We start from the raw sequence: 54,524 nt of genomic DNA, 5'->3' as shown, positions 1-54,524 counted from the left end.
AGAACCACACGCTGAGCGGATTGAAGACGTATCCCAGCACGCGCGGGAAGCAGAGCACCCGCACCGCGCCGCCGGTCGGCAGGCCGGCGGCGGCGAGCTGGCCGTCGATCCAGCCGCGCACCGGCCGCCCGTCGCCCGGCCCGTGATCCCGGTCATGGAAGGAGGTCAGGGCGAAGCGGCCATGGGCGAACAGCCGCAGGCGCCGGTCCAGCTCGGCCAGTTCGTCCAGGTCGACCAGCAGGCTGAAGACGCGGTGCGCCAGCCGGTGGCGCACCGGCCTCAGCCGGCGGTGCACCACCGTGCCGAGGTAGAGGCCGGAGGCCAGCGCGGTCATCAGGCGGCCTCCGACGGCGACAGATGGCGGCGCGACGGGGCGAGGTGGATGCGCCCGGACTCGTTCTCGACCACCCAGGGCCGGCGGACCCCGCCCAGCGCCTCGGCGACGGCCAGGCCGGCCTGCAGCCCGTCCTCGTGGAAGCCGGCGCCGAACCAGGCGCCGCAGAACCAGGTGTTGCGCTGGCCCTGCAGCGACCACAGCCGCTGCTGGGCGCGCCGCGCCTCCAGGTCGAACACGGGGTGGTCGTAGAGGAAGCTGCGCAGGATCGTGCCGTCGCGCGGCGGCCGGACCGGGTTGAGGGTCACGAACAGGTCGCGTTCGGGTGGCAGGAACGCCTGCAGCCGGTTCATCCAGTAGGTCACGCACAGGGCGTCGCCCGGCCCCTCCGGCCCGCCGGGCGCGCGGCCGCCGATGTAGTTCCAGCTCGACCACACGGCGCGCCGGCGCGGCATCAGGCCGGCGTCGGTGTGCAGCATGGCCAGGTTGCGCTGGGAGCGGAAGGCGCCGAGCAGGGCGCGCTCGGCGGGGCCGGGATCGTCGAGCAGGGCGAGCGCCTGGTCGGCGTGGGTGGCGATGACCACCTGGTCGTGGCTGTGCACGGCGCCGCGGCGGTCCTGCACCAGCACCCGGCCGCCCTCGCGCCGCACCCGCTCCACCACCGTGTCGAGGCGCACCGCCCCGCCCAGGTCGGCGGTCAGGCGCCGCACGTAGGCACGGCTGCCGCCCTCGACGGTGCGCCAGGCCGGACGGTCCGCCAGCTTGAGCAGCCCGTGGTTCTGGCAGAAGCGGACGAACGCGGCGGCCGGGTGGTCGCGCATGGTGTCGGCCGGGGCCGACCAGATCGCCGCCGCCATGGGCAGCAGGTGGTCCTCGACAAAGGCGTCGGAATAGCCGCCCTGCTCCAGGAACGCCCCCAGGGTCAGGTGGTCGGGCTCCGCCTCGTCGAGCAGGCGCGGGGCGGCGCGGTAGAAGCGCACGATGTCGCGGACCATGCGCAGGAAGCGCGGCCGCACCAGGTTGCGGCGCTGGGCGAACAGCGCCCCGAGCGAACTGCCGGCGTATTCCAGTGCGCCGCCGTCGAGCGAGGCCGCGAAGGACATGTCCGTCGCCCGCGTCGCCACCCCGAGGTGACGGAACAGCGCCGTCAGGTTGGGGTAGTTGGGCTCGTTGTAGACGATGAACCCGGTGTCGACCGCCACGCCGTCGCCGGCGTCGACGGTGTTGGCGTGGCCGCCGGCCCGGTCCTCCTTCTCGTACAGGGTCACTTTGTGGGTGCGCGACAGCAGCCACGCCGCCGACAGGCCGGCGATGCCGGAGCCGATCACCGCCACGTCGAGGGGCCGGGGGGGACGAAGGGGCAGGACGGTCATCGGGGGCGTTCCGGGTTGCAAGGCATCATGCTGGACGTTACGGGCCGCCCCCGGCGGCGGATCACCGCATTTTGTGGTGATCCGCGGCGCACCCCGCCGCGTATCAGGCGGCATGATGGGCACACCCGCACATTCCCTGGAGCCGGACCCGGCTCCGCCACCGTCGGAGCCGCCGATGGCCGCCACGGCGACACCGGCGGCGGCGCTGTCCGCGGCCATCGTCGCGATCGCACGGCACCAGGACCGGGCGGCCTTCGCCCGGCTGTTCGGCCATTTCGCACCACGGGTGAAAGCCTATCTGGTGCGGCTGGGCGTCGGGGCGGCGCAGGCCGAGGACCTCGCCCAGGAGACGCTGCTGACGGTCTGGCGCAAGGCGGCGCTGTACGACCCGGGCCGGGCCGAGGCGGCCACCTGGGTGTTCACGATCGCGCGCAACCTGCGGATCGACGCCCTGCGCCGCGAACGCCACCCCGAGGTGTCGGACGAGGCGCTGGCCGACCACGCCGACGACCGCCCCGACGCCGAAACCCTGGTGGCGACCGGCCGGCGGAACGGTGCGCTGCGGGCGGTGCTGGCGACCCTTCCGGCCGATCAGGCGGAGGCGGTTCACCTGTCCTTCTTCGTCGACCTGCCCCACCCGGCCATCGCCGAGCGTCTCGGCCTGCCGCTCGGAACCGTGAAGTCGCGCCTGCGCCTCGCCATGATCAAGATCCGCAAGGCGCTGGGAGAGGATTGCCCATGATGAGCCCGAAACACCACCCCAGCGATGCGATGCTGTTCGCCTACGGCGCCGGCGGCCTGGACGAGGGTGTGTCGCTGGCCGTCGCCACCCACATCGCGCTGTGCCCCCACTGCCGCGCCGCCGCCGCCGCGGTCGATGCGCTGGGCGGCGCGCTGCTGGACGATCTGCCGCCCGACGCCCTGGCCGACGGCGCCCTGGACCGGGCGCTCGCCTGCCTGGACGCGCCGCCGGCCGCCTCCCTGAGCGCCTCCCCGCCCGCCATCGCCGCGGCGGCGGCGGCGGCGGACGCGCCGGGCTCGCACCGGCGTTTCCCGGAGCCGCTCGCCTCCTATCTCGGCCCCGGGTTCGAGACGCGGTGGCAGCGCATCGCCCCCGGGGTGGCGCGCATTCCCCTGCTGCCGCGCACCGCCCATGGCGGCAACGCCCAGCTGCTGCGCATCGCCCCGGGAACCGCCCTGCCCCACCACGGCCATGGCAGCGTGGAGCTGACCATGGTGCTGGCCGGGTCCTTCGCCGACGAGTTCGGCCGCTACGGGCCCGGCGACATCGGCGAGGCGGATTCCGAAACCCGCCACCAGCCGATCGCCGACGGCCACGAGGAATGCGTCTGCCTGATCGCCACCGACGCACCGCTGCGCTTCACCGGGCTGGTCGGCCGGCTGATGCAGCCGTTCGTCGGCCTCTGATCGCACCGCCGCGGCCGCACGCCGCGGGTGCCGGCTCGGTCCCCCCGCGGGCGGGATGGCCGTCAGCGCGCGGCGGGCGCCCCCTCCAGGACATGGCGGTCGCGCCCGGCGGCGAAGCCGAAGGCGATGGAGAGGAGCCCCACGGCGACGAAGAACGCGCCCGGCACCGCCCAGCCGCCGCTCCAGTCGTGCAGCAGCCCCACCGCGAACGGGCCGGCCGAGGCCAGGGCATAGCCGACGCTCTGGGCCATGCCCGAGAGGTGGGCGGCGACGTGGGCGTCGCCGGCCCGCAGGACGATCAGGGTCAGCGCGATGGCGAAGGTCCCGCCCTGGCCGAGGCCCAGCGGCACCGCCCACACCCACACGCCCTCCAGCGGCGCGAACATGCAGCCGACCATGCCGACCAGCGACAGCCCGACCACCACGGCGATGGCACCGCCCTGGGTGCGGCCGCGGGTCGCCAGGGTCGGCGCCACCAGCGCCGCCCCCACCTGGATCATGATCGAGGCGGAGACGACCAGCCCGGCGGCCACCGGGTCGAGGCCGCGGTCGCGCAGGCACGCGGCGAGCCACGCGAAGATGATGTAGGCCAGCGACGACTGCAGCCCCATGAACAGGGTGACCTGCCACGCCAGCGGGTCGCGCCACAGGCCGCGCACCGGCGCCCGCCGTGCCGCGGCGCCGCCCCGGCGCGGCGGCATCAGGGGCCACCACACCAGGGCCGCGACCACCGCCGGAACGGCCCAGAACGCCAGGGCGGGCGCCCACGACTCCGCGCCGCCGACGGCGCGCGCCAGCGGCAGGGTCGCCCCCGCGGCGGTCGCCGCCCCGGCGCACATCGCCATGGTGTAGACCCCGGTCATCAGGGCGGAGCGGCCGGCGAAGTCGCGCTTGACGATGCCCGGCAGGAGCGCCCCGGCGATGCCGATGCCCGCCCCCGCCACCACCGCGGCGATGAGCTGCACGGGGTAGTCTGGCACCAACCGCAGGACCAGCCCGGCGGCGAGCAGGGCCACCGCGGCCAGCACCGCCCGTTCGCTGCCCAGCCGCCCGGCCAGCCGCGGCGCCAGCAGGCCGCACAGGCCCAGGCACAGCACCGGGGCGGTGGTGAGGACGCTGGCCGCGGTGGCGGAGACGCCGGTGTCGCGCACCAGCTCGGCCAGCACCGGGCCGACGCTGCTGAGCGCCGGGCGCAGGTTCGACGCCACCAGCACCAGGGCGCCCGCCACCAGCAGCGGGTGCGCCGGGGTCTCCGGCACCGGACGGTCCTCGGCGTCGATCAGCAGGTCGTCGGCCAGGGCGGGCACCGGACGCGGCGCGGGGGTGTCGGGCATGGGGGTGTCCTTGGGCATGGCGGCGCCACCCTATCGCGCCGCCACCGCCCAGGGAAGGCAGCGGGCGCACCGGCGCTTTGCATACACCACAACGCCGACCGGCACCCCCGCGGCGGCCGTTCACGCTTGTGCGCCGCCTTGGCCCGCACGTATGGTCGTCGGTTGGCAGGACCATCCGCCGGCGCGACGGCGCCCAATGAATACAAGTTGGGGGACGACCCATGAACCCACGTTCGGAGCGCACCCAGGTCGGCATCGTCGGCGCCGGACCGGCCGGGCTGTTCCTGGCCCATCTGCTGCACCGTCTGGGCATCGCCTCGGTGGTCCTGGAGTCCCGCAGCCGGGAGGCGATCGAGGGGACGATCCGCGCCGGCGTCCTGGAGCAATGGACGGTCGACCTCATGAACCGCATGGGGCTGGGCGCGCGGATGATGCACGAGGGCCATTTCCACACCGGCATCACCCTGCGCTTCGACCGCACCAGCCACCACATCGACATGGAATCGCTGACCGACGGCAAGTGGGTCACCGTCTACGCCCAGCACGAGGTGATCAAGGACCTGGTCGCCGCCCGGATCGGCGACGGCGGGCGGATCGTCTTCGGCGTCGCCGACGTCTCCCTGCACGGGCTGGACGGCGACGCCCCGGCGATCCGCTACCGCGACGCCGACGGTGAGCCGGCCGAACTGCGCTGCGACTTCGTCGCCGGCTGCGACGGCTTCCACGGCCCCTCCCGCCAGGCGATCCCCGCGGCGGTCCGCACCGAGTACCAGCACCTCTACCCCTTCGGCTGGCTGGGCATCCTCACCGCCGCCCCGCCCTCCCATCCCGAACTGGTCTACGCCCGCCACGACCGCGGCTTCGCCCTGCTCAGCACGCGTTCGCCGGAGGTCCAGCGCCTCTACGTCCAGTGCGACCCGCGCGACGCCATCGCCGCCTGGTCGGACGACCGGATCTGGGCGGAGCTGCACACGCGCCTGGAAACCCGCGACGGCTGGACCCTGGCCGAGGGACCGGTCCTCCAGAAGGGCATCATCGCCATGCGCAGCTTCGTCTGCGACCCGATGCAGCACGGCCGCCTGTTCCTGTGCGGCGACGCCGCCCACATCGTGCCGCCCACCGGCGCCAAGGGCCTCAACCTCGCGGTGGCCGACGCGGTGTACCTGTCGCGCGCCCTGGAGTCGCACTACGCCCGCGGCGACGGCGACGGTCTCGCCGCCTACACCGCCACCTGCCTGCGCCGGATCTGGAAGGCCGAGCGCTTCTCCTGGTACATGACCACCATGCTGCACCGCAACGACGCCGAGACCCCGTTCGAACAGCGCATCCATCTGGCGGATCTCGACTATCTCGTCCATTCCCGGGCCGCCTGCACCGCGCTGGCCGAGAACTACGTCGGCCTGCCGCTGGACTGAGCGGCACGGGGGGGGGACCTGGGCTGCTTTCCGCGCAGGGCTGCGCGCCTTGCTGCGCGCGGCGAAGCGACGCACTTTGCCGCCATGCCCCATTCGACCGCCCTGCCGCCGAAGGCGGACGACATCCGGTTCGCGGAGTTCGTCGCGCTGATCGCCCTCCTCATGGCGCTGACCGCGCTGTCCATCGACATCATGCTGGTGGCGCTGCCCGACATCGCCGCGCGCTACGCCGTCGTCTCGGCCAACGACCGCCAGCTGGTGATCACCGTCTACATGCTGGGCTTCGCCGCCGGGCAGCCGTTCCAGGGACCGCTGTCCGACCGCTTCGGACGCAAGCCGGTCCTGGCGGTGGGGCTGGTGGTGTTCGCGATCGGCTCCGTCGGGGCGCTGCTGGCGCCCGATTTCAACACCCTGCTGGCGGCCCGCGCCGTGCAGGGGCTGGGGGCCGCGGCGCCACGGATCGTCGCGGTCGCCATCGTCCGCGACCGCTTCGCCGGGCGCGACATGGCCCGGGTGATGTCCTTCGTGATGATGATCTTCATCGTGGTGCCGGTGGTGGCGCCGGCGCTGGGCGAAGGCATCCTTCGCATCGCCTCCTGGCCCTGGATCTTCGGCGTCCTGTTCCTGGCGGCCGCCGCGGCGCTGGCCTGGTCGGCCGTGCGCCTGCCCGAGACGCGGCCGGCCCACGACCGCATCCCGCTGTCCGGCCCGGCCCTCACCAACGCCTTTCTGCGGGTGGTGCGCACCCGGCGCAGCCTCGGCTACACCATCGCCACGGGATTCCTGTTCGGCAGCCTGCTGGCCTATGTGGGCAGCGCCCAGCAGGTGTTCGTCGACGTCTACGGGCTGGGCGAGCTGTTTCCCTTCGTGTTCGGCGCCATCGCCGCGGCCATGGCGGCGGCGTCGCTGACCAACGCGCGGCTGGTCGGACGGATCGGCATGCGCCGCGTCTCCCACGCCGCCCTGCTCGGCTACGTCGTGGTCTGCGCCGCCATGACCCTGGCCGGCTTCCCCGCGGACCTGCCGCTGCCGCTGTTCTGCGCCTACCTCGCGGCGACCTTCTTCGCCTTCGGCCTGATCGCGCCGAACTTCAACGCGCTGGCCATGGAGCCGCTGGGCCACGTCGCCGGCATGGCCTCGTCCTTCATCGGCTTCTACACCACCGGGGCCGGGGCCGTGCTGGGGTGGGCCATCGGCCACGCCTTCGACGGCACGGTGCGGCCGCTGACCATGGGCATCGCGGCGTGCGGCGCCCTGGCCCTTGCCGCCGTCCTGGTCACCGAGCGCGGCCGGCTGATGGACCGCCGCGACGCCGGGTGAGGCGACGGCGGTCCGGCCGGGACGCGCGTCCCGGCCGGACCGGACGCCCGCTCAATCCGCGGCCAGCGTCGGATAGTCCGTGTAGCCCGTGGCGCCGCCGCCGTAGAAGGTGGCCTGGTCGGGCTCGGCCAGGGGGGCGTTGCGGCGCAGCCGCTCCACCAGGTCCGGGTTCGAGATGAAGGGCCGGCCGAAGGCGACGAGGTCCGCGTGGCCGCTCTCCACCGCCTGGATGGCGAGGTCGCGGGTGTAGCTGTTGTTGGCCATGTAGCAGCCACGGTAGAGCCGGCGCAGCGCCGCGAGGTCGCCGCCGAAGCCGGGGTGCGGTGCGCGGGTCTGGCCCTCGATCATGTGGAGGTAGGCCAGGGCGTAATCGTTGAGCCGCTCGATCACCGGGGAGAAGGTGGCGACGGGGTCGCTCTCCTGGGCGTCGTTGCTCGGGCTCAGCGGCGACAGGCGGATGCCCACCCGGTCGGCCCCGGCCTCGGCGACCACCGCGTCGAGCACCTCGAACAGGAAGCGCGCCCGGTTCTCCCGGCTGCCGCCGTAGGCGTCGGTGCGGGTGTTGGTGCCGTCGCGCAGGAACTGGTCGATGAGATAGCCGTTGGCGGCGTGCACCTCGACCCCGTCGAAGCCGGCCGCCAGGGCGTTGCGGGTGGCGGTGCGGTAGTCCTCGACGATGCCGGGGATCTCCCCGACCGCCAGCGCCCGCGGCTCGGGAATGTCGACGAAGCCGGATTCGGTGAACGCCTTCATCGCCGGGCGCACCGGCGACGGCGCCACCGGAAGCGCCCCGTCCGGCTGCAACGACGGGTGGGAGATCCGGCCGACGTGCCAGAGTTGCAGCACCATGCGGCCGCCGCGGGCCCGCACGGCGTCGGTCACCCCCCGCCAGCCGGCCACCTGGGCGGCGCTGTGGATGCCCGGCGTGTACGCGTAGCCTTTGCCCTGGGGCGAGATCTGCGTCGCCTCGGCGATGATCAGCCCGGCGCCGGCCCGCTGGGCATAGTATTCGGCGTGCATCGCCGTCGGCGCCGCGTCGGTGTTGTTGGCCCGGCTGCGGGTCAACGGTGCCATGACCACACGGTTGGGCAGCGTCATGCCGCCAACAGTCACGGCGTCGAACAATGTCTTGGGTTCGGCCATTGCGACCTCTTGCGATGGGTTGGCGTTGGGTTGGGTGTGCTTCGCACCGGCCCAAAGTATAGGGTGCACCGCCGCGCCGACCACCGTACCATCCGCGCATGACGCCCTCCCGCGCGCGCCGGCTTGACCGCCGCGGCGCGGCCGCCGGGAGGAGACGCAAGGGAAAGGGAGAGAGAGCACGATGGTCAAGTCGCGAGCCGCGGTTGCCTGGGAAGCCAAGCGCCCGCTGGAGATCGAGGAGGTCGAGGTGGCCGCGCCCCGGCAGGGCGAGGTCATGGTCAAGCTGGTCGCGACCGGCGTCTGCCACACCGACGCCTACACCCTGTCCGGCGCCGATTCGGAGGGTGTGTTCCCCTGCATCCTCGGTCACGAGGGCGCCGGCGTGGTGGTCGAGGTCGGGCCGGGCGTCACGTCCGTGGCGGTCGGCGACCACGTCATCCCGCTCTACACGCCGGAATGCGGCACCTGCAAGTTCTGCCGCTCGGGCAAGACCAACCTGTGCCAGGCGATCCGCGCCACCCAGGGCAAGGGGCTGATGCCCGACGGCACCACCCGCTTCACCGCCAAGGGCCAGCCGGTCTTCCACTACATGGGGACCTCGACCTTCTCCGAGTACACGGTGCTGCCGGAGATCGCGGTCGCCAAGATCAACAAGGAGGCGCCGCTGGAGAAGGTCTGCCTGCTCGGCTGCGGCGTCACCACCGGCATGGGCGCGGTGATGAACACGGCCAAGGTCGAGCCAGGTTCGACGGTCGCCATCTTCGGCCTGGGCGGCATCGGCCTGTCGGCGATCATCGGTGCGGTGATGGCCAAGGCCTCGCGCATCATCGGCGTCGACATCAACCCGTCCAAGTTCGACATCGCCCGCAAGCTGGGCGCCACCGACTGCATCGACCCGCGCGACTACGACCGGCCGATCCAGGAGGTGCTGGTGGAGCTGACCGACGGCGGCGTCGACTACTCGTTCGAGTGCATCGGCAACGTCAAGGTCATGCGGGCCGCCCTGGAGTGCTGCCACAAGGGCTGGGGCGAGTCGGTGATCATCGGCGTCGCCGGGGCCGGCGAGGAGATCGCCACCCGCCCCTTCCAGCTCGTCACCGGACGGGTGTGGCGCGGCTCCGCCTTCGGCGGCGTGCGCGGCCGCTCGGAGCTGCCGGAGTACGTGGAACGCTACCTCAAGGGCGAGTTCGAGCTGGACACCTTCATCACCCACACCATGGGGCTGGACCGGATCAACGAGGCCTTCGACCTGATGCACGAGGGCAAGAGCATCCGTTCCGTCATCATGTACGACCAGTGAGCGGGAGGGACCGGTGAGCGAGGAAACCAGCGTCGTCGCGGCCAACAAGAGCTTCGGCGGCTGGCACAAGCGGCTGCGGCACCGCTCCACGGTGCTGGGCTGCGACATGGTGTTCGCGGTGTACCTGCCGCCGCAGGCCGAGGCCGGCCCGGTGCCGGTGCTGTACTGGCTGTCGGGGTTGACCTGCACCGACGAGAACTTCATGCAGAAGGCCGGGGCGCAGAAGCTGGCGGCCGAGCTGGGCATCGCCATCGTCGCTCCCGACACCAGCCCGCGCGGCCCGGACGTCCCCGGCGATCCGGACGGCGCCTGGGACTTCGGGCACGGCGCCGGGTTCTACGTCAACGCCACCGAGGCGCCGTGGTCGACCCACTACCGCATGCACGACTACGTGGTGCGGGAGCTGCCGGGGCTGGTGGAGCGCACCCTGCCGGTGAGCGACCGCCGTGCCGTGGCCGGCCACTCCATGGGCGGCCACGGCGCGCTGGTGTGCGCCTTGCGCAACCCCGGCCGCTACCGCTCGGTGTCGGCCTTCGCGCCGATCGTCAACCCGTCCCAGGTGCCGTGGGGCGAGAAGGCGCTGGGCCGTTATCTCGGACCGGACCGGGCGGTCTGGGCGAAGTGGGACGCCTGCGCGCTCCTCGCGGACGCCAAGGAGCGGCTGCCCCTTCTGGTCGACCAGGGCGAGGGGGACTCCTTCCTCAACACCCAGCTCCAGCCGGACGCCCTGCGCCGGGCCGCGGAGGCGGCCGGGCACCCGCTGACCCTGCGCCTCCAGCCGGGCTACGACCACAGCTACTACTTCATCGCGTCCTTCATCGACGACCACCTGCGCCACCACGCCACGGCGCTGCGGGGGTGAGCACCGGCCCTCCCCCGGGGTCACCCCCGGGGGAGGGTCCGCCCGACCCGGTCACCGGGAGGGCGCGAAGCGGCGCTCCGGCCTGAGCAGCACGACCAGCCACGCCCCCCCGTCCCTGATGAACTCGGATTCGTACCGGTCCACCGCGATGGGCAGGTCCAGCACCGCCGGCCCGTCGTCGGGCGCCGGCCGGCCCGCGTAGGTCAGCACATCGAACGCGGCGCGCCCGCGCCCGGCGGCCACCTCCAGAAGCAGGAAGTTGCTCACCAGGTGAACGGTGCGGCGGCCGGCCGGCCGGCACCCCATCTCCTCGGATATCTGGGCACGGCCGACATGAGCGTGCCCACCGTGGTACCACACGCCGTGCGCCGAGAACGCCGCGGCCACGCCCGCGGCGTCATCGTGATCCAGGCCGGCAAACAGTCGGATGACCGACTGTTCCATCGCCATCAGGGACAGCAGGTCGTCGCCGCCGGCCGGTAAGGACGTCGCAGAGCCGGTCATCGTCCCACTCCTTGGTGTTGAATCGCGCCCCGTCGGCCCGTCGTCATCCGGTCTGCGCCGGCGCCGGGGGAAGCGCCGCGAGGCGGGCCTCGATCGCCGCCCGTGCGCCGAGCAGCACGTTCAGGGAATCCCAGCTCCCGTCCAGCAGCCTCTGGCGACGCCCCTCGCTCAGCAGGAAGCGGAGGCGCCGGCCCCCCGCCGTGATCGCGCCGGACCGCAGGTCGGCGACGATCTCGGTGCCGGGATCGCGGGCGCACAGGTCCTGGAGCCATCGCCCGTCGGCGGCGGAGACCGGCAGGCACGGCAGACCGAGCGACAGGCAGTTGCCCGCGAAGATCTCGCCGAAGGATTGCCCGACAACCGCCCGGATGCCGAAGCGGCGCAGCCCCTGGGGCGCGTGCTCGCGCGACGAGCCGCAGCCGAAATTGCTGCCGACCAGCAGGATTGAGGCACCGGTGAACCGTGGGTCGTCGAACGGGTGCGGCGGACCCGCCGCCTCGCGGGCGGCCGCCCGCGCGCTTTCGAAGACGTACGCCTCCATGCCCCGGAAGGTCGTCATCTTCAAATAGCGGGACTCGATGATCTGGTCGGTGTCGACATCATCGCCCGGCAGCGGCAGGCCGCGTCCCCGCACCGTCTCGATCGCCTCGGTCATCGGCCCCGTCCTCCCTGGGCGTCATGGACCGTCGCCGCGTCGGTGATCTCGCCGGCGAGCGCGGCGGCGGCCACCATCACCGGCGACATGAGGTGGGTGCGGCCGGTCGGCGACCCCTGCCGGCCGCGGAAATTGCGGTTCGAGGATGACGCGCAGACCTGCGCGCCCATCAGTTTGTCGGCGTTCATGCCGCAGCACAGCGAACAGCCGGCGTCGCGGAACTCGAAACCGCGCTCGATGAACAGGCGGTCGAGCCCCAGCGCCACCGCCGCCTCACGCACCGCACGCGAGCCGGGGACGATCATGGCACGCACCCCCGGCGCCACCCGGCCGTCGGTGCCGCGCAGGAACGACGCGACGGCCTCGAGGTCGGAGAGGCGCCCGTTGGTGCAGGAGCCGATGAACGCGACGTCGATCCGGGTTCCCGTCACCGGGCGGCCCGGCTCGACGCCCATGAACGCCATGGCGGCCCGCCAGCCGCCGGCGTCCTCGCCGGCGCCGGCGGGGTCCGGGACGGGCGTGGCGACGGGCACGGACTGGTCCGGCGAGGTGCCCCAGGTCACCATGGGACGGATCTCCCCGGCGTCCAGGACCACCTCGTCATCCCACACCGCGTCGGGGTCGGACGCCACGCCCAGCCAACGCGCCACGGCCCCATCCCAGGCCGCCCCGGCGGGCGCGAAGGGCCGGCCGCGCAGATAGTCGACCGTCGTCCGGTCGGGGTTCACGTAGCCGCACCGGGCCCCCCCTTCCACCGCCATGTTGCACAGGGTCATCCGCTCCTCCATGGACAGGCGGGAAATCGCCGACCCGGCGAACTCGTGGGCGTAGCCGAGTCCCCCCTTGGCGCCGAGCCGGTGGATGACGTGCAGCGCCACGTCCTTGGCGAAGACGCCGGGCGGCAGGGTGCCCTCGACCACGATCCTCCGGACCTTCAGCTTCTCCATGATCAGGGTCTGGCTGGCCAGGACGTCGCGCACCTGGGAGGTGCCGATGCCGAAGGCGATCGCCCCGAACGCCCCATGGGTGGAGGTGTGGCTGTCGCCGCAGGCGATGACCATGCCGGGCTGGGTCAGGCCCTGTTCCGGGGCCACCACGTGGATGATCCCGTGCAGGCCCTTGACCGGATCGAAATAGGCGATGCCGTTGGCCCTGGCGTTGCTCCCGAGACGGCTGACCTGGGCCTCGCACAGGGCGTCGTCGAAGGCGAGCGCATCGCCGCCGGTCGACACCGAATGGTCCGCGCTGGCGAAGGTGCGCTCCGGATGGGCCACGCCCAACCCGCGCTCCGCCAGGTCCTCGAAGGCCTGCGGGCTGCTCACCTCGTTGACGAGATGCAGGTCGACGGCGAGCTGGTACTGCCCCTCCGTCACCGCGCGGACCACGTGGGCGTCGAAGACCTTGTCGTACAGCGTTCCCCGCATGATGCCCCCCTGTGGCCGGTCAGTTCACCAGATCGCGGATGGCCGCGGCGATGTCCGGCTTCTCCTCCAGCCCGAAGCCGGGGGCGTCGCTCGGCCGGACCGCGCCGTCGACGACCGGACAGGTGTCGGGATAGCCGCCGAACGGCCGGAAGACGCCGGGGTAGGCCTCACAGCCGCCGAGCCCCAAGGCGGCGGCGATGTGCAGGTTGATGAGGTGACCACCGTGCGGGAACATCTGCGTGCGGCTGAACCCCCGCCCTTCCAGCAGCGCGACCATGCGGGCGTACTCGGTCAGCCCGTAGCTGAGGCCGGCGTCCATCTGGAAGATGTCGCGTCCGGCGCGCATCCCGCCGAAATTCAGCAGGTTGCGCACGTCCTGGCAGGAGAACAGGTTTTCGCCGGTGGCAATGGCGCCGTCGTAATGGTGGGCGATCGCCTGGTTCATCGCGAAGTCCAGCGGGTCGCCGGCCTCCTCGTACCAGCGCAAACCGTACCCCGCGATCCGGCGCCCGAAGGCGAGGCCCTCGGGCAGGGCGAAGCGCCCGTTGGCGTCCACCGCCACGCGCGCACCCGACCCGGCGAGCGCGATCGCCTCCTCGATGCGGGCCATGTCGTCCCCTTCCGAAGCGCCGCCCACCTTGATCTTGAACGCATCGAAACCGAGGTCGCGGTACCCCTCCAGCTCGTCGCGAAGCGACCGGCCGCTGCCAGGTGCGCCGTAGTAGCCGCCGGCGGCGTAGACGGCGACGGGCGACACCTCGGCCGGACGCCCATGCGCCTCGGCGATGACCGCGTAGGCGGGTCGGTCGGCGAGCTTGGCGTTGAGGTCCCAGACCGCCAGTTCCAGCGCGGCGACGGCGGAGGCGCGATCGCCGTGGCCGCCCGGCTTCTCGTTCCGCATGGCGACGGCGAACACCTTGGCCGGATCGAAGCCCGTCCCGTCGTCGTTCAGCAGGCTGTCCGGCGCCGCAGCGAGAACGCGGGGCCGGACCCGGTCCAACAGGATGCCCCGCTGGGCGTACCGGCCGATCGAATTGAATCCGATCCCGACGACCGGACGTCCGTTCCGCACGACGTCGCTGACGACCGCGACGAGCGAGACGTCATGATCGTCGAACGACACGACCGCGTTGGAGATCGCGCCCTCGAGCTTCACGCTGCGGGTCGCGATGTCGACTATCTTCACGCTGGCACTCCTGAAAAGGCTGTTCGCTCGGGCGGCGGGGCGGAAATCAGGACCTGGGGGCGGCGATGGTCCGCTCCCTGATCCGCACGAGCCGGGTCAGCGTCCCGTTGACGGGCGCCTCGATCCCCGCCTTTGCGGCCTCCCGCGGAATCGCGCCGTTGATGTAGTCGATCTCGCTCAGCCGCCCGGCCTCGTGGTCGAGCAGCATGGACGGCTTGGCCGCCGGCATCCGGCCGGCGAAGGCGCGCACGTGGGCGACGGGATCGGGAATGTCGATGGCGATGCCGCGCGCCCGGGCGACGGCCGCCGCCTCCAGCGCGGCGGCACGGCTGACGGGCCCGAGGTCGGGATCGTCCATCGCCTCGCCCACCGTCAGCCCGGTCAGCGCGCACGGCGCGCTGTAGGCCACGTTGCAGATCAGCTTGTCCCACTGCATCGCGGCGATGTCGCGGGCCGCCTCGGTGCGGAACCCGGCCGCGTTCCACACCGCGACGGCCCGTTCCACCTCGGCGTACGCGAGGCCGGCATAGGCGCCCATGCGGATCACCTGCATGCCGTTGTGGTGGGCCCGCCCCGGACCGGTGAGGGCGGCACCGAAGCCGCCGGCGATGCCGACGATGAGCCGGTGCGGGTCGATCACGCCCGCCACGTCATCGGCCGCGCCGAGCCCGTTCTGGATGGTGACCACCAGCGTCCCGGGACCGACCAGCGTCGCCGCCGCGGCCGCCGCGGCGCCCGCAGCGGCGGATTTGACGGCGAGGATCAGCATGCCCGCCGTCTCGCCGTCCGGAACCGCCGCGAACGCCCGGATGCGGACGTTCCGGTGGCCGGAGGCGCCGTCGACGACCAGGCCGTCGCGGTTGATGGCCTCCACATGGGCGGCCCAGGGATCGACCACCAGGACCTCGTTGCCGGCGTCGGCCAACAGGCCGGCGTAGACCGAGCCCATGGCGCCACATCCGATGATTGCGATCTTCATGCTTCGAGTCTCCCGGTGCGGCGGAGCTCGCGCAGCGCCCGCCGTGCCATGGTCAGAAGGCTGAGGGCCAGCAGCGCCAGCAGCACCAGCGACACCGGCCGCTGCAGGAATATCTCCGGGCTGACGCTGCCGAAGGTCTGGTAGGTCCGCAGGAGTTCCGCATCGAGGATCGGCCCGAGCACGATGCCGAGAACCACCGCGATCAGCGGATAGCCGAACCGGCGCAAGACGATGCCGAGGGCGGCGAAGACCGCCATCAGGGCGACGTCGAACATCTGCAGATGCACGGCGTAGGTGCCGGCAAGGGAGAAGATCGAGATGACGGGGATCAACACGCTGGTCGGGATGCGCACGATCTTGGCCGCCCAGAACGAGACCAGCAGCCCGGCGCCGACCAGACAGACCGAGGTGATGAACTGGGCCAGCATCACGCCGTAGACCAGCTGCGGCTGCTCCATGAAGAGGCGGGGGCCGGGAATCAAACCCTGCAGCATGAGGGCGCCGATCAGCACCGCGGTGGCGAGCCCGCCGGGAATTCCCAGGGCCAGCATCAGCGCCAGGGCCCCCCCTTCCGACGCGTTGTTGGCCGACTCCGCGCTGATCAGCCCTTCGGGCGCGCCCTTGCCGAACGCCTCAGGCGTGGCCGAGGCCCGCTTCGCCTCGTTGTAGCTGACGACGCTGGCGATCGTCGCGCCCGCCCCCGGCAGGGCGCCGATCAGCACGCCGAGGCCACAGGAGCGCAGCAGCGCCACCGGATAGGTGAAGGTGGTCCGCACCCCGCGGAACATCTGGGCCCAGGCGGAGCCGGCGGGCTCCGCCACCATCGGGCCCGAGCCGGTCACGTGGGACTTCTGAAGCATGTAGAAGAGCTCGGAGAAGCCGATCAGCCCGATCAGCGCCGGGATGATCGCGATCCCGTCCATCAGCTCGAAAAAGCCGAAGGTGCCGCGGACGGCGCCGGTCGAGGACATGCCCGTGGTGCTGACCAGCACGCCGAACATGCCGGCGATCATCGCCTTGATGAAGCTCTTGTCGAGCGAGGCGATGATGGTGATGCCGAGGACGCCGACCAGGAAGCGCTCGGGCGGCCCGAACTTCAGGGCGAACAGGACGATGACCGGCATCACCAGGATGAGGAAGAAGGAGCCGATGAGGTTGCCCGTCGCCGAGGCCGCCACGGAGGTGCCGAGCGCCTCGTAGGCCCGGCCCCGGCAGGTCATGGGATGACCGTCGAGACCGGTCATGATGGCCTGGGGGGATCCGGGGATGTTCAGCAGGATCGACGAGATCGAGGCGCCGAAATTCCCGCCGGCGTAGATCGCCGTCAGGAACACGATGGCGACGAGCGGCGGCATGGGGAAGGTCAGCGGCAGCATCACGCTGATGGCGAGCGGCGTGCTGAAGCCGGGGATCGCGCCGGTGATGATGCCGAAGAACAGCCCGGCGAGGAGCATCAGCAGGAGATGCCAATGCATGAGCAGAGACGCCCCGGCGAGGATGGAACCGAGATCGAGCATGATGTTTCCTACAGATCCGTGGATCAGCCGCGCGGCGCCCGCTTCAGATCAGCAGCCCGGTCGGCAGCGGCAGGCCGAGGTAGTGCTCCATGCCGATCCAGATCAGCCCGATGAGCCCGGTCGGCGTCAGCAGCAGCACCGGCAGCGACCGGACGCCGAGCACCAGCAGCAGCAGGAAGGTGTAGGTCACCGTCGAGACGACGAAGCCCAGCACGAAGATCGCCCAGATGCACCCGCCCGTCAGGACGAGAAAGGCCAGCGACCTCGGCAGGTCGAGAGGCTGCGCCGGCTCCTCCCCGGCAGCCCCCCCTCGTCCCGCCCGGACGGCCTCCACCAGGCGGACGACGCCGAAGGCGATGCAGCAGACCAGCAGAAGCCAATACACCGGCCCGATCAGGAGAAGGTTCGTATCGGGCCGCGGCAGGCTGGCGACGCTCACATAGTATTGCGTCGCATAGCCGAGCAGCAAAGCGGGGACGATCAGGTGACCCACGAATTGAGCCCACGGGTTCGGAGTCTTGGGGCTGGACATGGAGACCTCGATGGCCGGAGGTTGCCGTCCTGGCCCAAGGCGACCGGGGCCGGGGGACGACAGGCAGGACGCGTCTATTTGTTGGAAAGGGCGTCCTTGAAGCGCACCACGACCTTGTCCATGGACTTGGCCAGCACCTCCGACACCTCGGGGCCGATATAGCCGGAGATCACGCCGGTGCCGGTGGACTGCAGATAGGCCTGGTATTCCTCGCTCCCGAAGGTCAGCTGGTAGGTCGCGACCATTCTGGCGAAGTCCGACGGGTGCTCCTTCGCGAATGCCGCGTGAACGGCCACGAAGCGGCTGTCGCCGATCTGGGGAATGTCGAGACCGGGATAGGCCGTGGCGATCGGGACCGCCTTGTCCAGGCCGGGAAAGGGCGCGGGCGAGGCGACGGCGAGCACCTTGGCCTGGTCGCCCAGCGACAGGTCGCCGAAGGCACCGGAAATGGTGACGTCGCTGTGGTCGCCCAGCATGTTGGTGCGCAGCTCGCCACCGCTGTTGAAGGTCACGACACGGACGTCGAGGTCCAGCTCCTGCAAAAGGGCAAGACCGAACAGCGACGTGCCGCCACCGAGGATCATCGCCACCGACAGTTGGCCGGGCTTCGCGCGGGCCTCCGTCACGAAGTCGTCGAGGGAGTTGAAGCGCGAATTCGCACTGACCACCACGTCGCCGAAGTCGCGTTGCTCGATGTTGATGAACGCGAAGTCGTCGAGACTGAAATCGGCGCCCTGCACGACGGTGTTGATGCTGAGCGTCGGCTGGATCCCGACGAACAGCGTGTAGCCGTCGGACGGGGCGTTGAGGAACGTCTTGGCGCCGAGCAGACCGCTGGCGCCCGGCCGGTTCTCGACGATGATCGAAACCCCGTTCAGGTTCTTTTCCCAGTACTGGGCCAGGCCGCGCGCGAAGCGGTCGATCGAACCACCGGCGCCGAAGGGCACGATCATGGTGATGTTCTTTTCCGGCCAGCTCTTGGCGGTGGCCGGGCCGGTGAGGGACATGATGCCGAGGGCCGCCGCAACGGCCACCGTCTTCCATCCTGACATTCTGGTTTCCTCCCTTTCCGCAGGGGCGCTCTCCGCCCGCATCGAGGCCGCGGCGCGGAAAAATGGATCATGCACACGTGTGCATTGCCATCGAATACCAATGTCCGGTAAACTGTGTCAAGACAAAAGCAGTTGAGGATACGAACGTGTCGGACGAGGACGCCGGGCCATGACGGGGAAACGCGGCGGCGGTGGGCCCGTCACGATCAAGGACATCGCCCAGGCGCTCGGCGTCTCCCACGCCACGGTGTCGCGGGCGCTTGGCGATTCGCCGTTGATCAGCCAGGCGACCAAGGAGCGCATCCGGACCATGGCGGCGGACATGGGCTATGTCCCCGATGCCGCCGCGCGGGTGATGCGCGGCGGTGCCTCGAACCTCGTCGGTTTCATCCTTCCCGACGTGCAGAACCATTTCTACAGCGCGATGGCCAAGGTTCTTGCCGAAGAGGTGTCCGCCGCGGGGCTGCAGCTGGTTCTCGCCATATCCGGCGACGATCCCCGGCAGGAATTGCGGCACGTCAAGGAGCTGCGCCGGGCCCGGGCACGGGGCATCGTCATCACGCCGGTCGCCACGATGCTCGGCGAAACCTCGGCCCTGCTCCGCGAGATGCGGGTGGTGCAGCTTGTCCGGGCCCATCCGGACATCGCGGCCGACGTGATCGCCGCCCAGGACGCCGAGGCGACCCGCCTTTCCACCGAACACCTCCTCGCGCTGGGGCACCGGCGCATCGCCTATCTGGGAGGCGGAACGGAGACGCTGAGCACAGGCACCAACCGGCTTGCGGGGTATCTCGGGGCGATGGCCGCGGTCGACGGCGCGGTGTCCTGCCAACGGCTCATCCCGCCGCACCCGGAAAACGGCTATCGCGCGTCGATGGAGCTGTTGGGCGGCAGCCCTCCCCCGACCGGGCTGGTGATCGGCAGCTCCCAGCTGACGATCGGCGTTCTGCGGGCGATCCGCGAACTCCGCCTCACCGTCCCCGAGGACGTGTCGCTGGTGAGCTACGACGACCCCGGCTGGCACGAGCTCTGGGGCCCGGGCATCACCACGATCGAGTTTCCGATCCGGGCGATGGCCCATTTCGCCGCGCGCAAGATCCACCTTCCCGACGCCGGTTCCGCCGACGCCGAGGCTGTCGAAGACGGCCGGGTCTCGATCGGTCACACGGCGAACGGGCGATGCTACGCCTTCCCCGTCCGCCTTCGCGAACGCGGCAGTTGCGCGGTCCTCAAGCGCTGAACGCCCGCCGGGCCGCCGCGGCCGCACCCGATGCTCCCCCCGGGTCCCTGCGGGGTCGGCGCGGGTGGACACCGGTGCCGTGGGCAGCAGGAGCGTGCGGGGCGCCGCAAGGGCTGGCCGCGCACGGGTCCTGGCGGCCCGCGTCGCCGGAGGCGCCGGATCATCCCCCGTACTCCGCCACCGGACGCGGGCGGGCGGACCACACGCTGTCGCGCGGGCCCGCCGTCGCCCGCCGCCCCGCGGCCCGCGCCATCCAGGCGAACGCCAGGGCGCCGGCCAGAGCCGCAGCGTCCACCCCCCATTGCGCGGACACCCACGGACCGACCCCGGGCGCCGCCCATCCCACCAGGGTGGTGCCGGGAATGGCCGCGGTGGCGGCCGCCGCGGCCCACAGCAGTTCGCCCCCGGCCCGCGCCGCGCCCCGCACGACGGCCCAGGCGCAGGCGCCCAGAAACGCCGCATAGTAGACCGTCCACAGCCAAGCGTTCAGATCGGCCACCGCTCCGTGCAGCCATTTCGCGGCGGCGATCGCCGATGACAGCCCCACCACGCAGCCCAGGCACACGCCCACGGTGCCGGCCGCCAGCAGGGTGGTGGACAGGCTCTGCACCACCGGGCGGTCGGCGTGGCGCTCGCGGCGGCGGCGCGATTCGATCCACAGGAGGTTGCCGGAGTAGAAGAGGAAGGCGCCGGACAGGCCGAGCAGGAAATAGGCCCAGCGCACCGGCTCGCCGCCGAACGTGCCGAAATGCAGGGCGAAGAAGGCCGAGGTCGAGGCGGTCCACGGCCCCTGGTGCCCGCCAAGATAGGCGTCGTCGATCACAGCACCGGTCACGGCGGACAGGGTGACGAAACTGGCATGGCGCACCAGGTGGCGCGGGTCGTGGCCCCACACCCGGACCTGCGCGCTCCGGGTGCCCGGCCGGACGTACTGGATGCCGTAGGGCCGCATGCCCGGTTCCAGGGCGCGGACCCGGTCGAGCAGCGCGGCCGCCGGCAGCATGGGTGCCGGGGTCGGGTCGGGGGCCGCCCGCATCCCCGGACTGCTGGCGCGCAGGATCTCGCCCATGCGCCCCTCGTACACCACCGCGTCCTGCACATCGTAGAAATGGTCGTGCAGGCCGAACACGACGGCGGTGAGGGCGATCACCACATGGAACGGCAGGCTGAGGATGCCCAGCGCGTTGTGGGCGTCCAGCCACATGCGCTTCAGGTTGCGGCCGACGCGCAGGGCGAAGAGGTCCTTGACCAGGGACGGCAGCAGGACGATCACCCCGGACACCAGCGCCACCACGTAGAGCGCGCTGGCGATGCCGGTGACGGTGGTTCCCAGTTCGGGATCGCCGGGCAGGCCGACGGTGCGGTGGACATCGTCCATCAGTTGGCCCAGGCCGGCGTGGCGCACCGGCTCCAGCGCCACCGTGCCGTCCCGCCCCAGCGTCGCCCCCCACGGCGCCGGCTCCGTGCGGGTGGCGCCCCAGGTCAGCCGCAGCGGCCGTTCCCCATCGCCTCCGGCCGGCGGCGTCCCGAGTTCCAGCGTGAAGCCGTCCCTCGCGTCGGCCCGGGTGGACAGCGTGCCGGCGATGAGGGCATCCGCCGCCGCCAGGTCCATCGGTGCCAGTGCCGCGGGGGGCGAAATCCACCGCTCCAGCGGCTCCTCGAACATGGTCAGCGCCCCGGCATAGAAGGCGACGAACAGCACGAGCCCCGTCAGGATGCCGGTCCAGGTGTGAACCGCTTTGTAGACGCGGATGACATCGGTGCGCATGGACGGGACCCCAGGACGGTGATCAGCGCAGGAGCGCACGGCAGGCGTACAGCGCCGCGTACGCCACGAGGTTGGCACCGCCCAGCCACATCCAGCAGCGCAGGCCGCTGTGGAACAGGAAGCTGAAGCTGGCGATCCCGAGCCACAGGGGCGCCAGCAGCCACATGGTGAACTGGTACTTGTTGGGAGCGCCGATGCCGCCCGGCCCGGCCCACGCGAATAGGCCGCAAAGCGCCAGCGCCAGGGTGAATCCCAGCACCGCACCGCCGATGCTCTTGCTCCACCAGTCCGGGCGGATCGGCGCCCTGGCCGCCGTCACGGCGCCCGCCCGGCCAGCACGCCCGTCGCCGTCGCCGCAAAGGGCAACGCCGTGAGCAGGACCATCGCCATGGTCAGTGTGATGAACACGGCCGTCGCCGGATGCGCCAGCCCGGTCCACACCACAAGCGCCAGGGCGAACAATCCGCCGCCGGCCAGCCGCGCAGCCGCGGCCGGCCACGGCCGCGCCCGCCACCGCTGGCGCGGGGCCGAGAGGTAGAGGGCCAGCGCCCCGGCCGTGACGAACAGGAGGGCGGCAAGATGTGCGAGGGTCGTTTCCATCGGCGCGGTTCCAACGGCGGGCACCAATCGCCCCATGTGTGCCATGGGATTGCCGAGGATTGCAATTGCAAATCACTCTCACCTTCGCGGCCCACGCCGGCCCCGCCGGCTGTCTCAAGGGAGCCGGCCCCGCCGGCTGTCTCAAGGGAACCGGCCCCGCCGGCTGTCTCAAGGGAACCGGCCGCGCTGGCCGCCCCTAAGGCGCCGGCACCGCCGGCGTCCGTCACTGCGCCGGCACCGCCGGCGCGGCGAACGCCGCCTGCAGGGAGGCGAACGGCTCCGCCTGGCGCAGCTCCTCGAAGGTCCCATAGTCCCGCATCTCGTTCGCCGCCCTCAGGAACGCGCCGAGCGCGGCCCGCGCCAGCGCCGAGCCGACGCTGATGCGGCGCACGCCGGCAGCGGCGAGGTCGTCCACCGTGGCGAAGGTGCCGGCCAGGCCGACCACCACGTTGACCGGCTTGCCGACGCTGCGGCACACCCGGGCGATCGCCCCGAGGTCCGGCAGACCGGGAGCGTACAGGACGTCGGCGCCGGCCTGGGCGTAAGCCTGCAGGCGCTCCAGCGTGTCGTCGAGGTCGCCGCACCCGACCAGGAAGTTCTCCGCCCGCGCCGTGACCGTGAAGGGGAACGGCAGCGCGCGCGCCGCCTCCACCGCGGCGGCCACCCGCTCCGCCGCCAGCGTGCGGTCGTAGAGGGGAGCGTCCGGCCGCCCCGTCGCGTCCTCGATCGAACCGCCGACGACGCCGGCGTCGCCGGCCAGGCGGATGGTCAGGGCCACCTCCTCGGGCGAATCGCCGAACCCGTTCTCCAGATCGGCGGAGACCGGCAGGTCGACCGCGGCGGCGATCGCGGCGGCGTGGGCGATGGTCGCCTCCCGCGTCATCCCGGCCCCGCCGTCCGGACGCCCCAGGGAGAACGCCAGCCCGGCGCTGGTGGTGGCGAGCGCGGGAAATCCCATGGCCTGGAGCAGGCGCGCCGTGCCGACGTCCCACGGGTTGGGAAGGATGAAAGGGCGGTCGCCCAGGTGAAGGGCGCGGAACGCCAGGCCCTTGGCCACGCGGGCGTCTGTCGGGCTCGGCATCGCTGGGCGCTCCCTTCCGCTGGCGGATGACCATGGGACAGTACCCATGTGTTCACCCACGGTTCAAGCCTTGGGCGCGAACGACCGGCGGTACGCCGTCGGGGTGACCCCGACCACACGGGCGAATCGGCTGCGGAAGGTCGCCGCCGTCTCGAACCCTGTGCGCGTGGCGATCGCCTCGATCGAGAGCCGCGTCCGCTCCAGCAGCGCCTGGGCCCGGCGCACCCGGGCGGCGAGCAGCCATTGCAGGGGCGTCGTCCCGGTCTGCTGGCGGAAGTGGCGGGCGAAGCTGCGCGCGCTCATGGCGGCGCGCCCGGCCATGGCATCGACGGACACCGCCTCATGCAGATTCTCCAGGAGCCACGCCAACAGCGGTTCGAGGCTGGCCGGCGACGCCGCGGGCTCCTGGGTGATGAACTGGGCCTGCCCCCCTTCGCGCGCCAGCGGCATCACCGCGAGGCGCGCCGCCGCCGCCGCGACGGCGACCCCGAGATCGCGGCGGACCAGATGCAGGCAGAGGTCGAGCCCGGCGGCGGCACCGGCCGAGGTGAGGATGCGTCCATGGTCCACGAACAGCACCGTCGGGTCGACCCGCAGCCGCGGGTGACGCGCGGCCAGCGCCTGCGCCGCCATCCAGTGGGTGGTCACGGTGAGCCCGTCGAGCAGGCCGGCGGCGGCCAGCACGAAGGTGCCGGAGCAGATGGAGGCGACCCGGCTGCCGCGGTCCGCTGCCGTCCGCAGGGCGGCCAGCACCGCCTCGGAGACCGGGGCGTCGATGTCGTCGACCCCCGGCACGATCACCGTGTCCGCCCCGGCCAGCGCGTCGAGCCCGCAGGGCACCTCCAGCGTGACATGGGCGGTGGCGACGCGGCGGGTTTCGCCGCACACCCGCACCCGGTAGGGCCACCCGCCCGCTGCGGCCCGGCCGAAAACCTCGCAGGGGATCGCCAGGTCGAACGGCACGACGCCCGGCAGGGCGAGGACGGCGATGTCGTGCATGGCGTGGGCTCCCCGGTCGCGGCGCCGGTCGCGGCGCTGCCGATCCCTACTCCGGAGTCGTGGCAGGATTCCAGCGGAGATTGGCATTTCCGCCACTCGCGCCGCCGGCATCCCGCGGCCAGGATCGCCACCGGCCGGCACGCCCCGGCCCTGCCCTCCGCGTCCCCAGGGAGACCCATGCGATGCCGCCGCCGTCCCGCCCCGTGCCGTCCGCACCGGTGCGCCAACCCGCCGATCCAGCGCCGGTGCGGCGCCAACCCGCCGATCCGGCGCCGGTGCGGCGCCAACCCGCCGATCCGGCGCCGGTGCGGCGCCTGCGCGCCCTCGCGGCGGTGGAAGGCACGACCCTGGTCGCCCTGCTGTTCCTGGCCGTTCCTCTCAAGCACCTGGGCGGCTGGGCCGATGGCGTCGCGGTTCTCGGTCCGGTTCACGGGCTCGCCGTCCTGGCCTATGTCTGGGCGGTGGCCGACACCGTGTCGGGCGGCGGCTGGTCGCGGCGCGACACGGTGCGGTTGTTGCTGGGCGCCGTGGTTCCGTTCGGCGGCTTCGCCACCCTGGGGCTGCTGCGCCGGCGCGCCGGGATGCGGCCATGAGCGCCGCCGATCTCTACCCCTGGCTGAAGGCCCTGCACGTCGCCGCGGCCATCGGGTTCGTGGGCGGCGTGCTGGCCGCCGCGGTTCTGCTGCCGGCGCTGTGGGGCGCCACGCCGGCCCCCTGCCGGCAGCCGCTGGCCCGGCACCTCCACGCCTGGCACCGCCGGGCCACCACCGCCTGCATGCTGGCGGTGTGGGGGCTCGGCCTGGCCCTGGCGACGCAGGGCGGCTGGTTCGGCCAGCCCTGGCTCACCGCGAAGCTGGTCCTGGTGGTGGCGCTGTCGGCCCTGCACGGGGTGCAGTCCGGGGCGCTGCGGCGGCTGGCCGGCGGCGGCGGCGTCCCGGCCGTCGCGCGCTGGCGGCTGGCTCCCGCCGCCTTGGCGCTCGCCGCGGCGATCGCCGTCCTGGCGGTGGCCTGACCGGCCGCGCCGGTCACGGCCCCTTGCGCCGCCGCCCCGCCGGCTTGCCGGACTTGCGCCTGGGGTTGTCGCCGCCCTCGGGCACGCCGCGGCCGAGGCGGTTGGTGGAGATGCCGATGCTGCCCTGCCCCTCGATGCCGAGGTCCAGGTTCTCGAGGCGGCGGATCTCGTCGCGCAGCCGCGCCGCCTCCTCGAACTCCAGGTCGGCGGCGGCGGTGCGCATCCGCTTCTCCAGGTCGGCGATCACCGATTTCAGGTTGTGGCCCACCAGATTGCCGGCCCCAGTGTCGACGGTGACGCGGTCGCCGCGCTCGAACACGCTCTCCAGGATGTCGCCGATCTTCTTGCGCACGGATTCCGGGGTGATGCCGTGCTCGGCGTTGTACGCCTCCTGCTTCTCGCGGCGGCGCGCCGTCTCGTCGATGGCGTACTGCATGCTGGCGGTCACCTTGTCGGCGTAGAGGATCGCCCGGCCGTCCAGATTGCGCGCGGCCCGGCCGATGGTCTGGATCAGCGAGGTCCGGGAGCGCAGATAGCCCTCCTTGTCGGCGTCGAGGATGGCGACCAGCGCACATTCCGGGATGTCCAGCCCCTCGCGCAGCAGGTTGATGCCGATCAGCACGTCGAAGGCGCCCAGGCGCAGGTCGCGGATGATCTCGATGCGCTCCAGCGTCTCCACGTCGGAGTGGATGTAGCGCACGCGCAGCCCGGCCTCGTGCATGTATTCGGTCAGCGCCTCGGCCATCTTCTTGGTCAGGGTGGTCACCAGCACGCGGTGGCCCTTGGCCGTCACCTCCTTGCACTCGGCGATGAGGTCGTCGACCTGGGTCTCGGTCGGGCGGACGATCACCTCGGGGTCGATCAGCCCGGTGGGCCGCACCACCTGCTCGGTGAACACGCCGCCCGTCCGCTCCAACTCCCAATGGCCGGGGGTGGCGGAGACGAACACGGTCTGGGGCCGCATCGCCTCCCACTCCTCGAACTTGAGCGGCCGGTTGTCGCTGCAGGACGGCAGCCGGAACCCGTACTCGGACAGGGTCGACTTGCGCATGAAGTCGCCGCGGTACATGCCGCCGATCTGCGGCACCATGACGTGGCTCTCGTCGACGATCAGCAGGCTGTCCGGCGGCAGGTACTCGAACAGAGTCGGCGGCGGCTCGCCGGGCGCGCGGCCGGTGAGGTAGCGGCTGTAGTTCTCGATGCCGGCGCACGCCCCGGTCGCCGCCATCATCTCGATGTCGAAGGTCGTGCGCTGCTCCAGCCGCTGCGCCTCCAGGAACCTGCCGCCGGCGGCGAACTCGTCCAGGCGGACCTTCAGCTCCCGCTTGATCTGCTCGATCGCCTGGTTCAGCGTCGGCTTGGGCGTGACGTAGTGGCTGTTGGGGTAGACGCGCACGGCGTCGAGCGCGGCCAGCTTCTCGCCGGTCAGCGGATCGATCTCGTGGATCGCCTCGATCTCGTCGCCGAACAGGGAGATCCGCCAGGAGCGGTCCTCCATGTGGGCGGGAAACAGCTCGATGGTGTCGCCGCGCACCCGGAAGACGCCGCGGCCGAAGGCGACGTCGTTGCGCTTGTACTGCAGTTCGGTCAGCGCGCGCAGCAGGTCGGGCTGGCGGATCACCTGGCCCTTGCGCAGGTCCACCGTCATCTCCGAGTAGGTTTCCACCGAGCCGATGCCGTAGATGCACGACACCGACGCCACGATGATGACGTCGTCGCGCTCCAGCAGCGCCCGCGTCGCCGAGTGGCGCATGCGGTCGATCTGCTCGTTGATCGACGATTCCTTCTCGATGTAGGTGTCGGTGCGCGGCACGTAGGCTTCCGGCTGGTAGTAGTCGTAGTACGAGACGAAATATTCGACGGCGTTGTTGGGGAAGAATCCCTTCATCTCGCCGTAGAGCTGCGCCGCCAAAGTCTTGTTGGGGGCGAGCACCAGGGTGGGCTTCTGGACCCGCTGGATGAGGTGGGCGATGGTGAAGGTCTTGCCCGAACCGGTGACGCCCAGCAGCACCTGGTCCTTCTCGCCGCCGCTGACGCCCTCGGTCAGCTCGTCGATGGCCCGGGGCTGGTCGCCGGCCGGCTCGAAGTCCGACACGATCGTGAACGCCCTTCCCGCTTCCAGCTTGGCCAGCGGACGGTGGGGGATGGCGGACAGGACGGGATGGGCCATGATGGGGGCTTTTCCGGCTGGACGGAGGGAACGGTACGGAACGGGAACCGATTATATGGCGGGTCGCCGCCGCCGTGTCGAGCGTGCACGGGCACGGCCCTTGCCGGCCCCCGTGCCGCGGCCTACTCTGTATCCCATGAGCGATCCGGCCACCCCGATTCCCTTCGATCCCTTCGCGCCCGACGAAGACGCCGAGGCGCGTGCCGACGAGCAGGCCGAGGCCGACGTGGCCGCCGGCCGGGTGGTTCCGCACGAGGAGGTCGTGCGCTGGCTTGAATCCTGGGGCACGCCGGCCGAATTGCCGCGGCCGCGTCCCAAGTGAATGTGCGATGGGCGGACGCCGCCATCGAGGATCTTGTGGGCATCCGCAGATACATCGCTCAATTCAACCCAGGCGCTGCGCGCAGATTGGCGGCCGCCCTCATCGACGCCGGAAACGGCTTGGCCGCCTTCCCGGAGCGCGGCCGGCCGGTCGGCCATGGCCGACGGGAGCTGACCACCGTTCCCCCCTATGTGATCCGCTACCGGGTCCAGGAGGGCGCCCTCGTGGTGCTGCGCGTCCGCCACGGACGGCGCCGGCCGCTGCCGCCGTGAGGCCCCGCCGCCTTACCGCTCCGCATACGCCTCCAGCGCCTGGGGCATCAGCCGCTCCAGCGCTGCGATCCGGTCCTCCGGACCCGGGTGGGTCGACATGAAGACCGGCGGGCGCGGACCCGAACCGGACATGTTGCGCCAGAAGGTGATGGCCTCGCGCGGGTCGTAGCCGGCCCGCGCCATCATGGTGAGGCCGAGCCGGTCGGCCTCCAGCTCCTGGTTGCGCGAATAGGGCAGGATCAGGCCGTACTGTGCGCCGGTGCCCAGCACGGCGGCAAGCTGCTGCCCCCCGGTGACGCCGCTGGCCCCCAGCACGGAGCCGACCACGCCGACCCCGACCTCGGTGGCGAGCTGGGTGCTGGCCCGCTCCGCCGCGTGGGCCTCCAGATTGTGGGCGATCTCGTGGCCGATGACGGCGGCGAGCTGGGCGTCGGTCCGGGCGTAGCGGAACAGCCCCTCGTAGACGCCGATCTTCTGGCCCGGCAGGGCGAAGGCGTTGGCCTGGTCGTCCTCGAACACCCGGACCTCCCACGCCGCCGGGTCCATCCCGGCGGCGCGCAGCAGCTTGGCCGACACCGTCTCGGCACGGCGGCGCAGGGAGGCGTCGTCGGACGCCGGCGTCTCCGCCACCAGGCGCTGCCACTCCTGCTGGCCGGCACCAGCCAGCTGGTCCTGCGAGACCAGGTTGACCCCCAGGCCGGTCGCCCCGTCGGCGCACGCACCGAGCGCCAGGCAGCCCGACAGGGCGGCCGCCAGTGTGCAGGACCGGGTCCGCCCCGGGCGTCGGGTTCGGGGTGTCTCGGTCGGCATGTCGTCTCCATCGCTCTCGGGTCCCGCCCCGACAACGGCCGGGCGGTCCCGCGGTTCCAGAGGCGCCGCCGCGTGCGGACGGCACCGCATTGAATCCCGCCGCCGGCGGGACTAGGGTCGGGGACCGTTCCCGGAGCCCGCACCATGCCGCCCAGCGATCCCGTCCCGCCCGTCCCCATCACCGTCGCCGGCGGCGACGGCGTCGGCCCGGAGGTGCTGGACGCCGTGCTGTCGGTGCTCGACCGGGCCGGCGCGCGCCTCGCCGCCGAGGCGGTGACGGCCGGGGAGGCGGCGTACCGGCGCGGCTGCGAGAGCGGGCTGGAGCCCGCCGGCTGGGCGTCGGTGCAGCGCACCGGGGTGTTCCTCAAGGGGCCGGTCACCACCCCCCACGGCGCCGGCCTGCGCTCGCTCAACGTGGTGGCGCGCACCCGGCTCGGCCTGTTCGCCAACGTCCGGCCCTGCGTCTCCTACCATCCCTATGTGCGCACCCGCCATCCCCGCATGGATGTGGTGATCGTCCGCGAGAACGAGGAGGACCTGTACGCCGGGATCGAGCACCGCCAGACCGACGACGTGATCCAGTCGGTCAAGCTGATTTCCCGCCCCGGCTCCGAGCGCATCATCCGCTACGCCTTCGAGTACGCCCGCACCAACCACCGCCAGAAGGTGACGGCGTTCGTGAAGGACAACATCATGAAGCTGACGGACGGGCTGTTCCTGCGCATCTTCCACGAGGTCGCGGCGGAATACCCGGAGATCAGGGCCGACCACCTGATCGTCGACATCGGCGCCGCCCGCCTCGCCGACCAGCCCGAGCGCTTCGACGTCATCGTCACCCTGAACCTCTACGGCGACATCGTCTCCGACATCGCCGCCCAGGTCACCGGCTCGGTCGGGCTGGCCGGATCGGCCAACGTCGGCGAGCGCTACGCCCTGTTCGAGGCGCTGCACGGCTCCGCCCCGGCCATCGCCGGGCAGGGGGTGGCCAACCCGTCCGGCCTGCTGATGGCGGCGGTGATGATGCTGGTCCACATCGGCCAGGGCGCGGTGGCGGCCCGCGTCCACAACGCCTGGCTTCGCACCATCGAGGACGGCGTGCACACCGCCGACCTGTTCTCCCGCGGGCTCAGCCGCTACCGGGTCGGCACCCAGGCCTTCGCCGAGGCGGTGGTGGAGCGCCTGGGCGCGGTCCCGACCACCCTGCCGACGGTCGGCTACGCCAGCGGCCGCGTCGCCCCGGGGGCGGTGGTGCGGCCGTCGCCCCGCAAGCCGGCGGCCAAGACGCTGGTCGGCGTCGACGTGTTCGTCCACTGGAGCGGCGAGCGGCCGCACGAACTGGCGGCCCGGGTCGAGCCGCTGGGCGGGGCGACGCTGCGCCTGACCGGCCTGTTCAACCGCAGCCAGTCGGTGTGGCCGGAACCCAACGCCGCCGTGCTGTGCACCGACCACTGGCGCTGCCGCTTCCTGGCCCGGGCCGGCACGCTGGCCCACCGCGACATCGTCGACCTGCTGGCCCGCTTCGCCCTGGCCGGGCTGGACTTCATCCAGACCGAGAACCTCTGCGACTTCGACGGCAAGCCCGGCTTTTCCGGAACCTGACGCCGCGGCCGGCCCGCGGCGCAATCGGAGGGCACGCGGCCGCCCCCGGACTCGCCCCGCGCGAGTCCCCGCCCGCCCACCCACTCCTTTGCCGTATCAACGCCTTATCGGTCCATTGCGGGACTCGCAGCGGGCGATGTCCCATGGACACGCTGTGGCAAATCGGCTTCGCCCGCGCCCGATCTGCCCTTGCGGGGCGACTTATGCACAGAAAGTTCGCCGCAACCCTCTATCCCTGGAAGCGTCCATCTGGTAGCGTCTTCACCGACTGGCAACAAAATGTTGCGGTTTATGGAAAACAGGGTGGCCCGCCGAACGGCAAGAATGCCAGCCGGGCCCAGGGGACCGGACCAGTGGAGACAGGCATGAGTTGGACGGACGAGCGGGTTCAACAGCTTAAGGACCTGTGGGCGCAGGGTTTGAGCGCGAGCGAAATCGCCGACACGCTGGGTGACATCACCCGCAACGCAGTGATCGGCAAGGCCCATCGTCTCGGCCTGTCGGGTCGCCCTTCGCCGATCAAGAAGAAGCCGTCGCGGGGCGCCACCATCCTCAGCCTGACCGAGCGCATGTGCAAATGGCCGGTGGGCGATCCCAAGCACCAGGATTTCCACTTCTGCGGCAAGACCTCGGCGACCGGCCTGCCCTACTGCATCGAGCACGCCGCCATCGCCTACCAGCCGAGCAACAGCAAGAAGCGCGACGAAGAGCGCAGCGTCGGCGCCGCCTGAGCCGCCGCGGGTTCCTCGCCTTCTGGCCGGTCGTCGCCGGGCCGCCCCACTGCGGCGGCTCTGCCGCCGGCCCCCTCCGGGGGGTGCGGGCGCGCGGACGGTCCGGCTTGCCCCGTCGCCCGGTGCATGGGCACTATGAGGGCACCGTGACGTCCTGTGGTGCCGATCCTTGGCGAGACATCCCTCCGATACCGAGGAGCGCAAGCTCGACCTGGCGGCGCGGGCCGCGTGGCTCTATTACATCCGCCGCCGCACCCAGGACGAGATCGCGAGCGTCCTCAACGTGTCGCGCCAGAACGCGCAACGCCTGGTGGCCCTGGCCCTGTCCGAAGGGCTGATCAAGTTCCGCATCGACCACCCCATCCTCGCCTGCGCCGAGCTGGCCGACCGGCTGAGCGAGCGCTACGGCCTGCGCTTCTGCGAGGTGGTCCCGACGGACCCGGCGGCGCCCGACGACACCGCCGGGGTGGCCATCGCCGTCGCCACCCGGATCGAGGCGCACCTCGCGCCCAAGGAGCCGGTGACCCTGGCCCTGGGCACCGGCCGCACCCTGTCGGCGGCGATCGCCCAGGTGCCGGCCATGGACCGGCCGCGCCACCGCATCGTCTCCCTGGTCGGCAACCTCACCCGCGACGGCCGGGCCAGCCCGTACGACGTGGTGATGCGCCTGGCCGACCGCGCCCACGCCGAGTGCTATCCCCTGCCCCTGCCGGTGGTGGCCGACAGCGTCGAGGAGCGGCGGACGCTGCAGGCCCAGCGCTCCTTCCCCAAGGTGGGGGCGCTGGTGGCCGAGGCCGACGCCGTGTTCGTCGGCATCGGCGGCATCGGCCCCGGCATGCCGCTGCACGCCGACGGCTTCATCACCGACGCGGAGCTGGCCGAGCTGATGGCCGCCGGCGCGGTCGGCGAGATCGTCGGCTGGGCCTTCGACGCCGCGGGCCGGCTGGTGGAGGGCGCCTCCAACAGCCGCCTCACCGGCCATCCCCTGCCCGACCCGGCGTCCCGCCCGGTGATCGTGGCGGGCGCCGGTGCTGCCAAGCTGGCCCCCCTGCGCGCCGCCCTGTCCGGCGGCCTGGCCAGCGGGGTCATCACCGACGAGGCGACCGCGGCCGCCCTGCTGGACGCCGTCTCCACCACCTGAACGGTGCGCCACCCCGCCGGCGCCCGGGCGGCGGCACGCGACGACGACATCATCGACCGCATTGGCGGCGCGCGGGCGACGGTGCGCGCGCTGGCGGCCACACTAACTGTTGACGCACCAAACAGATCGGTTCATCTTTTGCCCGACGCGTGAGCAAATGCCCAACAAGCCCACCGTGGGAGGAAACCGATGACCAAGACGCTTCTGGCCGGCGCCGCCGCCGCCGCCCTGCTGACCGCGGCGTCCGCGGCCGTGTTGACCGCCGCATCCGCGGCCCAGGCGCAGACCCGCCTCACCATCGCCACCGTGAACAACGGCGACATGATCGTCATGCAGCGCCTCTCCTCGCACTTCGAGGAGCGGCACCCCGACATCGACCTGGACTGGGTGGTGCTGGAGGAGAACGTGCTGCGCCAGCGGGTGACGACGGACATCGCCACCAACGGCGGCCAGTTCGACGTGATGACCATCGGCACCTACGAGGTGCCGATCTGGGCCAAGCAGAACTGGCTGAAGCCGATGGACAACCTGCCCGCCGGCTACGACGTGGAGGACGTGCTGCCGCCGATCCGCGAGGCGCTCTCCTACGACGACACGCTCTACGCCCTGCCGTTCTACGGCGAGAGCTCCATGACCTTCTACCGCAAGGACCTGTTCGAGCAGGCCGGGCTGACCATGCCCAAGCAGCCGAGCTACGACCAGGTGGTGGAGTTCGCGGCCAAGCTGCACGACCCCGCCAACCAGCAATACGGCATCTGCCTGCGCGGCAAGCCCGGCTGGGGCGAGAACATGGCGCTGCTGAGCACCATGGTGAACACCCATGGCGGGCGCTGGTTCGACATGGAGTGGAACCCGACCATCGACACGCCCGAATGGAAGGCGGCGCTCGGCACCTATCTCGACCTGCTGAAGAATTACGGCCCGCCGGGCGCCACCAGCAACGGCTTCAACGAGAACCTGGCGCTGTTCGCCAACGGCCAGTGCGCCATGTGGATCGACGCCACCGTGGCCGCCGGCATGGTCTACAACCCCGCCCAATCGCGGGTGGCCGACAAGGTGGCGTTCGCCCAGGCGCCGGTCGCCTCCTGGCCCAAGGGCAACGGCTGGCTGTGGGCCTGGACGCTGGGCATCCCGGCGTCCTCGCAGAAGGTCGAGGCGGCGCGCCAGTTCGTCACCTGGGCCACCTCCAAGGAGTACGTCGAGCTGGTCGCCCAGAAGGAGGGCTGGATCTCCGCCCCGCCGGGCACCCGCGCCTCCACCTACGCCCGCACCGAGTACCAGGAGGTCGCCCCCTTCGCCGGCTTCGTGCTCGACGCGATCCAGGCGGCCGACCCGGTGAAGACCACCCGCGACCCCAAGCCCTACACCGGCATCCAGTACGCCACCATTCCGGAGTTCCAGGCCATCGGCACCCAGGTCGGGCAGATCATCGCCTCCGCCCTGGCCGGGCAGGTGTCGGCCGACGAGGCGCTCGCGCGCGCCCAGGCGACGACCGAACGCACCATGCGGCAGGCCGGCTACCGCTGATCGCGGCCGCCGTCCCCGACACCGCCGGCGGGATCGTCCCGCCGGCCGCCGCCGCCCCTTCCCGGAGGCTGCCCGCCATGTCCTCGTCCGCGACCTTCGACGTCGCCCCGGCCGCCGGCGCCCCGGCCGGCCGGCCGGCGCGACGCCCCTTCAAGACCCTGCCGTTCCTCGCCCCCTCGGTCGTCCTGCTGCTGCTGTGGATGATCGTCCCGCTGGCCATGACGCTCTACTTCTCGTTCATCCGCTACAACCTGCTGAATCCGGCGCTGGGCGGCTTCGCCGGCTTCGACAATTACGAGTTCCTGCTGACCGACCCCGCCCTGTGGACCGCGCTCGCCAACACGCTGCTGCTGGTGGGCTGGGTGCTGGTCCTCACGGTCGGCCTGGGGACGCTGCTGGCGGTGCTGTTCGACCAGGACTTCCCCGGCCGCGGCATCGCCCGGCTGCTGGTCATCGCACCCTTCTTCGTGATGCCCACGGTCAGCGCGCTGATCTGGAAGAACCTGATGATGCACCCGATCAACGGCGTCATCAGCTCGCTGCTGCGCGGCGTCGGGGTCACCCCGGTCGACTGGTTCGCCGCGTACCCGCTGACGGCGGTGGTCATCATCGTCGCCTGGCAGTGGCTGCCCTTCGCCCTGCTGATCCTGCTGACCGCCATCCAGTCCCTCGACCACGAGCAGCGGGAGGCGGCGCGCATGGACGGGGCCGGGCCGGTCTCCATGTTCGTCTTCATCATCCTGCCCCACCTCAGCCGGGCGATCGGCGTGGTGGTGATGATCGAGACCATCTTCCTCCTCACCGTCTTCGCCGAGATCCTGGTGACGACCTCGGGCGGGCCGGGGCTGGCGACCACCAACCTGGCCTTCCTCATCTACATGCGCGCGCTGCTGGAATTCGACGTGGGCGGGGCCTCGGCCGGCGGCGTCATCGCCATCGTCCTGGCCAACGTCGTCGCCTTCTTCCTGGTGCGCGCCATCGCCCGCAACCTGGCGACCTGAGGAGGCGGTCATGGAAAACCCACGCACCCGTGCGCTCTGCGCCGTCGCCGGCTGGAGCGTGGCGCTGGTCATGTTCTTCCCGATCTTCTGGATGCTGATCACCGGCTTCAAGACCGAGGTGGACGCCATCGCCACGCCGCCCAGCGTGATCTTCGCGCCCACCCTGGAGAACTACGCCGAGGTCCACCAGCGCGCCGACTATCTGAAATACGCCGGCAACAGCGTCATCATCTCGGTGGCCGGCACCCTGCTGGCCATCGCCCTGGCGGTCCCCGCCGCCTACTCCATGGCCTTCTTCCCGACCAAGCGGACCAAGCAGACCCTGCTGTGGATGCTGTCCACCAAGATGCTGCCGCCGGTCGGCGTGCTGGTGCCGATCTACCTGCTGGCCCGCGACACCGGGCTGCTCGACAGCCGCAGCGGCCTGGTCATCGTCTACACCCTGATCAACCTGCCGATCGCGGTGTGGATGCTCTACACCTTCTTCAAGGAGGTGCCGCACGAGATCCTCGAGGCCGGCCGCATGGACGGCGCCCGGCCGCAGCAGGAGCTGACCCACCTGCTGCTGCCGCTGGCGGTGCCGGGAATCGCCTCCACGGCCCTGCTGCTGCTGATCATGTGCTGGAACGAGGCGTTCTGGAGCCTCAACCTCACGGCCGCCAACGCCGCCCCGCTGACCGCCTTCATCGCGTCCTTCTCCAGCCCCGAGGGGCTGTTCTGGGCGAAGCTGTCGGCCGCCTCGACCATGGCCATCGCGCCGATCCTGGTGCTGGGCTGGTTCAGCCAGCGCCAGCTCGTGCGCGGCCTGACCTTCGGCGCCGTGAAATGACGAACCCAACGCAAGGGAGGACACGGCCATGGCCGACGTGACGTTGCGCGACGTGCGCAAGGACTACGGCAGCTTCGAGGCCATCAAGGGCGTCAGCCTGGACATCCACGACCGTGAGTTCGTGGTGTTCGTCGGCCCCTCGGGCTGCGGCAAGTCGACCCTGCTGCGCATGATCGCGGGGCTGGAGAGCATCACCGGCGGCGACCTCGAGATCGACGGCGCCCGGGTGAACGAGGTCGGCCCCGCCGACCGCGGCCTGGCCATGGTGTTCCAGAGCTACGCCCTCTACCCGCACATGACGGTGGCCGACAACATGGCGTTCAGCCTGCGCCTGGCCGGCGTGCCGCGCGCCGAGCGCGAGCGCAAGGTGCGCCAGGTGGCCGGCATCCTGCAACTGGAGCCGCTCCTGCACCGCAAGCCCAAGGAGCTGTCGGGCGGCCAGCGCCAGCGCGTCGCCATCGGCCGTGCCATCGTCCGCCAGCCCAAGGTGTTCCTGTTCGACGAACCCCTGTCCAACCTCGACGCCGCCCTGCGGGTCAAGATGCGCATCGAGCTGGCCAAGCTGCACGAGAGCCTGGACGCCACGATGATCTACGTCACCCATGACCAGGTCGAGGCGATGACCATGGCCGACAAGATCGTCGTGCTGCAGGGCGGGGTGATCGAGCAGGTGGGCAGCCCGCTGGACCTCTACCACCATCCCCGCAACCTCTTCGTGGCGGGCTTCATCGGCTCGCCCACCATGAACCTGCTGCCGGCGACCGTGGCGGCGGTGACGCCGGGCAGCGTGACCGCGCGCCTCGCCACCGGCGCCCTGGTCACCGTCCCGGCCCGCCCCGGCGCGCTCACCGCCGGCGCGCCGGTCACCCTGGGGGCGCGGCCCGAGCACCTGACCCTTGCCGGGACTGGGGCGGCGGGCGGCACCGGCGGCCGCGCCTCCGGCGTGGTGGTCGTGGCCGAGCGGCTGGGCGGCCTGACCTTCCTCCACGTCGAGGCCGGCCCGCAGACGACCATCGTCGCGCAGGTCGACGGGGACCAGCCGGTCCACGTCCACGACCGCGTCGACGTGTGCTTCGACGGCAGCAAGTGCCACCTCTTCGGCAGCGATGGGCTGGCCCTGGAGCGGGTCGAGCGCCACCCCCTGGCCGACCTCGGCCGAACCCCGCGCACCGTCGCCCACTGATCCCCCGGGAGGACCCCATGTACCTGGAGAAATACGACCTGAAGGGCCGCACCGCCCTGGTGACCGGCGGCGGCCGCAACATCGGCCTGGCCTGCGTCCAGGCGCTGGCCGAGGCCGGCGCCCGCCCGGTGATCGCCGACCTCACCGAGGAGCTGGTGGAGGCCGGCCGCCGCGAGCTCGCCGACAAGGGCTTCGCCGCGGAGGGGCTGGTGCTCGACGTCACCGACCCCGACGCCGTCACCGCCGCCGCCGACCGCACCAACCGGGAGTTCGGCGCGGTCGACATCCTGGTGTGCAACGCCGGCATCGCCCGCAGCGACGTCCCCGCCGAGGAGGTGACCGACGAGCACTGGCGCAATGTCATCGACATCAACCTCAACGGCGTGTTCTGGTCGTGCCGGGCCTTCGGCGGGCACATGCTGGGCCGCGGCCGCGGCGCCATCGTCAACGTCGGGTCGATGTCGGGCTTCATCGTCAACAAGCCGCAGCCGCAGAGCTACTACAACGCCTCCAAGGCGGCGGTGCACCACCTCACCCGCTCGCTGGCGGCGGAGTGGGGCGAGCGCGGGGTGCGCGTGAACGCGGTGGCGCCGACCTACATCGAGACCTCGCTGACCCGTTTCGGCATGGAGGACCCGCGGATGTACCCGGTGTGGCTCGAGAACACGCCGATGCGGCGGGTCGGCCAGCCCGACGAGATCGCCTCGGTGGTGCTGTTCCTCGCCTCCGACGCGGCCAGCCTGATGACCGGCAGCATCGTGCTGGCCGACGCCGGCTACACCTGCTGGTAGGCCATGGCCGGGCTGATCGTGTTCGACTGCGACGGCGTGCTGGTGGACAGCGAGCCGATCAGCCTGCGCTGCACCGCCCAGGCCCTCACCGCCGCCGGCTACCCGATCGGCGTGGACGAGGTGCGCAGCCGCTTCCTGGGCATCAGCACCGCCGCCATGGTGCGGGAGGTGGAGCGCGACCTGGGACACGCCATGGCGCAGGGGTTCGTCGACGACCTGCGCCACGCCATCCTCGGCGCCTTCGAACGGGAGCTGCGGCCGATCGCCGGGGTGGCCGGGTTGCTGGGACGGCTCGCCCGCCCGGTCTGCGTCGCCTCCAGCAGTACGCCGGAACGAGTCCGCCTGTCGCTGCGGGTCACCGGCCTGCTGCCGCGCCTCGACCCCCACCTGTTCAGCGCCACCATGGTGGCGTGCGGCAAACCGGCGCCCGACCTCTTCCTGCTGGCGGCGGCCCGCATGGGCGGCGTGCCGCCGGCGACCTGCACGGTGATCGAGGACAGCCCGGCCGGGGTGCGCGCCGGCCGGGCCGCCGGGATGACCGTGTTCGGCTTCGTCGGCGGCAGCCACCTGTCGCCCGCCGTCGACGGCCCCCGCCTGCGCGACGCCGGCGCCCACCGCGTCTTCGCCCGCATGGCCGAGCTGGAGGAGGCGCTGGGTGAGACGGCGGCGTGACCGGCGGCGTGACCGGCGGGTCCGCCTAGGCCGGCCAGAGGCGGGCGGCGGCGCGCACGCCGCTGGCGTCGCCGTGCTTGGCCGGGCGCACCGGGGTGCGGCACTCGCCGCCGAACACCCACGGCGCCATGCGCTCCGGCACCGTGCGGTAGAGCCGGGCGATGTTGGACAGCCCGCCGCCCAGCACGATGACGTCGGGGTCGGCGAGGGTGACCACCTGCGCCAGGGCGCGGGCCAGGCGGTGCTCGTACCGGCTCAGCGCCGCCTCCGCCGCCGCGTCGCCGGGGGCCGCGGCGGCGATCGCCGCCGCGGGACGGTACCGGCCGGCGGCGGCGGCGTGGTCCGCTTCGAACGCCGGCCCGCACAGGTAGGTCTCGATGCAGTCGATACGGCCGCAGAAGCACGGGCGGCCCTGCGCCGGATCGGCCGCGGGGTCAGGCGGCAGCGCGTTGTGCCCCCATTCGCCGGCGGCCCGGTTCGGCCCCTCGTGGATGCGCCCGGCGATGGCGAAGCCACCGCCGCAGCCGGTGCCGAGCACGGCGGCGAACACCACCGCGGCGCCCGCCGCCGCGCCGTCCACCGCCTCCGACGCGGCGAGGCAGTTGGCGTCGTTGGCGCAGCGCACCGGCCGCCGCAGGCACGCCTCGAGGTCGTCGGCGACGGGGTGGCCGACCAGCCAGGTGGAGTTGCACCCCTTCACCAGCCCGGTGGTCGGCGAGATCGAGCCGGGCAGCCCCACCCCCACCGTGCCGCGGGCGCGGAGGTCGCGCTCGATCCCGTCGACCAGCGCCCCGATCGCGGCGATGGTGGCGGTGTAGTCGCCACGCGGCGTGGCGACGCGACGGCGCAGCAGGGCCCGGTCGTCCCGGTCCAGGGCGACCGCCTCGATCTTCGTGCCACCGAGATCCACACCGATCCGCATCGCGCCTCGTCTGGTCCGCGTGGGGCGATCTTAGGCAAACCGGGACAGCGCCGCCAGAGCCCGCCCCGCAACCTTGCATGGGGGATGACACCATGATCCTGTCGTGTGGCGAAGCCCTCATCGACTTTCTTCCCGCACCATTGGCGGCCGACGCCGCCGCCGGGCTCTCCGCCTGGCCCGGCGGCCTTGCCACGCAGCCCGGCGGCTTCGCCGCTCAACTCGGCGGCTTCGCCGCTCAACTCGGCGGCTTCGCCGCTCGGCCCGGCGGCTCGCCGTTCAACGTCGCCATCGGCGTCGCCCGGCTGGCGGTTCCCGCGGCGTTCCTCGGCGGCGTGTCCACCGACCTGTTCGGCGACCAGCTGCTGGCGGCGTTGACCGGAAACGGCGTGGACACCCGGTTCGCCGTCCGCCTGGACGCGCCGACGACGCTGGCCTTCGTCACCCTGCCGGAGACGGGGGAGCCGCGCTACGCCTTCTACGGCACCGGCGCCGCCGACCGCAGCCTCACCGCCGCGGCGGTGCCGGCCGACCTGGGGCCGGTGCGGGCGATCCACGCCGGGTCCTTCAGCCTTGCGGTCGATCCCGCCGGCACCGCGATCGCCGGCCTGCTGGCCCGCGAGCGGGGCCGCCGCTTCCTGTCCCTGGACCCCAACGTCCGTCCGGCGCTGGTGGGGGAACGGGCGGCCTACATCCGCCGCCTGGAAGGGCTGATCGCGCTGGTCGACCTGGTCAAGGTGAGCGGGGCCGATCTGGACTGGCTGCACCCGGGAACACCGGCCGGCGACGTCGCGGCCCGCTGGCTGGCCCTGGGGCCGGAGCTGGTCGTGGTGACCGGCGGAAGCGACGGTGCCCGCGCCTGGCGGCGCCACGGCGGGATCGCCACGCCGGCCGAGCGGGTGACGGTGGTCGACACGGTCGGCGCGGGCGATGCCTTCATGGCCGGCCTGCTGGCCGGGCTGCACGAGCGTGGCCGCCTGGACCGCGCCGCTCTGGCCGCCATGGCGGACGGGGAGCTGGCGGACACCCTGCGCCTGGCCAACCGCGTCGCCGCGCTGACCTGCGCCCGTCCCGGCGCCGACCCGCCGCGGCGCGGCGAGGTCGGCTGAGGCGCGGCGGTCGCGGCGGGAGGGACCGGGAGGAGGCAGGCGGTTGTTTCGGGACGATCCACCATCCATATTGCTCCCTATCGTCGCGATCGTCCCTTGCGAGCCATGGACCCTCTGTCAGACGTCCTTTCCCTTCTGAAGCCCCATGCCTATGTGTCCTCGGGCTTCGATGCCGGCGGGGACTGGGCCGTCCGGTTCGGCGACCAGCACACGCTGATCAAATGCTACGCGGTCGTGTCGGGGGGCTGCTGGCTCACCGTCGACGGCACCAGCCCCCCGGTCCGCCTGGAGGCCGGCGATTGTTTCGTGCTGCCGACCGGTCGGCCGTTCCGGCTGGGCAGCCGGGTCGACGGCCCCTCGATCGCGGCGGGGGAGGTGTTCCCGGCCGCCCGCCGCGGTGGCGCGGTCCAGCTCAACGGCGGCGGCGGGTTGTTCCTCGTCGGCAGCCGGTTCGGTGTCAGCGGCACCCATGCGGACATGCTGCTCGGGCTGCTTCCGCCGATCGTCCACATCCGCGAGCAGGCCGAGCAGGCGGCCCTGCGGTGGTCGGTCGAGCAAATGATGAACGAACTGGGCATCGGGGGGCCAGGCAACGGCCTCGTGATGCGGCATCTGGCGCATCTCATGCTGGTGCAGGCCCTGCGCGTGCACCTCAACGCCAGCGGCGGTGAGGGCGTCGGCTGGTTCTTCACCCTGGCGGACAGGCAACTCGGCGGCACTCTCAAGGCGATCCACGCCGATCCCGCGCATCCATGGACCTTGCAGTCCCTCGGGGCGATTGCCGGGATGTCGCGCTCGACCTTCGCGCTCCGGTTCAAGGAACGGGTGGGCGAGCCGCCGATGCACTACCTGTCCCGGTGGCGCATGGTGCTCGCCTGCGATCGGCTGGAGACGTCCACCGACCCCGTCGCCGCGATCGCCGCATCGCTCGGATACGAGTCGGAAAGCGCGTTCAGCACGGCGTTCAAGCGAGTCATGGGCTGTTCGCCCCGCCAGTGGCGACGGGTGGAGTCCGGAACCGCCGCCGCGGATGCGGGGTGACCGGCCCACCCGTCGCCGTCCGGGCCCGTCAGCCCTCCAGCGCCGCCTTCACCCGGTCCGGGGTGAACGGGTAGTGGCGCAGCCGGACGCCCCCGGTGAGCCGCGCGACGGCGTTGGCGATGGCCGGGCCGGTCGGGGGGAGACCCGCCTGCCCGATCCCGCCGACCGGCGCACCGGGCGTCGGCACCACGGCCACCTCGATCTCGGGCGCCTCGGACATGCGGATCACCCGGTAGGTGTCGAAATTCGACTCCTGCACCTCGCCGTCGACGATGGTGATCTGCTCGAACAGCGCGTGGCCGGTGCCGTTGGTGATGCCGGTCATCATCATCGCCTCGATGTGGAGGGGCTGGATCGCCACGCCCGGATCGATCGCGCACCACACCTTGTGCACCCGGATGACGCCGCTGCCGCGGTCGAGCGAGACCTCGGCCACCTGGGCGCAATGGGAGCCGAAGGCGTCGGAGTAGGCAAGGCCGAGGCCGCGCCCCTCCCGCGCCCGATCCCACTCCGCCATCCGGGCCACGGTCTCGATCACCGCGCGGGCCCGGGGCTGGTCCCTGAGCAGCTCCAGCCGCAACGCCACGGGGTCCACGCCCCGGGCGGCGGCGATCTCGTCGACCACGCATTCGATGGCGAACCGGGTGTACCCGACCCCCACCGCGAACCAGAAGCCGATGGCCAGACCGTTGTCCTGGCGCAGGTACTCGATCCGATGGGCGGGCACGGCGTAGTTGAACAGGGCGCCCTCCGTCACGACGTCGTCGTGGCCGCCGGCCTGCTCGAACAGCGACGGCATCGTGCGCGCGAAGATCGAGTCCGCGACGATGCGATGCCGCCAGCCGACGATGCGCCCCGCCGCGTCGAGTCCGACCGTGACGTGCTGTGCCTCGAGGGGCCGGAACGTGTCGTGCCGGACATCGTCCTCACGGCTCCAGATGACCTTGACCGGCCGCCCTTCCACGGCCTTGGCCAGCGACACCGCGTCGACGATGAAATCCGCCTCCGCCTTGCGCCCGAAGCCGCCGCCGAGCAGGGTCGTGTGCACCGTGACCTTGTCGGGCGTGGTGCCCGCCACGGCCGCCGCGAAACCCTGGGTGCCGGTCGGCCCCTGGGTGGGCGCCCACAGCTCCACCGTGTCGCCGGTGACCAGCGCGGTGGCGTTCATGGGCTCCATGGTGGCGTGGGCGACATGGTCGCTCATGTAGTCGACCGCGATCACCCGCGCCGCCCCGGCGATGGCGGCGGGCGCGTCGCCGCTGCTGTGCGCCTGCACGCCGGTCCGCCCGGTGTCGCGGCCGATGGCGCGGTACGCGTCGAGCAGCCGCGCGCTGCTGTACTGGCGGACCCGTGACGACGTGCTCCAGGAGACGCGGAGCAGCTCCTTGGCGCGTTTGGTCGACTCAACCGTCTCGCCGATGATGCCGACGCCATAGTCCAGCGGAACGATGCGGATGATGCCGGGCAGCGCCCCGGCCTCGGCGTCGTCGATGGCCACCGGCCGCTCCCCCTGCACCGGCGCCCGCAGGACGGCGCCGTACAGCATGTCCGGGCGCTGGACGTCGATGCCGTAGACGGCGGCACCATCGACCTTCGCCGGCACGTCGACCCGCCGGATCGCCCGGCGGCCGATGTAGCGCCACCGGTCGGCCGGCTTCAGGTCGGCCTGCGTCGCCTGGGGCAGCGGATCGGGAAGCACCGCCCCGGCGGCGATCGCGCCGTAGTCGAGGACGCGGCCCGAAGACGGATGCACCACGCGGCTGGGTTCGGTCGTCAGTTCCGCGACCGGCACCTTCAGGAGGCCGGCCGCGCCCGCCAGCAGGATCAGCCGGGTCTGGGCCCCGGTCAGGCGAAGCAGCGCGTGGTAGCCGCGGGTCGACTCGCTGCCGCCGGTGAGCTGGATCCCGTAGAAGCCGGGGTTGCCGTAGGTCTCGGCATCGGACGGCGCCTGCACCACCTGGACGCGGTTCCAGTCGGCGTCCAGTTCCTCGGCGACGAGCAGCGGCAGGGTGGTCATGATGCCCTGCCCCATCTCGACGGCCGGCGAGACGATGGTCACGGTGCCGTCCGCGGCGATGGTGACCCAGGCGTTGGGACGGAATCCGCCTTCCACCGCCGTTGCCATGCCCGCGCCGTCGGCGCGGGCGGGCAGCCCCCCGAAGGCCACGGCCACGCCGAGGCCCCCGGCCGAGACGAGGACGCTGCGCCGCGACAGCGCCCGACACTGGGCCTTCATGGTCCCGGTCATGGCTCAGCCCTCCCGCGCGGCGCGCTGGATGGCGCCGATGATGCGGACATAGGTGCCGCAGCGGCAGATGTTTCCGTCCATGTGCGCGACGATCTCGTCGCGGGTCGGGGCGGGGTTGCTGTCCAGCAGCGCCGCCGCCTGCATGATCTGGCCGGACTGGCAGTAGCCGCATTGCGGCACCTGCTCGGCGATCCAGGCCGTCTGCAGGGGATGGCTGGCGTCCGGTGACAGACCCTCGATGGTGGTCACCTTGCGGCCCGCGACATCCTCAAGAACGGTCTGGCAGGAGCGGGTCGGCACCCCGTCCACGTGGACGGTGCAGGCGCCGCATTGCGCGACACCGCAGCCGAACTTGGTGCCGGTGAGTTTCAGATGCTCGCGAATCACCCAAAGCAGGGGCGTCTCGGGCGCGGCGGCCACGTCGACCGCGCGCCCGTTGATCGTGAAGACTGTCATGATGGCGTCTCTTCAATCTGGGGAGTGGCGTTCGAGGACGGCGACGCGCGCGGCGCGTCACGCCGCGCGGCGCTCCATGGGCGGCGCCACGCGAGCGGCGGTTCCAGGTGATGCCAGACGGCTTGGGACCGGGTCCGCCCCTGTCGGGGCCGGGGCCATCACCGGCTTCATCCCGCACAGGAAAGGACACGTGGGGACCGTCAACAGATCAACACCCGGGACGCGCACGATCACAAGGGCCTGTGACGCCATTGGCATCAGGCAGTCCCGTTGAATGACGTTGTGTCGATCACTGCATCGCCTCCATCCTCTCGGCGATACACTAAGTCGACCTATGGACAGGATCTATGCTTGGACATCCGCGATACCTTTGCGAACGTCCGGATCTGATGCTGGCGGGGTTTCCCCCGCCGCACCTCACAGTGTGAACGCCCACTCGGCCGGGACGAACCGGTATCCGGCGCCGTCCCGGGCGACGTGGCCGAACCCCGGGAACGGCAGATGCATCCCGGCCACCATCACGCGGTCGGACGCCGCACGGTCCAACGCCCGCGCCCGGGTCCGGGCGGCCTGCTGCGCGTCGACGTCGAAGGCGAGCCCCCACGCCGGCCGGGCGAACTGGTAGGCGGCGACGTGGACGGTGTCGGCCCAGATGAACAGCCCCTCGCCCTCGGACTCGAGCAGGAAGCCGGTGTGCCCCGGGGTGTGCCCGGGCAGCGGCACCGCACGCACGGGACCCACGGCCTTGCCCTCCCCGTCGATCCGCCGCAGCCGGCCACCATAGGCCGCCACCGCGGCGCGGGCCCCCAGGAACATCGGCTTCATCGCCTCGGCGGCGCGGTTCAGATGGGCATCGTCGTGCCAGAAGGTGTGGTCGCGCTCGGTGACGACGAGCTCGGCGTTGGCGAACGCCGGCCCCCCCTCCGGCGTCACCGCCCCGTTGATGTGGTCGGGGTGCATGTGGGTGATCAGCACGGTGTCGATCTGCGCCGCGGTCACGCCGGCGGCGGCCAGCATGGCCGGCAGCCGCCCCAGCGTCGGGCCGAACGCGGTCGCGGTGCCGGTGTCGACCAGCACCAGCCGGTCGCCGAGGTTGAGGAGGTAGGCGTTGACCGGGATGCGGCGGGCGCCGGGGGGCAGGAAGGCGGCGTGCGCCAGGGCGTCCGCCTCGGCCGCGTCGGCGCCGACCAGGACCTCGGTCGCGACGTCGAGATGGCCGTCGAGCAGGGCGGTCACCTCGACCGAACCGACCCTGCGGCGCAGGACGCCCGGAACCTGGACGCCCGCCAGCGGCGCCCGGGCGCGGGCCGGGAACGTCGCGCCGCCCGTGGCGACAGCGGCGGCGGTGGCGGCGGCAGCGGTGGCGGCGGCAGACAGAAATCCGCGACGGGAAGGCGACATGGATGGGTCTCCGTTGTGAACCGTCCGGGGTGGACGCGGGCCATCTTCCGCCGCTGCGGGATTTCTTGAAGCGGGCGCGTGGCAATGGCACCTATCATGCCCGCTTATCAATCCTCGCCGGGGAGGCGCCGATGGACCGCCTGACGACCCTGTCCAGTTTCGTGAGCGTCTGCGAGGCCGGCAGCTTCTCGGCGGCCGCACGGGCACTGGGCCTCAGCCAGCCGGCGGTGAGCCAGCAGATCCGTGCCCTGGAGGGGCGCCTCGGCGTGCGGCTGTTCGACCGGACGACCCGGCGGGTGTCCCTGACGGAAGCCGGCGCCCGCTATCTGGAGCATGCCCGGGCGATCCTGGACCGCCTCGACGAGGCCGACCGCACGGTCGGGGATCTCGCCGACAGCATGAGCGGCCGCCTCGCCGTGGGTGCGCCGATCAACTTCGGGACCAGCGTGCTGGCCGACTACCTCATCCGCTTCAAGCGCGTCAACCCGAACCTGATGCTGGACGTGGCCCTGACCGACAGCTTCGTCGACGTGATGGCGGAACGCCTCGACGTGGTGATCCGCCTGGGCATGGTGGCCGACGACCGGCTGGTCGTGCGCCCGCTGGGCGCCATGGAGCGCTGCCTGGCCGCGGCACCCGGCTATCTCGACCGCCGTGGACGGCCGCGGCACCCGGACGACCTGGCGCTGCACGACCACCTGCTCCACGCCCAGCTCCTCACCGGGGAGCGCATCCCGCTGCACGGCCGCGATGGCGACGCGGTGGAGGTCCTGGTGCGGCCGGTGTTCCGCTCCGGCAACGCGCTGCTGATCCAGGAGGCCCTGGTGGCGGGCCTGGGGATCGGCCTCGTGCACGGGCTGATCCTGGCCCCGCTGGTGGCCGACGGCCGGCTCGAACGCGTGCTGCCGGACTGGCGCTACGCACCGCACCCGGTGCACGCGGTCTACCCGTCGAACCGCTACGTCCCCTTGAAGGTGCGGCGCTTCGTCGACGGGCTTGCCCAGCATCTGCGCGCGCTGGGCGCCATCGTCGAGCCGGCGCCGTGAGGCCAGAAAAAAATTAATATATTGCGCGAACCCAGCCTTGCGGCCGAGCTCAAGCCCCTCCATATAATGGGCAAGCGGTAGGTCGGGAGTTCGAGTCTCCCCGGGGGCACCATTGACGCCCTCGTAGCTCAGCTGGATACGAGCGACCGCATTAGACGGCAAAGCCCCGGATTGCTCCGGGGCTTTGTTTCTTTCGGCGTCAACGTCACGATTCGGCGTCACCTTTGCGATGCGCCGTAGCATTTCCTCAAAGGCGGACTCGTTCTCGTCGCAGCCGAGTTCGCGGGCGGCGGCCTTGAACTTGTCCAATTGGCGATCAGCGCTGTTCGAGCCTCCGTCAGGCATCCTCCAGTAACGGCAGGGTTGGTCCACCCATGGACGGCTTGCAGATCTTCAGCATGCCCCCGTCCTGCTTAGCTATCTTGTTGTCTAAGTCCAGCAAGCGACCGTCGAACGTATGCATCTCGTCAACATTAGCAATAGACGCCGTTGCAACATGGGCTGCATCAGGCGGCTTAAGTCCTGTGTAATTGGAAAGCATCAACTGCCGCGCGGTCACGCCAACATATCTGTCCAAATTCACCAACAAAATGTAATCGTTTTCAAAATATGCCGTCAGAACATCCTCGCTGACATTCTCTTTTAGCTCTGTATTTTTGCAAACCTCCACAAGAGATAAGCTCGACGTGACGATTTCGATGTTACTTTTTTTAGCTTGCGCAATAACCGCACGACAAAGAGCCTCCCGATCCTCAAATATTGTTCCGTCCTTATAAATCTTCTCGCGCTGAATTAAGGCAATCCACGCACATGCGTCCCAATAAACGCGCTTAGCTGAGGCGGCCATCACGCAACCTCTCTATGTAATCCTCGGAGCGAAGCCCCCCAGTGAAGTTTTCATCAACAATATCATCAACATCGGGGAGTTCATTGCGATGCCGCAAGAACTGAACGTCGGTTGCTTCCACTTGAGAGATGCGCCCAAGGCCCTTGTAGTGGACTGTACCGATCACAAGAAGGCGTCGACTGCGCCAGACTTCGCTGATCTGGTGCGGCTCAATTTTTCTCAGCGCATGTCCGGAAACGATGCACTTAAGCTCATTTCCTGTGAGACGGTGCTTAATATACAGCAGTCGGCGGCCATAGCCGTCGCGCCCCACACTATGGAACGTGCCTTCGACGGAACCAAGCTCTTTGTATGGCTTGTCGGCCGGCGGCTTTAGTACCAATTTGGTGTTTTCGGCGGCAGTACGCGCAATGAACGGCGTAAGCTCAATATGCGGAAGCCCTTCACCAAAATCCACATCGTTCTTGTCAATTCCATTTGTGACGCGTTCAAATATTTTGTGAGCTTTTGCGAGCACCTCATCACTGAAGTACGGCGGCTTCTCTGCTCTATCTTGGAGAATAGAAAGCCCTTCTGCCGCTACGCGTGTGACAAGCGCCGCACGACGGTCAATATTTGTCGCATAGTGCCTTGGGAACGGCTCAAAGCCCATGTCGAGCGGGCTATTCTTACTAGCCGCAACCACTCGCCACTCAATAGCGCTAGCTCCGTCTTCCGCCACCGCCTCCTCAATGCCCCGCAGTAGATCAAAGTAGTCCCGGATCTGATCGAGCAGATCTTCAACGGTTGGCGCGTCTGTATCCGCGCCCCTCCCGCTGATCTTGATCTTGATCATCCTAGCCATGACACCCTCACCAGACCTGTGCGTCAGGCGGCGGCCACGCACGAGTCCCGTTACGTCACCCGCTTCCCGACGATACCACTCAGCGCAGACATTGTCCGCTCCGCATCCGTGATATGGCGCTCATTGTAGCGGAAATCGAACTCCGCCAGATAGCGGTGAAGGTGCTTCTTTACGCAGTGCTGATGAACGCCCTTCATGCCACGCTTGAAGATGTTGAAGAAACCTTCAATCGTGTTGATTGTGGATCGCACCGCGACCGTACTCGCCCTGGCCGTGACGCACCACGCCGTGGGATGCGAACTCATTACCGAAGCGAACGGACTGGCCGGCTTCGTCCATGCACACCGCGCTTTCCTTGGCGATGTTCTCGCGCAGGATCGGGGCGAGATCCTTGGCCTTCAGGCTGTCCACCACCATGGAGCGGGCGCGGCCGGTCTTGCGGCCCACCAGCGCCAGCACCTTGTGCTTGTGGGCGTAGCCACGGCCCTTCTTGTCGCCCTTGGGCTTCACGGCGCGGTCGTTGCCGATGGACGTCTCGGCCACTTCGAACGTCTCACCCTCGCCGCCCATCGTCTGGAAGCCCAGCATGCGCATCGCCTCCCAGCATGCGCATCGCCTCAAGGAGACGGTGCGTCATGAACCAAGCCGTCGTGTAGATCACTTCCAGCACGCGGTGCAACTGGTGGGAGCTGATGCCATTCTTGGAGGAGCACGACAGATAGCAGGCCTGAGGGGGGAGCCTGCGCTCCCCCCAAACCCGCCGCCGCGCGAGCGCGGCGGTGCCGGAGCCGTCAGCTCCAGGCGGCCATCTTCTTCTGCAGGTTCTCGTCCAGCTTGTCGAGGAACTGGCGGGTGGTCAGCCACGGCTGCTCCGGCCCGATGAGGATCGCCAGGTCCTTGGTCATGTACCCGGACTCCACGGTGTCGATGCACACGCGCTCCAGCGTCTGGGCGAACCGGGTGACGTCGGGGGTGTCGTCGAACTTGCCGCGGTAGGCCAGGCCCTGGGTCCAGGCGTAGATCGAGGCGATCGGGTTGGTCGAGGTCTCCTTGCCCTTCTGGTGCTCGCGGTAGTGGCGGGTCACCGTGCCGTGGGCCGCCTCGGCCTCGATGGTCTTGCCGTCGGGCGTCATCAGCACCGAGGTCATCAGCCCCAGCGAGCCGAAGCCCTGGGCCACCACGTCGGACTCCACGTCGCCGTCGTAGTTCTTGCAGGCCCAGACGAATCCGCCCTCCCACTTCAGCGCCGAGGCGACCATGTCGTCGATCAGCCGGTGCTCGTAGGTCAGGCCCTTGGCCTTGAACTGGTCGGCGTAGTGGGCGTCGAACACCTCCTGGAAGATGTCCTTGAAGCGCCCGTCATAGGCCTTGAGGATCGTGTTCTTGGTGGACAGGTAGACCGGGAAGCCGCGCTCCAGCGCGTAGACGAAGCTGGAGTGGGCGAACCCCTCGATCGACTCGTCGAGGTTGTACATGCCCATGGCGACGCCGGCACCGGGGAAGTTGAACACCTCGTGCTCGATCGGCGCGCCGCCGTCCTCGGGCACGAACTTGATGGTCAGCTTGCCCGGGCCCGGCACCGTGAAGTCGGTCGCCTTGTACTGGTCGCCGAAGGCGTGGCGCCCGATGACGATCGGCTTCTGCCAGCCGGGAACGTAGTGGGGGATGTTCTTGCAGACGATCGGCTCGCGGAAGACGGTGCCGCCGATGATGTTGCGGATGGTGCCGTTGGGCGACCGCCACATCTTCTTGAGGTTGAACTCCGCAACGCGCGCCTCGTCGGGGGTGATGGTGGCGCACTTGACGCCCACGCCGTACTGCTTGATCGCGTTGGCGGCGTCGATGGTGATCTGGTCGTTCGTGCGGTCGCGCTCCTCGACCCCGAGATCGTAGTACTTCAGGTCGATGTCGAGGTAGGGAAGGATCAGCTTGTCCTTGATGAACTGCCAGATGATGCGCGTCATCTCGTCGCCGTCGAGCTCGACGACCGGCGTGGCAACCTTAATCTTCGTCATGGGTGCGGTTTCTCCCCCTTGGGGTTTGGGCGTCGTATGTGCTTGGGCGCCGGGCGCGCCATCCAGCGGGCGTTCCCAGGGTCGTGCGGCGTCGCGCTCGGACCCCGGGCATCCCGGACGGAGGCAACGGCCGCTTTATAGACCGCCGCGGCGCAGAAAGGAAGGTGCCGGCGGGGGCGCGCTAGAGGTGGCGCGCCGCCGTGCCGATGGCCGGATCCGGCTGCCGGGCGAGGGCGTCGAACACCGCCTCCACCGAGTCGACGACGACGAACAGGTCACGGTTCTCGGGGCGGCAGAATCCTTCCGCGACCAAGTGGTCGACCAGGCTCTGCAGGCGCTCCCAATAACCGTCGACGTTGACCACGACGATCGGCTTGTCGTGCAGGCGCAGCTGGCGCCAGGTCAGCACCTCGAAGGTCTCGTCCAGGGTGCCGAGGCCGCCGGGCAGCACCACGAAGGCGTCGGACCGCTCGACCATCAGGCGCTTGCGGGTGTGCATGCTGTCCACCACCACCAGCTCGCTGAGTCCGGTGTGCTCCACCTCCAGCGACTGGATGTGTTCGGGGATGATGCCCACGGCGCGCCCGCCGGCGGCCAGCGTCGCGTCGGCGACGATGCCCATCAGGCCGACCCGGCCGCCGCCGTACACCAGCTGGATGCCGCGCCGCGCCAGCCCTTCGCCCAGCGTGTGGGCGGCCGCCTTGTAGACGTCGGCGACGCGGCTGGAGGAGCCGCAGTAGACGCACACCGATCCCGGAGCCTTCATGCCGAATCCTCCCTGGCGTGCGGCCTCACGATCCTGTGATTGGCCGCCAACGGCAGCCCGTTACACCATCGCTGCGGGAATGACAAGGCCGGCCCCCGCCCGGGCGGGGGCCGGCCTTTGCCCGCCACGCCCACATCCGTCCTTGGGAGACCAACCCGATGCGAACACCACTGCACCAGATCGCCGCCGCCGCCGTCCTCGCCGCCTCGCTGTGCGGCGGCGCCGTCGTGGCGCTCGCGGCCGACCCGATGGAGCAGGTCGAGGCCCGCGAGAAGCTGATGAAGACACTGGGCGGCGGCATGAAGGCCGTGGCCGGCTTCGTCAAGAACGAGGGCGCCACCGCCGCCGACGTGGAGAAGGCCGCCGCGGCGATGGCCGAGGTCGCCGCCACGGACGCCAAGATGGTGTTCCCCGAAGGCACCGCCATCGGCGTCGGCGACAGCGAGGCCAAGCCCGAGCTCTGGGCGAACTGGTCCAAGGCGGAGGGGTTCTGGAACGACCTCGCCCCTGCCGCCGCACAGCTCAAGACCGCCGCGGCCAGCGGCGAGCGGGCGCAGGTCGCCAAGGCCATGCAGGGGCTGGGCAAGCTGTGCCAGTCCTGCCACGAGAATTTCCGCCAGAAGAAGGACTGACGGGGATGCGCGCCGCCGCCGTCCTGCTGGCAGCCCTGCTGTGCCCGGCCGCGCCCGGCACCGCGGCGCGGGCCGCCGAGCCGCCGCCGGCCGGCGACCCCGCGGCGTCCGACCCGGTGACCCGGGGGGCGTACATCTTCGCCGCCGCGGGCTGCCTCGGCTGCCACACCGACAAGGAGGGCGGCGGCGCGCCGCTCGCCGGCGGGCGGGCGCTGGAAACGCCCTTCGGCACCTTCTACAGCCCCAACATCACCCCCGATCCGGAGCACGGGGTCGGCACCTGGACCGACGCCACGTTCCTGCGGGCAATGCGGCACGGCGAGGGGCCCGACGGCAAGACCCTGTTTCCCGCCTTCCCCTACACGGCCTACACGCGCATGACCGACCGCGACCTGGCGGACCTCAGGGCGTACCTGGTCTCCCGCCCGGCGGTGGCGACCGCCAACCGGCCGCACGACCTCGACCCGCCGTTCGGCTGGCGCTTCCTGCTGCCGGTCTGGCAGTGGCTGTACCTGGAGCCGGGGCCGGTGGCCGAGGACCCCGGCCGCTCCGCCGACTGGAACCGCGGGCGCTACCTGGTGGAGGCGCTGGGCCACTGCGCGGAGTGCCACAGCCCGCGCACCGTCCTCGGCGGGCTCGACGCCGGCGCGGCCATGGCCGGCAACCCCGACGGTCCGGAGGGGGAGGCGGTGCCGCCGATCACCCAGGACGTCGAGCGCGGCATCGGCGCCTGGTCGGTCGGTGACATCGAGCTGTTCCTGGAAATCGGCATGATGCCGGACGGTGACTTCGCCGGTGGCGCCATGGGGGAGGTGGTCACCAACTCCACATCGAAGCTCACCGCCGGCGACCGCCACGCCATGGCCGTGTATCTGAAGGCGCTCCCTCCCGGCCCGTGAACCGGCCTTTCGGGGGAGGCGGCGTACGCAATCGCTGGCCCGAAGGCGTACTGCGCTGTTGATCCGCCGCGCGGAACGGTCGATATTTGCGTGACAACCGGCCGCTTGGGTCGGCGATCCGATGCGGATGTGCGGCGGTGAAAGTCCATTTCCTTCTTGGCGGTGCGGCCGCGCTCCTGGCCGGAGGCGCCGCCGTGGTGTTCAACACCCGGACCGACGCCCCGCCGGCGCCCCGGGCCGATGCCGTCGCTGTGATCGCCCCCACACAGCCGGCCGCGCCGTCCCGGGACGGCGTGGCGGCGCCGTCTCCGCCCCCGCCGGCCGCGGACGGGCCGGCCCCGGGGGCCGCGGCCCCTCCGGCCCCGGGGGCCTCGGCCACCTCGGCCACCGTGCCGGCGGACCAACCGCCACCGGCCACCGGAACGACCGCCATCGAAACCACCGGGACCGGCACCGCGCCGCCCGACGCGGCCGCCCCCGCTATGGCCGTCGCTGGCCCGCCGCCGGAGTTCGACGTGGTGCGTATCACGCCGGCCGGAGAGGCGCTGATCGCCGGCCGGGCCGCGCCCGGCGCGCGGGTGACGGTGCTGGATGCCGGACAGCCGCTCGGCGAGGTGCAGGCCGACCGGCGCGGCGAATGGGTGTTCCTGCCCACCGCGCCGCTGCCGCCGGGCAGCCGCGAATTGAGCCTGGTGGCGCGGTCCGGGGACAGCGCCGCGCCCGGCGCCCCGACCATCGCCTCCGAACGCGTGGTGGTGCTGGTCGTGCCGGAACCGGATCGCGACGTGGCCGGGCGGCCCAGCGCCGCCCCGTCCACCCCCCTCGCCGTCGCCGTGCCGCGCCACGGGCTGGGCCCATCGACCGTGCTGCAGGCGCCCCCGGCGCCGGGGCCGGACCCTGCCCCGGACGCGTCCACGCCCGCCGCGGCCGCCCTGGCGGACGCCGGACCGGCCGCGCCGAGCGCGCCGGCCGCCGGCACGGCGGTGGATGAGACGGGGGCGGAGACGGGGGCGGAGACGGGGGCGGAGACGGCGGCCGAGATGATGGTTGCCGCCGGGGCGCCCGCACCGCCACCCGCGGCGCCGCCGGACATGCCGCCCGCCCGTGGCGGAGCCTCGTCCGCCATGGCCCCGCCCCTGGAGGCGCCAGCCCCCGTCGCGGCGGCGGCACCCGCCCCGCCACCCCTGCCCGCCGGCGGTGTGACGGTGGAGACGCTGGACTACGACGAGGCCGGCCATGTGGCGATGGGGGGCATGGCCCAGCCCGGCGCCGCCGTGCAGCTCTATCTGAACAACCTGCTGGTCGGCCGCGCCCACACCGACCCGGACGGCCAGTGGCGGCTGCGCCCGGACCGGCTGATCGATCCGGGCATCTACACGCTGCGCGCCGACCAGGTGTCCGCGACGGGCAAGGTGACCTCCCGGGTGGAGCTGCCGGTGCAGGTTTCGGACGTGCCGCCCGACATGCCCCGGGACGGCCGGGTGATCGTCCAGCCCGGCAACAGCCTGTGGCGGATCGCCCGGCGCACCTATGGGGACGGGTTCCTCTACACCTTGATCTACCGCGCCAACGCGGAGCGGATCCGCGACCCGGACATGATCTATCCCGGACAGATCTTCAGCCTGCCGGCCACGCAGTAGCGCCAGCCGGATCGCCGCGGTGCGGGTTCTCCGGCACCGCGCAGCGCCGGATCAGACCACGCCGGCGAAGCTGAGGACGGCGATCACCACGACCACGACACCGATGATGTAGAAAACGCTGTGCATCTGACGCTCCGTCTGTGAGTGGCGCGCCGGTCTGGTGTCATGGCTCGACAGCCGCGACGCCGGCGCCCTTTACGAACGGAACGGCAGCGTTCGTGTTCCTTTCGCCAAAGGGGGTGCCACCTGCTGCCAGCGGTTTCGACCCGGGCGTTCCAAGGGCCAGGCGGCCCAAACCCTGGCAGCCTAGGGTCTGTTGAGATTCGGGATTCCATCAGGAGCTTAATCGTGATTCAAGCTCCTGATGGAACGCTTTGTGAACCGCACCGGGTTTCCCGGAGGCCATTTTGCTTGAGTCACGCCGCCATGACGACGTCCTCGGTTTGAACCGCCCCGGGTTTCCCGGAGGCCCCATTTCCTGAGAAGATGGGGTCATCATGACGAAGCAGACATCACCCAAGTTCGCCCCTGAAGTCCGCGAGCGCGCGGTTCGGA

55 protein-coding genes and 1 pseudogene (1 of these 56 running past the window's edge) are annotated in these 54,524 nt (G+C 71.3%); 26 read left to right on the top strand and 30 right to left on the bottom strand.

Annotated elements, in window-relative coordinates:
• On the bottom strand, positions 1 to 334 hold the start of the coding sequence (locus AC6H2I_RS18180) for a DUF1365 domain-containing protein (RefSeq protein WP_497502093.1). The gene continues 464 nt to the left of window position 1, outside the view; the window shows 334 of its 798 coding nt (coding positions 1-334); it begins with the start codon at positions 332 to 334; its stop codon lies off the left edge, out of view.
• Positions 334 to 1,707: an NAD(P)/FAD-dependent oxidoreductase gene (locus AC6H2I_RS18175; protein WP_497502092.1), complete on the bottom strand. Its 1,374-nt coding sequence runs from the start codon at positions 1,705 to 1,707 to the stop codon at positions 334 to 336. The genes AC6H2I_RS18180 and AC6H2I_RS18175 overlap by 1 nt, the downstream gene beginning before the upstream one ends.
• A gap of 175 nt (positions 1,708 to 1,882) precedes the next feature.
• Here AC6H2I_RS18175 and AC6H2I_RS18170 point away from each other — a divergent pair, with 175 nt between their 5' ends.
• Both AC6H2I_RS18170 and AC6H2I_RS18165 read left to right on the top strand, forming a co-directional pair.
• On the top strand, positions 1,883 to 2,449 hold the full coding sequence (locus tag AC6H2I_RS18170; protein WP_497502091.1) for a sigma-70 family RNA polymerase sigma factor: 567 nt from the start codon (positions 1,883 to 1,885) through the stop codon (positions 2,447 to 2,449).
• Positions 2,446 to 3,135: a ChrR family anti-sigma-E factor gene (locus AC6H2I_RS18165; RefSeq protein ID WP_497502090.1), complete on the top strand. Its 690-nt coding sequence runs from the start codon at positions 2,446 to 2,448 to the stop codon at positions 3,133 to 3,135. Before AC6H2I_RS18170 ends, AC6H2I_RS18165 begins: the two co-directional genes overlap by 4 nt.
• Positions 3,136 to 3,197: 62 nt before the next feature.
• Here AC6H2I_RS18165 and AC6H2I_RS18160 read toward each other — a convergent pair whose 3' ends face one another.
• Positions 3,198 to 4,469, bottom strand: a complete 1,272-nt coding sequence (locus AC6H2I_RS18160) for an MFS transporter (RefSeq protein ID WP_497502089.1) — start codon at positions 4,467 to 4,469, stop codon at positions 3,198 to 3,200.
• Between the two features lie 221 nt (positions 4,470 to 4,690).
• On the opposite strand from AC6H2I_RS18160, the gene AC6H2I_RS18155 reads away from it, so the two are divergent.
• Together AC6H2I_RS18155 and AC6H2I_RS18150 are read left to right on the top strand one after the other, a co-directional pair.
• The gene (locus tag AC6H2I_RS18155; RefSeq protein WP_497502088.1) at positions 4,691 to 5,884 is read left to right on the top strand and encodes a 4-hydroxybenzoate 3-monooxygenase; all 1,194 of its coding nucleotides are present in this window, start codon (positions 4,691 to 4,693) and stop codon (positions 5,882 to 5,884) included.
• A gap of 18 nt (positions 5,885 to 5,902) precedes the next feature.
• Positions 5,903 to 7,204, top strand: coding sequence for a multidrug effflux MFS transporter (locus AC6H2I_RS18150; protein WP_497502158.1), 1,302 nt, complete (start codon positions 5,903 to 5,905; stop codon positions 7,202 to 7,204).
• A 51-nt stretch (positions 7,205 to 7,255) separates the two neighbouring features.
• Here the strand turns inward: AC6H2I_RS18150 and AC6H2I_RS18145 are convergent, their stop codons facing one another.
• On the bottom strand, positions 7,256 to 8,347 hold the full coding sequence (locus AC6H2I_RS18145) for an alkene reductase (RefSeq protein ID WP_497502087.1): 1,092 nt from the start codon (positions 8,345 to 8,347) through the stop codon (positions 7,256 to 7,258).
• A 181-nt stretch (positions 8,348 to 8,528) separates the two neighbouring features.
• Here AC6H2I_RS18145 and AC6H2I_RS18140 point away from each other — a divergent pair, with 181 nt between their 5' ends.
• Entirely contained in the window at positions 8,529 to 9,647 is a 1,119-nt protein-coding gene (locus tag AC6H2I_RS18140) for an S-(hydroxymethyl)glutathione dehydrogenase/class III alcohol dehydrogenase (protein ID WP_497502086.1), read from the top strand.
• 13 nt (positions 9,648 to 9,660) lie between these two features.
• A complete protein-coding gene (fghA, locus tag AC6H2I_RS18135) occupies positions 9,661 to 10,509 on the top strand; it encodes an S-formylglutathione hydrolase (protein ID WP_497502085.1) in 849 nt (282 codons plus the stop codon).
• 51 nt (positions 10,510 to 10,560) lie between these two features.
• Here the strand turns inward: fghA and AC6H2I_RS18130 are convergent, their stop codons facing one another.
• The 8 genes from AC6H2I_RS18130 to AC6H2I_RS18095 all read right to left on the bottom strand — a co-directional run bounded on the left by AC6H2I_RS18130 (position 10,561) and on the right by AC6H2I_RS18095 (position 18,358).
• Positions 10,561 to 11,013 (bottom strand): nuclear transport factor 2 family protein, encoded by a 453-nt coding sequence (locus tag AC6H2I_RS18130; RefSeq protein WP_497502084.1) that lies wholly within the window; start codon positions 11,011 to 11,013, stop codon positions 10,561 to 10,563.
• Between the two features lie 43 nt (positions 11,014 to 11,056).
• Positions 11,057 to 11,668 (bottom strand): 3-isopropylmalate dehydratase small subunit, encoded by a 612-nt coding sequence (locus tag AC6H2I_RS18125; protein ID WP_497502083.1) that lies wholly within the window; start codon positions 11,666 to 11,668, stop codon positions 11,057 to 11,059.
• Complete coding sequence (locus tag AC6H2I_RS18120) at positions 11,665 to 13,092, bottom strand: 3-isopropylmalate dehydratase large subunit (RefSeq protein ID WP_497502082.1); 1,428 nt, start codon at positions 13,090 to 13,092, stop codon at positions 11,665 to 11,667. The genes AC6H2I_RS18125 and AC6H2I_RS18120 overlap by 4 nt, the downstream gene beginning before the upstream one ends.
• Positions 13,093 to 13,111: 19 nt before the next feature.
• Positions 13,112 to 14,278 carry an enolase C-terminal domain-like protein gene (locus tag AC6H2I_RS18115; RefSeq protein ID WP_497502081.1) on the bottom strand — a complete coding sequence of 389 codons (1,167 nt, stop codon included), beginning with the start codon at positions 14,276 to 14,278 and terminating at the stop codon, positions 13,112 to 13,114.
• A 46-nt stretch (positions 14,279 to 14,324) separates the two neighbouring features.
• The gene (locus AC6H2I_RS18110) at positions 14,325 to 15,257 is read right to left on the bottom strand and encodes a ketopantoate reductase family protein (protein ID WP_497502080.1); all 933 of its coding nucleotides are present in this window, start codon (positions 15,255 to 15,257) and stop codon (positions 14,325 to 14,327) included.
• Entirely contained in the window at positions 15,254 to 16,774 is a 1,521-nt protein-coding gene (locus AC6H2I_RS18105; protein ID WP_497502079.1) for a tripartite tricarboxylate transporter permease, read from the bottom strand. The genes AC6H2I_RS18110 and AC6H2I_RS18105 overlap by 4 nt, the downstream gene beginning before the upstream one ends.
• A 43-nt stretch (positions 16,775 to 16,817) precedes the next feature.
• A complete protein-coding gene (locus tag AC6H2I_RS18100; RefSeq protein ID WP_497502078.1) occupies positions 16,818 to 17,306 on the bottom strand; it encodes a tripartite tricarboxylate transporter TctB family protein in 489 nt (162 codons plus the stop codon).
• A gap of 74 nt (positions 17,307 to 17,380) precedes the next feature.
• Entirely contained in the window at positions 17,381 to 18,358 is a 978-nt protein-coding gene (locus AC6H2I_RS18095; RefSeq protein ID WP_497502077.1) for a Bug family tripartite tricarboxylate transporter substrate binding protein, read from the bottom strand.
• A gap of 169 nt (positions 18,359 to 18,527) precedes the next feature.
• Between AC6H2I_RS18095 and AC6H2I_RS18090 the strand changes: the two genes are divergently transcribed.
• A complete protein-coding gene (locus tag AC6H2I_RS18090; RefSeq protein ID WP_497502076.1) occupies positions 18,528 to 19,598 on the top strand; it encodes a LacI family DNA-binding transcriptional regulator in 1,071 nt (356 codons plus the stop codon).
• A 160-nt stretch (positions 19,599 to 19,758) separates the two neighbouring features.
• On the opposite strand, the gene AC6H2I_RS18085 is transcribed toward AC6H2I_RS18090, so the two are convergent.
• The 5 genes from AC6H2I_RS18085 to AC6H2I_RS18065 form a co-directional block, all read right to left on the bottom strand.
• Positions 19,759 to 21,366 (bottom strand): PepSY-associated TM helix domain-containing protein, encoded by a 1,608-nt coding sequence (locus AC6H2I_RS18085; protein ID WP_497502075.1) that lies wholly within the window; start codon positions 21,364 to 21,366, stop codon positions 19,759 to 19,761.
• A 22-nt stretch (positions 21,367 to 21,388) separates the two neighbouring features.
• On the bottom strand, positions 21,389 to 21,685 hold the full coding sequence (locus AC6H2I_RS18080) for a hypothetical protein (protein ID WP_497502074.1): 297 nt from the start codon (positions 21,683 to 21,685) through the stop codon (positions 21,389 to 21,391).
• Entirely contained in the window at positions 21,682 to 21,966 is a 285-nt protein-coding gene (locus AC6H2I_RS18075) for a hypothetical protein (RefSeq protein ID WP_497502073.1), read from the bottom strand. The genes AC6H2I_RS18080 and AC6H2I_RS18075 overlap by 4 nt, the downstream gene beginning before the upstream one ends.
• A gap of 223 nt (positions 21,967 to 22,189) precedes the next feature.
• Complete coding sequence (locus AC6H2I_RS18070; protein WP_497502072.1) at positions 22,190 to 23,047, bottom strand: isocitrate lyase/PEP mutase family protein; 858 nt, start codon at positions 23,045 to 23,047, stop codon at positions 22,190 to 22,192.
• A 63-nt stretch (positions 23,048 to 23,110) separates the two neighbouring features.
• Positions 23,111 to 24,046 carry a GlxA family transcriptional regulator gene (locus AC6H2I_RS18065; RefSeq protein ID WP_497502071.1) on the bottom strand — a complete coding sequence of 312 codons (936 nt, stop codon included), beginning with the start codon at positions 24,044 to 24,046 and terminating at the stop codon, positions 23,111 to 23,113.
• Between the two features lie 182 nt (positions 24,047 to 24,228).
• Here AC6H2I_RS18065 and AC6H2I_RS18060 point away from each other — a divergent pair, with 182 nt between their 5' ends.
• Together AC6H2I_RS18060 and AC6H2I_RS18055 are read left to right on the top strand one after the other, a co-directional pair.
• The gene (locus tag AC6H2I_RS18060; protein WP_497502070.1) at positions 24,229 to 24,639 is read left to right on the top strand and encodes a DUF3817 domain-containing protein; all 411 of its coding nucleotides are present in this window, start codon (positions 24,229 to 24,231) and stop codon (positions 24,637 to 24,639) included.
• Positions 24,636 to 25,058, top strand: coding sequence for a CopD family protein (locus AC6H2I_RS18055; RefSeq protein WP_497502069.1), 423 nt, complete (start codon positions 24,636 to 24,638; stop codon positions 25,056 to 25,058). The genes AC6H2I_RS18060 and AC6H2I_RS18055 overlap by 4 nt, the downstream gene beginning before the upstream one ends.
• A gap of 13 nt (positions 25,059 to 25,071) precedes the next feature.
• Here AC6H2I_RS18055 and uvrB read toward each other — a convergent pair whose 3' ends face one another.
• Positions 25,072 to 27,228 (bottom strand): excinuclease ABC subunit UvrB, encoded by a 2,157-nt coding sequence (gene uvrB, locus AC6H2I_RS18050; RefSeq protein WP_497502068.1) that lies wholly within the window; start codon positions 27,226 to 27,228, stop codon positions 25,072 to 25,074.
• Positions 27,229 to 27,364: 136 nt separating this feature from the next.
• Here uvrB and AC6H2I_RS18045 point away from each other — a divergent pair, with 136 nt between their 5' ends.
• Both AC6H2I_RS18045 and AC6H2I_RS18040 read left to right on the top strand, forming a co-directional pair.
• Entirely contained in the window at positions 27,365 to 27,550 is a 186-nt protein-coding gene (locus AC6H2I_RS18045; RefSeq protein WP_497502067.1) for a hypothetical protein, read from the top strand.
• Positions 27,547 to 27,822 (top strand): type II toxin-antitoxin system RelE/ParE family toxin, encoded by a 276-nt coding sequence (locus AC6H2I_RS18040; RefSeq protein ID WP_497502066.1) that lies wholly within the window; start codon positions 27,547 to 27,549, stop codon positions 27,820 to 27,822. Before AC6H2I_RS18045 ends, AC6H2I_RS18040 begins: the two co-directional genes overlap by 4 nt.
• A 12-nt stretch (positions 27,823 to 27,834) precedes the next feature.
• Here the strand turns inward: AC6H2I_RS18040 and AC6H2I_RS18035 are convergent, their stop codons facing one another.
• Complete coding sequence (locus AC6H2I_RS18035; protein ID WP_497502065.1) at positions 27,835 to 28,632, bottom strand: M48 family metallopeptidase; 798 nt, start codon at positions 28,630 to 28,632, stop codon at positions 27,835 to 27,837.
• Positions 28,633 to 28,776: 144 nt separating this feature from the next.
• Here AC6H2I_RS18035 and AC6H2I_RS18030 point away from each other — a divergent pair, with 144 nt between their 5' ends.
• The 9 genes from AC6H2I_RS18030 (at position 28,777) to AC6H2I_RS17990 (ending at position 38,106) form a co-directional block, all read left to right on the top strand.
• A complete protein-coding gene (locus AC6H2I_RS18030; RefSeq protein WP_497502064.1) occupies positions 28,777 to 30,231 on the top strand; it encodes an NADP-dependent isocitrate dehydrogenase in 1,455 nt (484 codons plus the stop codon).
• A gap of 365 nt (positions 30,232 to 30,596) precedes the next feature.
• On the top strand, positions 30,597 to 30,962 hold the full coding sequence (locus tag AC6H2I_RS18025; RefSeq protein WP_497502157.1) for a GcrA family cell cycle regulator: 366 nt from the start codon (positions 30,597 to 30,599) through the stop codon (positions 30,960 to 30,962).
• Positions 30,963 to 31,131: 169 nt separating this feature from the next.
• Complete coding sequence (locus AC6H2I_RS18020) at positions 31,132 to 32,103, top strand: sugar-binding transcriptional regulator (protein ID WP_497502063.1); 972 nt, start codon at positions 31,132 to 31,134, stop codon at positions 32,101 to 32,103.
• Positions 32,104 to 32,292: 189 nt separating this feature from the next.
• Positions 32,293 to 33,630 carry an ABC transporter substrate-binding protein gene (locus AC6H2I_RS18015; protein ID WP_497502062.1) on the top strand — a complete coding sequence of 446 codons (1,338 nt, stop codon included), beginning with the start codon at positions 32,293 to 32,295 and terminating at the stop codon, positions 33,628 to 33,630.
• 77 nt (positions 33,631 to 33,707) lie between these two features.
• On the top strand, positions 33,708 to 34,631 hold the full coding sequence (locus tag AC6H2I_RS18010; RefSeq protein ID WP_497502061.1) for a carbohydrate ABC transporter permease: 924 nt from the start codon (positions 33,708 to 33,710) through the stop codon (positions 34,629 to 34,631).
• 10 nt (positions 34,632 to 34,641) lie between these two features.
• On the top strand, positions 34,642 to 35,460 hold the full coding sequence (locus tag AC6H2I_RS18005; protein WP_497502060.1) for a carbohydrate ABC transporter permease: 819 nt from the start codon (positions 34,642 to 34,644) through the stop codon (positions 35,458 to 35,460).
• Between the two features lie 28 nt (positions 35,461 to 35,488).
• Positions 35,489 to 36,643 carry an ABC transporter ATP-binding protein gene (locus tag AC6H2I_RS18000; protein WP_497502059.1) on the top strand — a complete coding sequence of 385 codons (1,155 nt, stop codon included), beginning with the start codon at positions 35,489 to 35,491 and terminating at the stop codon, positions 36,641 to 36,643.
• Between the two features lie 17 nt (positions 36,644 to 36,660).
• A complete protein-coding gene (locus AC6H2I_RS17995) occupies positions 36,661 to 37,434 on the top strand; it encodes an SDR family NAD(P)-dependent oxidoreductase (RefSeq protein WP_497502058.1) in 774 nt (257 codons plus the stop codon).
• Positions 37,435 to 37,437: 3 nt separating this feature from the next.
• Positions 37,438 to 38,106 carry an HAD family hydrolase gene (locus AC6H2I_RS17990; protein WP_497502057.1) on the top strand — a complete coding sequence of 223 codons (669 nt, stop codon included), beginning with the start codon at positions 37,438 to 37,440 and terminating at the stop codon, positions 38,104 to 38,106.
• A 25-nt stretch (positions 38,107 to 38,131) separates the two neighbouring features.
• Here the strand turns inward: AC6H2I_RS17990 and AC6H2I_RS17985 are convergent, their stop codons facing one another.
• Positions 38,132 to 39,028, bottom strand: a complete 897-nt coding sequence (locus tag AC6H2I_RS17985) for an ROK family protein (RefSeq protein WP_497502056.1) — start codon at positions 39,026 to 39,028, stop codon at positions 38,132 to 38,134.
• A gap of 92 nt (positions 39,029 to 39,120) precedes the next feature.
• Here AC6H2I_RS17985 and AC6H2I_RS17980 point away from each other — a divergent pair, with 92 nt between their 5' ends.
• The gene (locus tag AC6H2I_RS17980; RefSeq protein WP_497502055.1) at positions 39,121 to 40,134 is read left to right on the top strand and encodes a carbohydrate kinase family protein; all 1,014 of its coding nucleotides are present in this window, start codon (positions 39,121 to 39,123) and stop codon (positions 40,132 to 40,134) included.
• Positions 40,135 to 40,239: 105 nt separating this feature from the next.
• On the top strand, positions 40,240 to 41,175 hold the full coding sequence (locus tag AC6H2I_RS17975; RefSeq protein WP_497502156.1) for an AraC family transcriptional regulator: 936 nt from the start codon (positions 40,240 to 40,242) through the stop codon (positions 41,173 to 41,175).
• Between the two features lie 28 nt (positions 41,176 to 41,203).
• On the opposite strand, the gene AC6H2I_RS17970 is transcribed toward AC6H2I_RS17975, so the two are convergent.
• From AC6H2I_RS17970 to AC6H2I_RS17960, 3 genes are all read right to left on the bottom strand, one after another.
• On the bottom strand, positions 41,204 to 43,423 hold the full coding sequence (locus AC6H2I_RS17970) for a xanthine dehydrogenase family protein molybdopterin-binding subunit (protein ID WP_497502054.1): 2,220 nt from the start codon (positions 43,421 to 43,423) through the stop codon (positions 41,204 to 41,206).
• Between the two features lie 3 nt (positions 43,424 to 43,426).
• Positions 43,427 to 43,879, bottom strand: a complete 453-nt coding sequence (locus tag AC6H2I_RS17965; RefSeq protein ID WP_497502053.1) for a (2Fe-2S)-binding protein — start codon at positions 43,877 to 43,879, stop codon at positions 43,427 to 43,429.
• A 417-nt stretch (positions 43,880 to 44,296) separates the two neighbouring features.
• Entirely contained in the window at positions 44,297 to 45,280 is a 984-nt protein-coding gene (locus AC6H2I_RS17960; RefSeq protein ID WP_497502052.1) for an MBL fold metallo-hydrolase, read from the bottom strand.
• 131 nt (positions 45,281 to 45,411) lie between these two features.
• Here AC6H2I_RS17960 and AC6H2I_RS17955 point away from each other — a divergent pair, with 131 nt between their 5' ends.
• Entirely contained in the window at positions 45,412 to 46,326 is a 915-nt protein-coding gene (locus tag AC6H2I_RS17955) for a LysR family transcriptional regulator (protein WP_497502051.1), read from the top strand.
• A 337-nt stretch (positions 46,327 to 46,663) separates the two neighbouring features.
• Here AC6H2I_RS17955 and AC6H2I_RS17950 read toward each other — a convergent pair whose 3' ends face one another.
• The 7 genes and pseudogenes from AC6H2I_RS17950 to AC6H2I_RS17920 form a co-directional block, all read right to left on the bottom strand.
• The gene (locus AC6H2I_RS17950; RefSeq protein WP_497502050.1) at positions 46,664 to 47,173 is read right to left on the bottom strand and encodes a type II toxin-antitoxin system VapC family toxin; all 510 of its coding nucleotides are present in this window, start codon (positions 47,171 to 47,173) and stop codon (positions 46,664 to 46,666) included.
• Positions 47,157 to 48,008, bottom strand: coding sequence for a hypothetical protein (locus AC6H2I_RS17945; protein WP_497502049.1), 852 nt, complete (start codon positions 48,006 to 48,008; stop codon positions 47,157 to 47,159). The genes AC6H2I_RS17950 and AC6H2I_RS17945 overlap by 17 nt, the downstream gene beginning before the upstream one ends.
• A 59-nt stretch (positions 48,009 to 48,067) precedes the next feature.
• Entirely contained in the window at positions 48,068 to 48,214 is a 147-nt protein-coding gene (locus tag AC6H2I_RS17940) for a hypothetical protein (protein ID WP_497502155.1), read from the bottom strand.
• Positions 48,215 to 48,242: 28 nt separating this feature from the next.
• The gene (locus tag AC6H2I_RS17935) at positions 48,243 to 48,605 is read right to left on the bottom strand and encodes a transposase (RefSeq protein ID WP_497502048.1); all 363 of its coding nucleotides are present in this window, start codon (positions 48,603 to 48,605) and stop codon (positions 48,243 to 48,245) included.
• A gap of 1 nt (position 48,606) precedes the next feature.
• Positions 48,607 to 48,744 (bottom strand): annotated as a pseudogene (locus AC6H2I_RS17930) (IS1595-like element ISVer1 family transposase); the annotation flags it as partial.
• A 64-nt stretch (positions 48,745 to 48,808) separates the two neighbouring features.
• Positions 48,809 to 50,032, bottom strand: a complete 1,224-nt coding sequence (locus tag AC6H2I_RS17925; protein ID WP_497502047.1) for an NADP-dependent isocitrate dehydrogenase — start codon at positions 50,030 to 50,032, stop codon at positions 48,809 to 48,811.
• A gap of 181 nt (positions 50,033 to 50,213) precedes the next feature.
• Positions 50,214 to 50,798, bottom strand: a complete 585-nt coding sequence (locus AC6H2I_RS17920) for an LOG family protein (RefSeq protein ID WP_497502046.1) — start codon at positions 50,796 to 50,798, stop codon at positions 50,214 to 50,216.
• A 158-nt stretch (positions 50,799 to 50,956) separates the two neighbouring features.
• On the opposite strand from AC6H2I_RS17920, the gene AC6H2I_RS17915 reads away from it, so the two are divergent.
• From AC6H2I_RS17915 to AC6H2I_RS17905, 3 genes are all read left to right on the top strand, one after another.
• Positions 50,957 to 51,430, top strand: coding sequence for a cytochrome c (locus AC6H2I_RS17915; protein WP_497502045.1), 474 nt, complete (start codon positions 50,957 to 50,959; stop codon positions 51,428 to 51,430).
• Positions 51,431 to 51,435: 5 nt separating this feature from the next.
• Positions 51,436 to 52,329 (top strand): c-type cytochrome, encoded by an 894-nt coding sequence (locus AC6H2I_RS17910; RefSeq protein WP_497502044.1) that lies wholly within the window; start codon positions 51,436 to 51,438, stop codon positions 52,327 to 52,329.
• A gap of 515 nt (positions 52,330 to 52,844) precedes the next feature.
• Positions 52,845 to 53,969, top strand: a complete 1,125-nt coding sequence (locus AC6H2I_RS17905; protein WP_497502043.1) for a LysM peptidoglycan-binding domain-containing protein — start codon at positions 52,845 to 52,847, stop codon at positions 53,967 to 53,969.
• The last annotated feature ends 555 nt before the right edge of the window (positions 53,970 to 54,524 follow it).

This window comes from Azospirillum sp. NS33 (genome assembly GCF_059703765.1).
Note: the sequence above shows the minus strand (reverse complement) of the source record. Positions and strands in the feature narration are given on the sequence as shown.

Coding starts and splice junctions, on each gene's coding strand:
- AC6H2I_RS18130 (WP_497502084.1), bottom strand. CDS start 11,013: ATGACCGGCTCTGCGACGTCCTTACCGGCCGGCGGCGACGACCTGCTG.
- AC6H2I_RS18095 (WP_497502077.1), bottom strand. CDS start 18,358: ATGTCAGGATGGAAGACGGTGGCCGTTGCGGCGGCCCTCGGCATCATG.
- AC6H2I_RS17970 (WP_497502054.1), bottom strand. CDS start 43,423: ATGACCGGGACCATGAAGGCCCAGTGTCGGGCGCTGTCGCGGCGCAGC.
- AC6H2I_RS18155 (WP_497502088.1), top strand. CDS start 4,691: ATGAACCCACGTTCGGAGCGCACCCAGGTCGGCATCGTCGGCGCCGGA.
- AC6H2I_RS18065 (WP_497502071.1), bottom strand. CDS start 24,046: ATGCACGACATCGCCGTCCTCGCCCTGCCGGGCGTCGTGCCGTTCGAC.
- AC6H2I_RS17995 (WP_497502058.1), top strand. CDS start 36,661: ATGTACCTGGAGAAATACGACCTGAAGGGCCGCACCGCCCTGGTGACC.
- AC6H2I_RS17965 (WP_497502053.1), bottom strand. CDS start 43,879: ATGACAGTCTTCACGATCAACGGGCGCGCGGTCGACGTGGCCGCCGCG.
- AC6H2I_RS17925 (WP_497502047.1), bottom strand. CDS start 50,032: ATGACGAAGATTAAGGTTGCCACGCCGGTCGTCGAGCTCGACGGCGAC.
- AC6H2I_RS18010 (WP_497502061.1), top strand. CDS start 33,708: ATGTCCTCGTCCGCGACCTTCGACGTCGCCCCGGCCGCCGGCGCCCCG.
- AC6H2I_RS17945 (WP_497502049.1), bottom strand. CDS start 48,008: ATGATCAAGATCAAGATCAGCGGGAGGGGCGCGGATACAGACGCGCCA.
- AC6H2I_RS18075 (WP_497502073.1), bottom strand. CDS start 21,966: ATGGAAACGACCCTCGCACATCTTGCCGCCCTCCTGTTCGTCACGGCC.
- AC6H2I_RS18165 (WP_497502090.1), top strand. CDS start 2,446: ATGATGAGCCCGAAACACCACCCCAGCGATGCGATGCTGTTCGCCTAC.
- AC6H2I_RS18045 (WP_497502067.1), top strand. CDS start 27,365: ATGAGCGATCCGGCCACCCCGATTCCCTTCGATCCCTTCGCGCCCGAC.
- AC6H2I_RS18160 (WP_497502089.1), bottom strand. CDS start 4,469: ATGCCCGACACCCCCGCGCCGCGTCCGGTGCCCGCCCTGGCCGACGAC.
- AC6H2I_RS17985 (WP_497502056.1), bottom strand. CDS start 39,028: ATGCGGATCGGTGTGGATCTCGGTGGCACGAAGATCGAGGCGGTCGCC.
- AC6H2I_RS18030 (WP_497502064.1), top strand. CDS start 28,777: ATGCCGCCCAGCGATCCCGTCCCGCCCGTCCCCATCACCGTCGCCGGC.
- AC6H2I_RS18100 (WP_497502078.1), bottom strand. CDS start 17,306: ATGTCCAGCCCCAAGACTCCGAACCCGTGGGCTCAATTCGTGGGTCAC.
- AC6H2I_RS17955 (WP_497502051.1), top strand. CDS start 45,412: ATGGACCGCCTGACGACCCTGTCCAGTTTCGTGAGCGTCTGCGAGGCC.
- AC6H2I_RS17910 (WP_497502044.1), top strand. CDS start 51,436: ATGCGCGCCGCCGCCGTCCTGCTGGCAGCCCTGCTGTGCCCGGCCGCG.
- AC6H2I_RS18070 (WP_497502072.1), bottom strand. CDS start 23,047: ATGCCGAGCCCGACAGACGCCCGCGTGGCCAAGGGCCTGGCGTTCCGC.
- uvrB (WP_497502068.1), bottom strand. CDS start 27,228: ATGGCCCATCCCGTCCTGTCCGCCATCCCCCACCGTCCGCTGGCCAAG.
- AC6H2I_RS18015 (WP_497502062.1), top strand. CDS start 32,293: ATGACCAAGACGCTTCTGGCCGGCGCCGCCGCCGCCGCCCTGCTGACC.
- AC6H2I_RS18120 (WP_497502082.1), bottom strand. CDS start 13,092: ATGCGGGGAACGCTGTACGACAAGGTCTTCGACGCCCACGTGGTCCGC.
- AC6H2I_RS18000 (WP_497502059.1), top strand. CDS start 35,489: ATGGCCGACGTGACGTTGCGCGACGTGCGCAAGGACTACGGCAGCTTC.
- AC6H2I_RS17920 (WP_497502046.1), bottom strand. CDS start 50,798: ATGAAGGCTCCGGGATCGGTGTGCGTCTACTGCGGCTCCTCCAGCCGC.
- AC6H2I_RS18055 (WP_497502069.1), top strand. CDS start 24,636: ATGAGCGCCGCCGATCTCTACCCCTGGCTGAAGGCCCTGCACGTCGCC.
- AC6H2I_RS18105 (WP_497502079.1), bottom strand. CDS start 16,774: ATGCTCGATCTCGGTTCCATCCTCGCCGGGGCGTCTCTGCTCATGCAT.
- AC6H2I_RS18090 (WP_497502076.1), top strand. CDS start 18,528: ATGACGGGGAAACGCGGCGGCGGTGGGCCCGTCACGATCAAGGACATC.
- AC6H2I_RS18170 (WP_497502091.1), top strand. CDS start 1,883: ATGGCCGCCACGGCGACACCGGCGGCGGCGCTGTCCGCGGCCATCGTC.
- AC6H2I_RS17960 (WP_497502052.1), bottom strand. CDS start 45,280: ATGTCGCCTTCCCGTCGCGGATTTCTGTCTGCCGCCGCCACCGCTGCC.
- AC6H2I_RS18145 (WP_497502087.1), bottom strand. CDS start 8,347: ATGGCCGAACCCAAGACATTGTTCGACGCCGTGACTGTTGGCGGCATG.
- AC6H2I_RS17940 (WP_497502155.1), bottom strand. CDS start 48,214: ATGAAGGGCGTTCATCAGCACTGCGTAAAGAAGCACCTTCACCGCTAT.
- AC6H2I_RS18060 (WP_497502070.1), top strand. CDS start 24,229: ATGCCGCCGCCGTCCCGCCCCGTGCCGTCCGCACCGGTGCGCCAACCC.
- AC6H2I_RS18085 (WP_497502075.1), bottom strand. CDS start 21,366: ATGCGCACCGATGTCATCCGCGTCTACAAAGCGGTTCACACCTGGACC.
- AC6H2I_RS17980 (WP_497502055.1), top strand. CDS start 39,121: ATGATCCTGTCGTGTGGCGAAGCCCTCATCGACTTTCTTCCCGCACCA.
- AC6H2I_RS17935 (WP_497502048.1), bottom strand. CDS start 48,605: ATGCTGGGCTTCCAGACGATGGGCGGCGAGGGTGAGACGTTCGAAGTG.
- AC6H2I_RS18140 (WP_497502086.1), top strand. CDS start 8,529: ATGGTCAAGTCGCGAGCCGCGGTTGCCTGGGAAGCCAAGCGCCCGCTG.
- AC6H2I_RS18005 (WP_497502060.1), top strand. CDS start 34,642: ATGGAAAACCCACGCACCCGTGCGCTCTGCGCCGTCGCCGGCTGGAGC.
- AC6H2I_RS18025 (WP_497502157.1), top strand. CDS start 30,597: ATGAGTTGGACGGACGAGCGGGTTCAACAGCTTAAGGACCTGTGGGCG.
- AC6H2I_RS17950 (WP_497502050.1), bottom strand. CDS start 47,173: ATGGCCGCCTCAGCTAAGCGCGTTTATTGGGACGCATGTGCGTGGATT.
- AC6H2I_RS18125 (WP_497502083.1), bottom strand. CDS start 11,668: ATGACCGAGGCGATCGAGACGGTGCGGGGACGCGGCCTGCCGCTGCCG.
- AC6H2I_RS18035 (WP_497502065.1), bottom strand. CDS start 28,632: ATGCCGACCGAGACACCCCGAACCCGACGCCCGGGGCGGACCCGGTCC.
- AC6H2I_RS18110 (WP_497502080.1), bottom strand. CDS start 15,257: ATGAAGATCGCAATCATCGGATGTGGCGCCATGGGCTCGGTCTACGCC.
- AC6H2I_RS17975 (WP_497502156.1), top strand. CDS start 40,240: ATGGACCCTCTGTCAGACGTCCTTTCCCTTCTGAAGCCCCATGCCTAT.
- AC6H2I_RS17990 (WP_497502057.1), top strand. CDS start 37,438: ATGGCCGGGCTGATCGTGTTCGACTGCGACGGCGTGCTGGTGGACAGC.
- AC6H2I_RS17915 (WP_497502045.1), top strand. CDS start 50,957: ATGCGAACACCACTGCACCAGATCGCCGCCGCCGCCGTCCTCGCCGCC.
- AC6H2I_RS18175 (WP_497502092.1), bottom strand. CDS start 1,707: ATGACCGTCCTGCCCCTTCGTCCCCCCCGGCCCCTCGACGTGGCGGTG.